At 69.4% G+C, this 57,671-nt stretch carries 47 protein-coding genes and 1 pseudogene (2 of these 48 only partly in view); 28 read left to right on the top strand and 20 right to left on the bottom strand.

Annotated features, from left to right (window positions below; all coding sequences use genetic code 11):
- From ACFVBH_RS05005 to ACFVBH_RS04975, 7 genes are all read left to right on the top strand, one after another.
- A protein-coding gene (locus tag ACFVBH_RS05005; protein WP_354986896.1) for a hypothetical protein crosses the window boundary here: on the top strand, positions 1–481 show its 3' end. 995 nt of this gene lie to the left of the window's left edge; 481 of the gene's 1,476 nt are visible here — the last part of the coding sequence; the start codon falls outside the window, past its left edge; its stop codon occupies positions 479–481.
- Positions 478–1,968, top strand: a complete 1,491-nt coding sequence (locus ACFVBH_RS05000) for an SCO6880 family protein (protein ID WP_354986895.1) — start codon at positions 478–480, stop codon at positions 1,966–1,968. The genes ACFVBH_RS05005 and ACFVBH_RS05000 overlap by 4 nt, the downstream gene beginning before the upstream one ends.
- A gap of 3,081 nt (positions 1,969–5,049) precedes the next feature.
- Positions 5,050–7,167, top strand: a complete 2,118-nt coding sequence (locus ACFVBH_RS04995; protein ID WP_378999889.1) for a hypothetical protein — start codon at positions 5,050–5,052, stop codon at positions 7,165–7,167.
- The gene (locus ACFVBH_RS04990; protein WP_354986893.1) at positions 7,164–7,472 is read left to right on the top strand and encodes a transposase; all 309 of its coding nucleotides are present in this window, start codon (positions 7,164–7,166) and stop codon (positions 7,470–7,472) included. The genes ACFVBH_RS04995 and ACFVBH_RS04990 overlap by 4 nt, the downstream gene beginning before the upstream one ends.
- A 158-nt stretch (positions 7,473–7,630) precedes the next feature.
- On the top strand, positions 7,631–8,158 hold the full coding sequence (locus ACFVBH_RS04985; protein ID WP_378999887.1) for a hypothetical protein: 528 nt from the start codon (positions 7,631–7,633) through the stop codon (positions 8,156–8,158).
- Positions 8,159–8,195: 37 nt separating this feature from the next.
- Entirely contained in the window at positions 8,196–10,058 is a 1,863-nt protein-coding gene (locus tag ACFVBH_RS04980; RefSeq protein ID WP_378999884.1) for a type IV secretory system conjugative DNA transfer family protein, read from the top strand.
- Positions 10,055–10,441 carry a DUF4913 domain-containing protein gene (locus ACFVBH_RS04975; RefSeq protein WP_354986890.1) on the top strand — a complete coding sequence of 129 codons (387 nt, stop codon included), beginning with the start codon at positions 10,055–10,057 and terminating at the stop codon, positions 10,439–10,441. The genes ACFVBH_RS04980 and ACFVBH_RS04975 overlap by 4 nt, the downstream gene beginning before the upstream one ends.
- Before the next feature lie 235 nt (positions 10,442–10,676).
- On the opposite strand, the gene ACFVBH_RS04970 is transcribed toward ACFVBH_RS04975, so the two are convergent.
- Together ACFVBH_RS04970 and ACFVBH_RS04965 are read right to left on the bottom strand one after the other, a co-directional pair.
- Positions 10,677–11,231 (bottom strand): hypothetical protein, encoded by a 555-nt coding sequence (locus ACFVBH_RS04970; RefSeq protein WP_354986889.1) that lies wholly within the window; start codon positions 11,229–11,231, stop codon positions 10,677–10,679.
- Between the two features lie 407 nt (positions 11,232–11,638).
- Positions 11,639–12,517: a peptidylprolyl isomerase gene (locus ACFVBH_RS04965; protein WP_378999881.1), complete on the bottom strand. Its 879-nt coding sequence runs from the start codon at positions 12,515–12,517 to the stop codon at positions 11,639–11,641.
- Between the two features lie 128 nt (positions 12,518–12,645).
- Here ACFVBH_RS04965 and hisS point away from each other — a divergent pair, with 128 nt between their 5' ends.
- Positions 12,646–13,920, top strand: a complete 1,275-nt coding sequence (hisS, locus tag ACFVBH_RS04960; RefSeq protein ID WP_378999876.1) for a histidine--tRNA ligase — start codon at positions 12,646–12,648, stop codon at positions 13,918–13,920.
- Between the two features lie 376 nt (positions 13,921–14,296).
- A complete protein-coding gene (locus tag ACFVBH_RS04955) occupies positions 14,297–14,944 on the top strand; it encodes a hypothetical protein (RefSeq protein ID WP_354986886.1) in 648 nt (215 codons plus the stop codon).
- Positions 14,945–15,120: 176 nt separating this feature from the next.
- Here ACFVBH_RS04955 and ACFVBH_RS04950 read toward each other — a convergent pair whose 3' ends face one another.
- A complete protein-coding gene (locus tag ACFVBH_RS04950) occupies positions 15,121–15,822 on the bottom strand; it encodes a hypothetical protein (protein WP_378999873.1) in 702 nt (233 codons plus the stop codon).
- 248 nt (positions 15,823–16,070) lie between these two features.
- On the opposite strand from ACFVBH_RS04950, the gene ACFVBH_RS04945 reads away from it, so the two are divergent.
- A complete protein-coding gene (locus ACFVBH_RS04945; protein ID WP_378999871.1) occupies positions 16,071–17,081 on the top strand; it encodes a malate dehydrogenase in 1,011 nt (336 codons plus the stop codon).
- 98 nt (positions 17,082–17,179) lie between these two features.
- Here the strand turns inward: ACFVBH_RS04945 and ACFVBH_RS04940 are convergent, their stop codons facing one another.
- Positions 17,180–18,055: a TIGR03619 family F420-dependent LLM class oxidoreductase gene (locus ACFVBH_RS04940; protein ID WP_354986883.1), complete on the bottom strand. Its 876-nt coding sequence runs from the start codon at positions 18,053–18,055 to the stop codon at positions 17,180–17,182.
- A gap of 252 nt (positions 18,056–18,307) precedes the next feature.
- Here ACFVBH_RS04940 and ACFVBH_RS04935 point away from each other — a divergent pair, with 252 nt between their 5' ends.
- Entirely contained in the window at positions 18,308–19,057 is a 750-nt protein-coding gene (locus ACFVBH_RS04935) for an SDR family oxidoreductase (RefSeq protein WP_378999868.1), read from the top strand.
- A 574-nt stretch (positions 19,058–19,631) separates the two neighbouring features.
- Here the strand turns inward: ACFVBH_RS04935 and ACFVBH_RS04930 are convergent.
- Positions 19,632–21,224 (bottom strand): hypothetical protein, encoded by a 1,593-nt coding sequence (locus ACFVBH_RS04930; protein WP_378999866.1) that lies wholly within the window; start codon positions 21,222–21,224, stop codon positions 19,632–19,634.
- Positions 21,221–21,550 (bottom strand): type VII secretion target, encoded by a 330-nt coding sequence (locus tag ACFVBH_RS04925; RefSeq protein ID WP_378999864.1) that lies wholly within the window; start codon positions 21,548–21,550, stop codon positions 21,221–21,223. Before ACFVBH_RS04925 ends, ACFVBH_RS04930 begins: the two co-directional genes overlap by 4 nt.
- Positions 21,551–21,729: 179 nt before the next feature.
- Here ACFVBH_RS04925 and ACFVBH_RS04920 point away from each other — a divergent pair, with 179 nt between their 5' ends.
- From ACFVBH_RS04920 to ACFVBH_RS04905, 4 genes are all read left to right on the top strand, one after another.
- On the top strand, positions 21,730–22,722 hold the full coding sequence (locus tag ACFVBH_RS04920; RefSeq protein ID WP_354986879.1) for an NAD-dependent epimerase/dehydratase family protein: 993 nt from the start codon (positions 21,730–21,732) through the stop codon (positions 22,720–22,722).
- A 31-nt stretch (positions 22,723–22,753) separates the two neighbouring features.
- On the top strand, positions 22,754–23,770 hold the full coding sequence (locus ACFVBH_RS04915) for an Rv2578c family radical SAM protein (protein WP_354986878.1): 1,017 nt from the start codon (positions 22,754–22,756) through the stop codon (positions 23,768–23,770).
- A gap of 111 nt (positions 23,771–23,881) precedes the next feature.
- A complete protein-coding gene (locus ACFVBH_RS04910) occupies positions 23,882–25,837 on the top strand; it encodes a 2-oxoacid:acceptor oxidoreductase subunit alpha (RefSeq protein ID WP_354986877.1) in 1,956 nt (651 codons plus the stop codon).
- The gene (locus tag ACFVBH_RS04905) at positions 25,834–26,913 is read left to right on the top strand and encodes a 2-oxoacid:ferredoxin oxidoreductase subunit beta (protein ID WP_354986876.1); all 1,080 of its coding nucleotides are present in this window, start codon (positions 25,834–25,836) and stop codon (positions 26,911–26,913) included. Before ACFVBH_RS04910 ends, ACFVBH_RS04905 begins: the two co-directional genes overlap by 4 nt.
- Positions 26,914–27,032: 119 nt before the next feature.
- On the opposite strand, the gene ACFVBH_RS04900 is transcribed toward ACFVBH_RS04905, so the two are convergent.
- Positions 27,033–27,491 carry a GNAT family N-acetyltransferase gene (locus ACFVBH_RS04900; RefSeq protein ID WP_378999860.1) on the bottom strand — a complete coding sequence of 153 codons (459 nt, stop codon included), beginning with the start codon at positions 27,489–27,491 and terminating at the stop codon, positions 27,033–27,035.
- Between the two features lie 656 nt (positions 27,492–28,147).
- Positions 28,148–29,065: a neutral zinc metallopeptidase gene (locus tag ACFVBH_RS04895; protein WP_354986874.1), complete on the bottom strand. Its 918-nt coding sequence runs from the start codon at positions 29,063–29,065 to the stop codon at positions 28,148–28,150.
- A gap of 206 nt (positions 29,066–29,271) precedes the next feature.
- On the opposite strand from ACFVBH_RS04895, the gene aspS reads away from it, so the two are divergent.
- Positions 29,272–31,059, top strand: a complete 1,788-nt coding sequence (gene aspS, locus ACFVBH_RS04890; RefSeq protein WP_378999858.1) for an aspartate--tRNA ligase — start codon at positions 29,272–29,274, stop codon at positions 31,057–31,059.
- A 70-nt stretch (positions 31,060–31,129) separates the two neighbouring features.
- On the opposite strand, the gene ACFVBH_RS04885 is transcribed toward aspS, so the two are convergent.
- Entirely contained in the window at positions 31,130–32,242 is a 1,113-nt protein-coding gene (locus ACFVBH_RS04885) for a hypothetical protein (protein ID WP_378999856.1), read from the bottom strand.
- A gap of 195 nt (positions 32,243–32,437) precedes the next feature.
- Here ACFVBH_RS04885 and ACFVBH_RS04880 point away from each other — a divergent pair, with 195 nt between their 5' ends.
- Positions 32,438–33,607 carry a kinase gene (locus tag ACFVBH_RS04880; protein ID WP_354986871.1) on the top strand — a complete coding sequence of 390 codons (1,170 nt, stop codon included), beginning with the start codon at positions 32,438–32,440 and terminating at the stop codon, positions 33,605–33,607.
- Between the two features lie 105 nt (positions 33,608–33,712).
- Here ACFVBH_RS04880 and ACFVBH_RS04875 read toward each other — a convergent pair whose 3' ends face one another.
- Together ACFVBH_RS04875 and ACFVBH_RS04870 are read right to left on the bottom strand one after the other, a co-directional pair.
- Positions 33,713–35,380 (bottom strand): alkaline phosphatase D family protein, encoded by a 1,668-nt coding sequence (locus ACFVBH_RS04875; RefSeq protein ID WP_378999854.1) that lies wholly within the window; start codon positions 35,378–35,380, stop codon positions 33,713–33,715.
- Positions 35,381–35,651: 271 nt separating this feature from the next.
- On the bottom strand, positions 35,652–37,304 hold the full coding sequence (locus ACFVBH_RS04870) for an alkaline phosphatase D family protein (protein ID WP_379001590.1): 1,653 nt from the start codon (positions 37,302–37,304) through the stop codon (positions 35,652–35,654).
- Positions 37,305–37,489: 185 nt separating this feature from the next.
- Here ACFVBH_RS04870 and ACFVBH_RS04865 point away from each other — a divergent pair, with 185 nt between their 5' ends.
- Together ACFVBH_RS04865 and ACFVBH_RS04860 are read left to right on the top strand one after the other, a co-directional pair.
- On the top strand, positions 37,490–38,800 hold the full coding sequence (locus tag ACFVBH_RS04865) for a replication-associated recombination protein A (protein ID WP_354986936.1): 1,311 nt from the start codon (positions 37,490–37,492) through the stop codon (positions 38,798–38,800).
- 89 nt (positions 38,801–38,889) lie between these two features.
- The gene (locus ACFVBH_RS04860; RefSeq protein ID WP_354986869.1) at positions 38,890–39,465 is read left to right on the top strand and encodes a Uma2 family endonuclease; all 576 of its coding nucleotides are present in this window, start codon (positions 38,890–38,892) and stop codon (positions 39,463–39,465) included.
- Positions 39,466–39,537: 72 nt separating this feature from the next.
- Here ACFVBH_RS04860 and ACFVBH_RS04855 read toward each other — a convergent pair whose 3' ends face one another.
- Entirely contained in the window at positions 39,538–40,212 is a 675-nt protein-coding gene (locus ACFVBH_RS04855) for a CatB-related O-acetyltransferase (protein WP_378999851.1), read from the bottom strand.
- A 71-nt stretch (positions 40,213–40,283) separates the two neighbouring features.
- Between ACFVBH_RS04855 and alaS the strand changes: the two genes are divergently transcribed.
- From alaS to ACFVBH_RS04835, 4 genes are read left to right on the top strand one after another with little or no spacing between them, the layout of a single operon-like run.
- Positions 40,284–42,950, top strand: a complete 2,667-nt coding sequence (alaS, locus tag ACFVBH_RS04850) for an alanine--tRNA ligase (protein ID WP_354986867.1) — start codon at positions 40,284–40,286, stop codon at positions 42,948–42,950.
- Complete coding sequence (gene ruvX / locus ACFVBH_RS04845) at positions 42,950–43,519, top strand: Holliday junction resolvase RuvX (protein ID WP_354986866.1); 570 nt, start codon at positions 42,950–42,952, stop codon at positions 43,517–43,519. Before alaS ends, ruvX begins: the two co-directional genes overlap by 1 nt.
- Positions 43,516–44,967: an endolytic transglycosylase MltG gene (gene mltG / locus ACFVBH_RS04840; RefSeq protein WP_354986865.1), complete on the top strand. Its 1,452-nt coding sequence runs from the start codon at positions 43,516–43,518 to the stop codon at positions 44,965–44,967. The genes ruvX and mltG overlap by 4 nt, the downstream gene beginning before the upstream one ends.
- The gene (locus ACFVBH_RS04835) at positions 44,942–45,769 is read left to right on the top strand and encodes a shikimate dehydrogenase (protein WP_378999847.1); all 828 of its coding nucleotides are present in this window, start codon (positions 44,942–44,944) and stop codon (positions 45,767–45,769) included. Before mltG ends, ACFVBH_RS04835 begins: the two co-directional genes overlap by 26 nt.
- A 150-nt stretch (positions 45,770–45,919) precedes the next feature.
- On the opposite strand, the gene ACFVBH_RS04830 is transcribed toward ACFVBH_RS04835, so the two are convergent.
- The gene (locus ACFVBH_RS04830; RefSeq protein ID WP_378999845.1) at positions 45,920–46,456 is read right to left on the bottom strand and encodes a DUF3291 domain-containing protein; all 537 of its coding nucleotides are present in this window, start codon (positions 46,454–46,456) and stop codon (positions 45,920–45,922) included.
- A 13-nt stretch (positions 46,457–46,469) separates the two neighbouring features.
- Positions 46,470–47,087, bottom strand: coding sequence for a transcriptional regulator (locus tag ACFVBH_RS04825; protein WP_354986862.1), 618 nt, complete (start codon positions 47,085–47,087; stop codon positions 46,470–46,472).
- Positions 47,088–47,222: 135 nt separating this feature from the next.
- On the opposite strand from ACFVBH_RS04825, the gene ACFVBH_RS04820 reads away from it, so the two are divergent.
- The 3 genes from ACFVBH_RS04820 to ACFVBH_RS04810 all read left to right on the top strand — a co-directional run bounded on the left by ACFVBH_RS04820 (position 47,223) and on the right by ACFVBH_RS04810 (position 49,756).
- Positions 47,223–47,708, top strand: coding sequence for a B-4DMT family transporter (locus ACFVBH_RS04820; protein WP_378999842.1), 486 nt, complete (start codon positions 47,223–47,225; stop codon positions 47,706–47,708).
- 130 nt (positions 47,709–47,838) lie between these two features.
- A complete protein-coding gene (locus ACFVBH_RS04815) occupies positions 47,839–48,504 on the top strand; it encodes a tetratricopeptide repeat protein (protein WP_378999839.1) in 666 nt (221 codons plus the stop codon).
- Between the two features lie 268 nt (positions 48,505–48,772).
- Complete coding sequence (locus ACFVBH_RS04810) at positions 48,773–49,756, top strand: dimethylarginine dimethylaminohydrolase family protein (protein WP_378999837.1); 984 nt, start codon at positions 48,773–48,775, stop codon at positions 49,754–49,756.
- A 56-nt stretch (positions 49,757–49,812) separates the two neighbouring features.
- Here ACFVBH_RS04810 and ACFVBH_RS04805 read toward each other — a convergent pair whose 3' ends face one another.
- On the bottom strand, positions 49,813–50,751 hold the full coding sequence (locus ACFVBH_RS04805; protein ID WP_378999835.1) for a GlxA family transcriptional regulator: 939 nt from the start codon (positions 50,749–50,751) through the stop codon (positions 49,813–49,815).
- A gap of 133 nt (positions 50,752–50,884) precedes the next feature.
- On the opposite strand from ACFVBH_RS04805, the gene ACFVBH_RS04800 reads away from it, so the two are divergent.
- Entirely contained in the window at positions 50,885–51,646 is a 762-nt protein-coding gene (locus tag ACFVBH_RS04800; protein WP_378999833.1) for a DJ-1/PfpI family protein, read from the top strand.
- A gap of 173 nt (positions 51,647–51,819) precedes the next feature.
- Here the strand turns inward: ACFVBH_RS04800 and ACFVBH_RS04795 are convergent, their stop codons facing one another.
- From ACFVBH_RS04795 to ACFVBH_RS04775, 5 genes and pseudogenes are all read right to left on the bottom strand, one after another.
- Positions 51,820–52,656, bottom strand: a complete 837-nt coding sequence (locus ACFVBH_RS04795; RefSeq protein WP_378999831.1) for an NAD(P)H-binding protein — start codon at positions 52,654–52,656, stop codon at positions 51,820–51,822.
- Positions 52,657–52,984: 328 nt separating this feature from the next.
- Positions 52,985–54,103 (bottom strand): 3-dehydroquinate synthase, encoded by a 1,119-nt coding sequence (gene aroB / locus ACFVBH_RS04790; protein ID WP_354991879.1) that lies wholly within the window; start codon positions 54,101–54,103, stop codon positions 52,985–52,987.
- 1,064 nt (positions 54,104–55,167) lie between these two features.
- Positions 55,168–55,686 (bottom strand): annotated as a pseudogene (locus ACFVBH_RS04785) (shikimate kinase); the annotation flags it as partial.
- Positions 55,683–56,891: a chorismate synthase gene (aroC, locus tag ACFVBH_RS04780; protein ID WP_354991742.1), complete on the bottom strand. Its 1,209-nt coding sequence runs from the start codon at positions 56,889–56,891 to the stop codon at positions 55,683–55,685. The gene aroC and the pseudogene ACFVBH_RS04785, both read right to left, overlap by 4 nt.
- An 84-nt stretch (positions 56,892–56,975) precedes the next feature.
- A complete protein-coding gene (locus ACFVBH_RS04775; RefSeq protein WP_378999828.1) occupies positions 56,976–57,437 on the bottom strand; it encodes a prepilin peptidase in 462 nt (153 codons plus the stop codon).
- Positions 57,438–57,588: 151 nt separating this feature from the next.
- Between ACFVBH_RS04775 and ACFVBH_RS04770 the strand changes: the two genes are divergently transcribed.
- Positions 57,589–57,671, top strand: partial view of a M24 family metallopeptidase gene (locus ACFVBH_RS04770; RefSeq protein WP_378999826.1) — the 5' end (the start) only. The gene runs 1,042 nt beyond the window's last position; only the first 83 of its 1,125 coding nucleotides appear in the window; its start codon is at positions 57,589–57,591; its stop codon lies off the right edge, out of view.

Below are 57,671 nucleotides of genomic sequence, written 5' to 3'. Positions count from 1 at the left end.
GTTCGTGCTGCCCGCCCTCATGCGCCTGGCCACCCCGGCCGTGGCGATCGTGGGCAGCGGCGGTTCGGGTCTGACCGCCACCACCGGCACCCTCGTCGGCGTCGCCGCCATCGGTGCGGTCGGCAGCCGGGCCGTGGGCGCGAAGGTGGCGGCCGGGCCGGGCAACGCCGGATTCGTCGGACCGCGTCGTGGCGGACCGCGTGGTCCCGGTGGGCCGGGCGGTCCCGGCGGCGCTGCCGGACGGCCGTTGCCACCGCGCGGCGGCGGAGGCGGCGGTGGCGCGGCCGCCGCGAGTCCTTCCGGGCCGGGCGGCAATGCGGCAGTACCGTCAGGCGCGGCACGAGCAGCAGCGAACCGGGTCTCGCAGGTGCGAGCCGCGACAGCCGGGTTGAACCGGGCGGATGCGGCCGCTGGCGATCTCGCCGGTGACCGCTGGACCAACCGTTCACCCGACCTCGGCAGGAGCACCATCCCACGATGACCATGACCGACACCTACGAGCGCCGCTCGTACGGACTGTGGCAAAAGCCCCGCAGCGCAGGACTTTTCGGCCTGCGCTGGGGTGAGACCGTGGTCGGCTTCGCGGTGGTGATCACCGCGCTGCTGACCGCGCTCATCGCCGGACCCAAACCGGCGCTGTTCGTCGCGGTCTTCGGTCTGGTCGTCATGGTTCCACTGGTGTGGCGGACCGGGGGACGCTCCGGCTACGAGACGGGATTGATGATGTTCCATTGGTTGCGCGGCCGCAGCAGGGGCGAGCACGTGTATCGCGGCGGCCGGTTCTCCCGGATTCCGGGCGGGGTCACCCGGCTGCCCGGAATCATGGCGCCCTCACGGTTGTACGAGGGGATCGACGCCGGCGGGTACAGCTTCGGCATGATCCACCTGCCGCAGTTCGGGCAGTACACGGTGGTCCTGCGGGCGTGGCCGCAGGGGCACGAGGCCGTGGATCAGCCGGTGATCGACCGGTGGGTGTCCGCGTGGGGCACCTTCCTGGCCTCGCTGGGGCAGACCTCCGACATCGTGGCGGTGGTGCCGGTCATCGACACCGTGCCCGAGACCGGAAACCGTTTGCTCACCGAGGTTTCCGCCATCACCCGGCCCGAAGCGCCGGATCTGGCGCAGCAGGTCATGTACGAGCTGGCGACCGAACTGCCGCAGGAGCGGGTACAGCTGCTGCCGCGCGTGTCGATCACGTTCAAGGCGACCACGGCCGAGCGGCGCAAGAATCCGGCGGAGGAGGCGGTCGAGATCGGGCGCCGGCTGCCGGGCATCTGCGCGGCGCTGGCCGAGGCGGGCGTGCGCGCGCAGCCCATGTCGGCGGACGACGTCATCTCCTTCATCCGGCGCAGCTACGATCCGGCCGCGCAGGCCGATCTCGAGGTGGCGGCGGGCGAACCCGGTGGGCACGGGCTGGATTGGGCCGACGCCGGGCCGGTCTCGCACGAGGAGCGGTGGGATCACTTCATCCACGACGGCGGGCGTTCGGTGACCTGGGAGATGGACACCGCGCCCGAGGGCGCCGTGGACGAGCGGGTGCTGCAGCGGCTGCTCGCGCCCAATCCCGAGGTGCCGCGCAAGCGCGTGACCATCGTGTACCGGCCGCATTCGGCGGGCGACGCGGCGCAGATCGTGGACGACGACTACAAGAACGCGCTGGTGGCTCAGCAGAGTGAACGCGGCGTGGTGTCGGCGGCGGCGACGATTCGGGTCGGCGCGACGCAGCAGGCGCGCGAGGAGCAGGCGCGCGGGCACGGCGTCACGCGATTCGGCGCGCTGGTGACCATCACCGAGCCGCTGCGCGGGGATCTGCCCCGCATCGAGGCGATCACCCGCGACCTGTCCACCCAGTCGCGGTTGAAGATCCGGCGCTGCTACCGCTACCAGGCGGCGGCCTTCGCAGCCTCGCTCGGCTGCGGGGTGATCCTGCCGGAGCACGCGACAATTCCGAAAGCGCTTGCGGGGTAACAGTTCATGCCACGTGATTTCGAACCACCGGTCCGGGACCGCGACGCCGCCGCCTCGGCGCGTCGCGGTTCTCGCCGCGACCAGGGTACGGCGGACGAACCCGACCGCACCCCCGCGGACCCCGACCAGTCCTGGCCCTCGGCCCGCGTGGCCCGCGATGAGCACCGCCCCCGCCGCGGCACCCTCCCCGACCGCCGGATGCTCCGCCGCGACCCGGTCCCCCCGGAGACGTTCATCCACCCCGCCCCGGAGGATTCCGCGACGGACTCCGCCGCCGAAACCCCCGACGCCCCCGGCCCCGAGCCCCGCCAACCGGATTCGTCCACCCCACCCCGCCGCTCGGCTTACAAACTGGATCCCGGCCGCACGACCCAGGACCCCGAGCCCGGCACGGGCTCGACTCCCGAGACCGGGCTCCCCGGCGGGCCCGGTTCGACCGCCGGACCCGGCCTCCGCGCTGCGGGTGGCGCGGCTGCCGCGAGTGGTGGGGGTGCTGCTGGCGGCACGGCTGCCACAAGCACTGTGGGCCACCCGGGTGGTGCGGGCAGCACGCGCGGTGCGGGTGCCCCCGGAGATGCGGGTGCCCCTGGAGGTGCGGCCGCCACGAGTAGTGCGGGTGCCGTAGGTGGTACGGCCGGCGCGCGCAATGCGGGTGCCGTGGGTGGTACGGCCGACGCGCGCAGCGCGGGTGCCGCAGGTGGTCCAAGCACCGCGGGCGATGCGGGTGCGGTGCGTGGATCGACCGGTGCCGGCAATGCGGGTGCAGACGGTGGTTCGGCCGGTGCGGGGAGCTCCAGCACAGCAGCCGGTTTCGGCCCGGCGACAGATTCGAGTGCGTCGGCCGGCTCGAGCGCCGCGACGGGTTCGAGCGTGGCAGGGGCGGCGCGCGGCGCTGATTCCGGCCCCGCGGCAGGTTCCGATTCCGCCACGTCGGCCGACTCCCGGCGGGACACCGGTGGCCGCCCCGAATCGTCCTTCGAGCGCACCATGCTCCCGCGCACCCGAGTGGGCGAGCCCCCCTGGTCCCGTACCGATTCCGGAGACCAACGCCGTCCACTCGCCCGCCCCCAGCCCAATTCGGCCACCTTCGGCGCGAACCGCGGCGCGGGCGCGTACGGCCCCCCACGCCGCCCCATCCCCGCCCTCCCCGTCGACCCGTCCCCGGCAGCTCCCGCGCCCCGCGACATCGAGAACTGGGGTTCGACCGGGACTTCGGCCGCGGATCAGTCGGCCAGCGCGGCTCCGGAAGCAGTCGACCGCGAGCGAACCAGCGCCGAAGCGCTGGCGCACGCCGCCGCCACGAACCCGGATGGCTCGGCCATCCCACGCCAAAACACCTCGCGCACAGCCGAATCCCCGAAGCAGGCGACAGCCGACGCACATCGGGACGGTGGTGCAACCGGCGAGAGCGGGTACGCGCCGTCGACCGTCGGCCGATCGCGTGGGGCGGGACCCGATCTTTCCGCTCGAGCAGGCGCACCCACGGCCTCGGGCCCGGCCGCTACCCGAAGCCCTGCCGAACACGCTGTACCCGAAGCCGTCCCGGCCGGCGACGCCCCGTCGGGCAGCGGTGCGCGCGATGACGTAGCCGGCCGCAGCGCCGTGAGCAATGCGCAGACGGTCGGCCGAGACACGTCACCCGGGCACGCGGGTGCAGGCCCTGCCGGACCGGAGATCAGCGACGCTCGATCCGAGGCCATCTCCGACCCGGACCCCCGGCAGGCGGGGTCGGTGGGCACCGTCACTTCGGCGACAACGCCTTCCGCCCGCGCATCGGAGCTCAGCGGCGGCGCGGGGTCGGCCTCGGCGAATGCGCGGGCCGCCTCATCGGCCGGTGGAGCCGCAGCCGGGCGCAGCGTCGGCAGCGACCGCGCCGCGTCGGTGGACGTCGGCGGAGACTTGTCGGGCGATGCCGTCCGGGCGGGTTCGGACGTGGTCGGCGGCGGTCGACGGTCGGGCGAGCGGGACATCGCCGGTCGAGGTGGTTCGGACACCGGGAGCGTGCGGTCGGGTTCGGCTGGTGAAGGCTTGTCCGATGCTGCGGGGCAACGGGATTCGCGAGGTGCGGGTTCCGGGGCGGTCCGGGGAGAACCGGGACGGACGGGGGACGACGTGGAGCCGCGGACTCCGGGCGAGGCCCGGCGGGTGGGGCGGCGTTCCATCCCGTCGTTGTCGCTGGAAACGGAAACCGGTGAGCGGCGGGGCTCGGACGTGGGGGAGGGCGCCGGTGGACGGGCGCGGACCGACGACGCGCGTGCGAACCGGGGCGGAACCGATACAGGTGGCGACCTCGTTCGCGGCGGTGGGGGCAGTGAGAGTGTCCGAGCCGACGCCTCGGGTGGACACAAGGTTCGGGGGAGTGGCACCGGTGGGGGCGAAGCGGACTCGGCGGCGAAAGACGCCGCTGGGGGAGCGTATTCAACCGGTGCGGCATCAACCGGTGCGGCGTCGGTCGGTGCGGCATCGGCCGGTGCGGTAGCCGCCGGTGGCAGCTCCGTGTCCGGAGCGTCGGCGGACGCCGATGCGAAGTCTTCGGGGGTGGACGGGGGGCGGCGAAGAGCCGGGGCGGGAACGGGTGGCCCGTCGGTGGCGGGGTCGGAACAGGTTGGTGGCTCAGGAAGTTCGGAGCGCGAGGACGCGCGCCCGGGGCAGGCGGAGGGAACGGCCGCACCCGGTTCGGAACGATTCGAGGGGGACCGCATGGACCGGGAACGTGGCGACGACGGCGTGTCAGGGGCGGGAACCGAAGGGGGCGAACGCGATCGGGGCTCGGCCGGGCGGGTAGCGCAGGAAGTGCGGCCGCGCGCGGGCGACACCGCCGAGCGCGCCCACGGGGCCGGTCAGCGGGCGCACGCGGGCGAGATCGGGACGGGGCCGCATCGGCCGCCCGGCTCGGGGCAGCGAGCACACGGCGCGGACAGCGCTGGCAGTGAGCGCGGGCGGACCGGCGCGGCAGGAGAATCCGGCCGAAGCGCCGGCACAGGTCAAGCCAGGGACGTTCGGCGCGGAACCGGCACGGGAGAGTCCGGAGACGGTCGGCGCGGGACCGGCACGGGCGAGCGCAGCGGCGAGACTCGGCGGGTGAGCGGGCGCGCGCGGCGCGACGACGACGCGTCGGCGCGGTCCCGGAGCGAGGCCGACGGCCGGGAACGGCGCGGCGAACAGCGGGGGACGGACCGGGAATCGGCACGCGGGGGCTCGGACTCGAAGCCGCGCACGGGCGAGCGGACCGGCGAGGGCCGGTCGCGGCCCACCGACGCGGACCGGGTCCACATCGGTGGGCGCTCGGGCAACTCCGGGCGCACCCGGCGGCCGCGGCCCGAGGGTGAGGCCGGGGATCGCACGGCGCGCAAGCGGACCGCGCGCCCCGCGCGCATCGAGGGCGAATCCGGTTCGCGGCGTGGCGGACAGGACAAAGGCAAGGACACGGACAAGGCCAAGACCCGGGTGCCCAAGGGCGCCGCGGAGCGGAAGAAGGCCGCGAAGAAGCGCCAGACCGGGCCGAAGCTGCTGGACGACGCGACCCGGGCCAAGCTCGAGGTCATCGTCCGCGAGCAGAACGGCCTGCGGGCGGTATGGGCCACCTTCCGCCTGCACACCGACGATCTGCGCCGCCGGAACTTCGCGGCCCGCGTCGAGCGCATCGAATACGGCAGCGTCGACGAATTCGACCGCACCACAGCACAACTCACCGATCGCGGTTACATCGGCGCGGGCGGCGGGCGCATGAACGTGGTCGGCCGCCCGGTCGAGTACCGCGCCACCACCGCACAGGTCGCGGGGCTGTGGCCGTGGTCGGTCGGCGCGGGCGCGCCGCTGATCGGCACCCCGCTCGGCTCGCACCTGCACACCGGCGCCCCGGTCTGCTTCGACCCCATGAACTGGTTCATGCGCGGCAGCTTCATCACCGCCCCGAGCCTTTTCGTGCTGGGCCTCAACGGTTTCGGCAAGTCCTCCCTGGTTCGCCGCATCGTGCTGGGCGGCGTCGCACAGGGCATCACCCCGCTGATCCTGGCGGACGTCAAGCCCGACTACCGCAAGCTGGTGGAGCTGGTCGGCGGTCAGGTCATCGACCTGGGTTACGGCCACGGCAAACTGAATCCGCTCGCGGCCGGCGTGCTGGGCTCGATCGTGCCCCGGCTCGACGACATGCCCGAACTGCAGACCCAGGTCATGCAGGAGATGCGCGCCCGCCAGGTCACCCTGGTCGCGGGCCTGGTGGAGCTGGTGCGCGGCGCGCGCGTGCGCGACTACGAGGAAACCCTCATCTCCACCGCCCTGCGCATCCTGTACCGCGAGGGCAGCGATTTCACCCCGGACCAGCCGCCCATCATCGAGGATCTGCTCACCGTCATCGTCAACGGCGGCGACGAACTGATGCTCGACGCCGGCGCCGACAATCCGGACGAATACCAGAACGCCATCAAGGGCCTGCGCCGCTCGCTGCGCGCGCTGACCCAGGGTCCGTTCGGCGCGATCTTCAACGGCCACACCACTACTCCCATCGACACCAACTCCACCGCGGTCTGCATCGACGTCTCGCACATCCCGAACGGCGACAAGAAGCTCAAGGCCGCGGTCATGCTGGCCTGCTGGGCCGACGGTTTCGCCTCGGTGGAGGCCGCGCACGTGCTGGCCGACGCCGGCCTGGGCCCGCAGCGCTACTTCCAGGTCGTCATGGACGAGCTGTGGCAGGTGCTGGGCCTGGGCGACTTCATGGTCGACCGCGTGGACGAGCTGACCCGCCTCCAGCGCAGCATCGCCACCGCGCTGATCATGATCAGTCACACCATCAAGGATCTGCAGTCCCTGGGCTCGGAAGCGGCGATCTCCAAGGCGCTCGGCTTCCTGGAACGCGCCCGCGCCAAGATCTTCGGCGCGCTACCCGCGGAGGAGATCGGCCGGCTGGACTCGATCGTCCCGTTCACCTCCGCCGAGGAGGACATGGTCACCAGCTGGTCCGCGCCCCAGGCGCTCACCGGCGAGGCGCTCAAACCCGGCCAGCTGCGCCCGTCCGCCCCCGGCACCGGCAAGTTCCTCATCAAGATCGGTGAGGACCGCCGCCCCGGTATCCCGTTCCACATGGAGTTCTCGCCCTCGGAGAAGGAGAGCGGAATCCACGACACCAACCAGCGTTTCAGCGAATTCACCGAAACCACCGCCCGACGCGGCACCGACGACGACGGGAACCCCGAATGATGCCGCACCGGTCCTACCGAAGAGTGTCGCCGGAGGTGCGTCAGGCCGCCGTCGAACAGGTGGTCGCGCTGAGTGCGAAGATGCGCTCGGAGTCCGAGGCGTGCCGGGTGGTCGCCGAACAGATAGGCGTGCACACCAATTCGGTCCGCAACTGGGTGCGCGCCGCGGAGAGCCCCGGCCTGGAGCAGATGGACGCGAGCACCCTGCGCCGCAAGGTCGCGCTACTACAGCAGCAGCTGGCAGCGGCCGCGGAGATGAACCGCAGCCTGGTGGAAACGCTGAATCACGCCAAGCGGGGCTCATGACCGCGTCCCGGCAAATCGGACACGCCGATTCGGGAAAACCGCTGGTATCGCCCGGCGCTCGGCTCGTAGGACTAGCCTGGAACGCAGGTCCGAAGCTGCGCCGCCGGCACGGACCGGGCGATGCGGTCCCGGCGGCCCAACGCGCGAAACTGGTGGTGATGCTGGTGCCTGTCGTCGCGATGCTGACCGCCGCGTGCGGCAGTAGCGATTCCGACGGTGGCTCGGGTCCGCTGCAAACGCCCACCTCCACCACCCGGTTGCTGCTCAGCGCCCCGGCCCCCGATCCCGCCAGCGGCGAGGGCGTGGCGGTCGCGGCCCTGCGTGAGATCTACACCTGGTATCCCGCCACCGAGGTGCAGGGCGCTCCCGCGCTCGCGCGCGCTCGGAAATGGCTGGGACCCACGCTGATCCGTACACTGGATGCACCACCCGCCGGTGCCGCGACGCCGAAGGCGACGTTGCAGTGGGCCGATTGGAGCAAATCCGGGGCTCACGTCGAAGCGTTCGCGTTCGCATCCGGTGAGAAGGCTCCGCCCGGCGCGGATCCCGGCCGTCAGCGATACAAGATCGGCATCGAACAGACGGTCGTCTATCCCGACGGCCGTCGCGAACCCTTGTCGCCCACCACCGTCGTCGCCACCGTCGTGCGCGGCCCCGGCGGCTGGGTGCTGGACGAATTCCGTTGAGCCGCATCAATTTACAGGTCATCTGAGGAGGCTGGAGATGGCGAAGCAACCGGTAAAGGATCCCGCTGCACCGGGTCCGGACACCACGCTGTTCATGATCTACGCGGCATTCGCCGTGCTGGGAACACTGTGGGTGTCCATCCAGATGGGCAATGCCCTGTCCTCGCCCAAGCAGGATCTGCCGATCAATCCGATCGCCATCGTCGTCGACCTGGCCAAGGGCAAGCTGTACTGGCCCGGCTGGGCGACCGTGATCGTGCTGCTGATCGTGCTGAGCGCGGTCGGCTACCAGCTGTACAAGCGAAGGGTCAAGGCGCGCAAGGCGATCGGACGCCTCGCGGTCGACGACAAGGCCGACCACATGGGCTCGGGCGGCGCCATCAAATCGCTCACCGACGCCGGTGTGCGGGAGAAGGCCACCCAGCTCGGCATGCGGCTGGGCAACAACGACATGCCCGGCGTCCCGATCGGCATGTCGGTGGCCGACGGCTGCATGCTCTACGGCTCCTACGAAGACCTGCACATCGACATCTGGGGCCCGCGCCAGGGCAAGACGACCTCGCGTGTCATCCCGGCGATCCTGGCCGCCATCGGCCCCGCGCTGGTCACCTCGAACAAGCGCGACGTGGTCGACGCGACCCGCGACGTGCGCCAGAACAAGGGCAGCCCGATCTTCATCTTCGACCCGCAGGACATCGCGGGCGATCCGATGAATCGCGATGACCGGGCGCGCAATTGGCACTGGGATCCACTGGCCTGGATCGATGCCCGCGCCGATGGCTGCGAGATGCGCGCGGCCCGCCTGGCCGGGCACTTCGCCGACGCGGACGACGGCGCCGGCGGCGGGATGGCGACCTCCACCGACAGCTTCTTCGACCAGGAGGCCGAGGATCTGCTGGCGGGCCTGTTCCTGGCCGCGGCGGTGGCCGACCGGCCCATCACCCAGTGCTGGGAATGGGTCACCAACCCGCAGGACACCGAGCCCATCGAGTTGCTGCGCCGCACCGGCCGGTTCCACTTCATGGCCTCGGGTCTGGCCCAGCAGTACAACGTCGACGAGCGCACGCGCAGTGGCGTTTTCGGCACGGCCAAGAAGATGGTGCGCTGCCTCAAGCTCTCCAACGTGCATCGCTGGATCACCCCGGAGGCGGGCGGCGAGCAGTTCGACGAACTCGCCTTCATCCGCGACAACGGCACGCTCTACTGCCTCTCGCTCGAAGGCCGCGGATCGGCGGCCCCGCTGGTCAGCGCCCTCACCGAGGCGGTCATCGACATCGCCATGCGCGAGGCCTCGCGCTCGCACGGCGGTCGCCTCGAGATCCCGCTGCTGGCCGTGCTGGACGAGGCCGCGAACGTGGTGCGCTGGAAGGATCTGCCCAAGCAGTACAGCCACTTCGGCTCGCGCGGCATCGTGGTGATGACGGTGCTGCAGTCCTGGGCGCAGGGCGCGCGCTGCTGGGGCCTGGACGGCATGGAAGCCCTGTGGGCCGCGGCCAACATCAAGGTGCTCGGCAGCGGCGTGGACGACACCAAGTTCCTGCAGGAGCGCTCCGAGGCCATCGGCGCGTACGACAGCATCTCGTCCTCGGTCTCCGAATCCAGTGGCGGCAAGAGCTATTCGCGGTCCCTGGGCTCGTCCAAGACCTTCGACGTGCACGGCCTGGCCACGCTGCCGCGCGGGCGGGCCATCGTGTTCTCCTCCGGCACGCCGGCGGTGCTCGTGCGCACGGTGCCGTGGTGGGAGGGCGAATACGCTGCCGCGGTGAAGGAATCGATCACCAAGCACGATCCGTCGCCGCGGAAGAAGACCGAGATCACCGATCTGATCGGCGCGCCGTCACTGATCAAGCAGGAACCGGCGAAAGACGCCGGGCAAATCGAGGAGGTCCGGCCGCTGTGACCGAACAGCAGCAACAACCGATGGTCTACCAGAGCGTGGTGGAGTTCGTCGAGAACTACCTGAGCCTGGTGTACCGCCGTCAAGTGACCGACATCAGCGACACGGTCTGGTGCCCCGAATGGTGGAAGCACGCCGAGGCGGTCGCGCGCCTGGATGCCATGTGGCGCGCCTGGGAGCACTACCGCCAGGACGGCAAAACCGGTCTGAGCGTGTGGTTCCTGGATCACGCGGACCCGCACATGGCCAAGCTGTTCGACCCCAAGGGACCGTTCAAGTACTGCAGCGTGCGCAACGGGCACAAGGACATGCTCACGCCGCTGCCGTTGAAGTCGCCGCAGCAGGGGCTGTTCAGCGATCCCACGATGGGGGACTTCCGGCTCTGAGCCGGATGGCGGTCGACGGCCGGGGCTCGGTCCCGGCCGGAAACCGAATCGTTGTGAACACGATTCGAGTCCGGGCGTGTCGAGCCGGGCGGTGACCGCGCTTCGGGATGCCGTGCGGCCGTGCGGGAATTATTTGTCGGCCGGGAGCCGTGGACGAAGGCGGACCGGCCGGATGAGCAAGCGACACAGCCCGATCAGGCTGTGCCGCTGTGGTTCACCGTGAACTCGTGCGAATCTAGGTGCGGGTGCGCTGGAGGCCGCGGGCTTCCATTTCCCGCGCCCGGCGCTGTGCGACGGCGGCTTCCTGCTCCCGGGCCTTGACCGCTTCGGCCGCCGACTGCGCCTGCCCGACCTCGAGCAGCATGCGGACCGCGGCCAGCTCCGGCGCGATACCCATGCGAGAAAGGTGCTGGGCCAGCGCGGTTCGGCGCTCCACCGAGTCGTAGCGGACCAGGTTCTTGTTCATGGCGGCCTGCGTGGCGGCCATGCGCGTGGCCTCGGCCTGCGCGGCGAACCTGTCCTTCTCGAGGGATACGCCCTTGTCCAGCGGCGGCTTCTCGATCATGCGCGCCAGTTCGAGGTTGCGCGGATCCTTCGCCTTGGAATCCGCGGCTTCCCGGAGCTGGAGCTCACGGGCCTCTTTGTGCCGGGCTTCGGTGACTTTGACGCGCGCTTCCGCTTCTTTCTGGCCACGTTCCCGGGTGCGCAGCGCGACAAGCGTCGCGAGCTGCAACATTTGCCTCATCATCGCCGCGGTCTGGGCGCCGATGTCGTCGAGTTCCTCGGCCATTGCCTGCTCCCCGATGCTGCAGTGATCACTATGGATGATTGTGGTGCTTCGTCTCGAACATCGCCACACGAACGGTGATTCGGCTAGCTATGTCCCGCCTGCGAACGTGACACCGGGAGTGCTGGGAGGCGCTGGGGGCTCGGTCCGTTGGGGGTTGCCCGGTGGGCCTTACTACGCCGCTTCGTACTCCGTTCTACGAGATTACCAGCGAAAACTCGGATACCACCGTACGCGCGAGTCGCGATACAGCATATATCGCACAATTCCGGCATCTCAGCGAAAACTCAGGATTTTCTTTGGTTAGGGAACCCTTACGCAGGAGGTTCCGTGGAGGTATGCGGTTGCTTTTCGCGAAAAACGAACGGCCCCGGTGCTACACGAGCATCGGGGCCGAAAAACCATGCTGGTCAGTCGATTCGGACCGACTGGATGGTTACGTCCTGGGCGGGCTTGCCATCCGGCGCGCCGCCCGCGACACCGGCCTTGGCGATCTTGTCGAGGGTGGCCAGGCCGCCCTCGTCGATGGTGCCGAAAATCGTGTACTGGGGCGGCAACTGCGAGTCGCCGTACACCAGGAAGAACTGGCTGCCGTTGGTGCCGCGGCCGTCCGTCTGATCCGGGCCGGCGTTGGCCATGGCCAGCACGCCGCGCTTGTAACCCACCGGCATCTGCGCCGCGGGATCGGCGGCGTCGTACTGATCGCTCGGGTACTCGTTGTCGAACTGGTAGCCCGGGCCGCCCATGCCGGTGGCCGACGGGTCGCCGCACTGCAGCACCTGCAGGCCCGCACCGGTCGTCATGCGGTGGCACTGGGTGCTGGCGAAGAAGTTCTGCTTGGCCAGGCTCACGAAGCTGTTGGCCGTGCACGGCGATTCGGCGGCGTTCAGCGTCACGCCGATCGCACCCTGGTTGGTCTCCAGGGTGGCCTTGGGATTGGTCGTGGTGGAGATGTCCGCCGCGCCCGGCTTCTCGACCGGCTTGGCGGCCGGGCTCTGCGCGTTGCGGTAGTCACAGCTGACCGTGGCGGGCTTGGCCTTGGCGACCGGGAGCGGCGCGGCCGAGGAGAGCGAGGCGTCCGGGGTCTCGGAGGTCGCGGTCGTGCTCGCGTTGTCGTCGCCGCGGTTCCAGAGGTACAGGCCGACACCCGCTGCGATCACGACCACGACGCCCAGGGCGGAGGCGGCGATCGTCATCTGCTTCTGCTTGCGTGCCCGCGAGGCGCGGTTCGCCAGCTGGCGCTCCAGCTTCCGTTTCGCCGCAGCGCGTCGCTGTTCATTGCTCGGCACTAGCTAGTCCCTCCGTATCGGTTGCTTCCGGCATAAGAGTGTGCCATCACTTCCTGAGACGCTCCCTTATAACCGGTGCACACTAACCGGTTGGACTTGGATAAGCACCATGGGGAAAACTGGACGGCGTGACCAAGACCAGCAGCTTCCGTGCCCCGAAGGGGGTACCCGACTATCTGCCCCCCACCTCCGCGGAGTTCGTCGCCGTGCGCGACGCACTGATCCACACCGCGCGACTGGCGGGATACGGGCACATAGAGCTGCCGATCTTCGAGGAAACCGCGTTGTTCGCGCGCGGCGTCGGCGAGTCCACCGACGTGGTCTCCAAGGAAATGTGGACCTTCGCCGACCGCAACGGTGAGAGCTTCACCCTGCGCCCCGAAGGCACCGCCGGCGTCATGCGCGCGGTCATCCAGCACGGGCTCGACCGGGGCCAGCTCCCTGTCAAACTGGCCTACGCCGGGCCGTTCTTCCGCTACGAGCGCCCGCAGAAGGGCCGCTACCGGCAGTTGCAGCAGGTTGGCCTGGAGGCCATCGGCGTCGATGATCCGGCGCTGGACGCCGAGGTCATCGCCATCGCCGACCGCGGTTTCCGCTCGCTCGGACTCGACGGGTTCCGGCTCGAGCTCACCTCCCTCGGTGACGACAGCTGCCGCCCGCAGTACCGGGAACTGTTGCAGGAGTTCCTGTTCAAGCTCCCGCTGGACGAGGAGACCCGCCGCCGGGCCGAGATCAACCCGCTGCGCGTGCTCGACGACAAGCGGCCCGAGGTCAAGGAGATGACCGCGGGCGCGCCGCTGATGATCGATCACCTGTCCGAGTCCGCGAAAGCGCACTTCGACCAGGTGCTCGGGCACCTGGATGCGCTCGGCGTGCCGTACGTGGTCAATCCGCGCATGGTCCGCGGCCTGGATTACTACACCAAGACCACCTTCGAATTCGTGCACGACGGGCTCGGCGCGCAGTCCGGCATCGGCGGCGGCGGTCGGTACGACGGGCTCATGGCCGAGCTCGGCGGGCAGCCGCTCTCGGGCATCGGCTTCGGCATCGGCGTGGACCGCACGGTGCTCGCGCTCGAGGCCGAGGGCAAGTCCGCCACCGACGGCACCCGCATCGACGTCTTCGGCGTGCCGCTCGGCGACGTGGCCAAGCAGCGCCTGGTCGTGCTGGCCGGCGACCTCCGCGCCGCCGGGATTCGCACCGATATCGCCTACGGCGGTCGCGGGGTCAAGGGTGCGATGAAGGCCGCGGACAAGTCCGGGGCGCGCTTCGCGCTGGTGCTCGGTGAGCGCGAGGTCGCCGAGAACGAGCTGGGCCTGAAGGATCTGAGCAACGGTGAGCAGCGGCAGATCGCCCTGGACGACGCCGTGGCCCAGATCGCCGCGGCTCTCGCGGGGGAGTAGGCGCAGATCCAAGGACAGACCGCGCCCCGGACTTCGAGTCCGGGGCGCGGTGTCGTTTCCTGGAGCGGCGTGCGCGCGGCAACGGGTGCGGCCGGTCGGCTGCTGCCGTGGTGCTTCGGTGCCGTGGTGCCTAGGTGCCGCGCTGTGACCTGGAGTCGGGGCAGTCACCGGGCGGCTTCTCTCGTGCGTTCGCCGGGGCCGAAATCGCGGAGCCGCAGCGGCGTTCGGTACGCCGTGAGCCGTTGTGCCCCGAGCCCCCGGTGAGCTGCCGGACAATGGATTCGGAAGTCGGGCACGCCGGGCGAGAGTCCTGGTAGCGTCCCGGCGGTGCGTGGCAGCCGCGGCGCGCCTGATGCACTTGGACGAATGCGCAACTGTGACTGACAAATCGACATCCGGGGCCGCCGCCGAGGTCGGCCTCGATCTCGTGGCGCCCGAGCTGCTCGCGCCGGCGCTGCGGCGGCTCACCCTGGCCGCGCTGGGCGTGGGCATCGGGATGGGGTTGCTGACCGCGCTGTGGGTGAGCTGGCCGGTGGCCGTGGCCATCGGGCTGGTGCTGGGCGCACCCACCGCGCTCTACGCGATGGCGGTGCAGCGCAAGCGGATATCGCTGTCCGGCACCGTGATTCGCGCCCGCACCTGGCACGGCGAACACAGCGTCGACCTCGCCGCCGCGACCGGCACCGAGATCCTGGTGTACCCCGGCAAGATCAGCCGGGTACTGCTGCGGGTGACCTCGAAGGGTGACACCCGCACGGTGCCCCTGGCCATCTACACCGATTCCGGCAGCGGCCGCGAACTACACATCCTGGGCCTGCGCAAACTCGCCGACGCACTGGCCACCTGCCCCCTGGCGGCCGCCCTCGCGGTCTCCGAGCTCCTCGTGCACCAGCTGCGCGCCGAGGCCCGCGACGCCAACGCGGAGGAACGCCCGCTCTATCGGGCGATGAAGATGGTCCGCTCGCGCGATGTCGTCCCGATGGTCGTCCTGTCCGACGCCGATATCTCCGAACTCACCCGCTGAGCGCGGTCGCGCTTCCGGCCACGCCGCACGCTGCTCGAGCCCGTGGGCGGCTCGGAGCGGGCTGCTCGTGAGCGGCGCGCGCACACGGGTCGGGATGGCTTGGCGCGCAGCGTACTTCGGAAATTGTGGCTCATAGTGGCGCAGTGGAACCGAGGAACCGGGCCGGGGCGGCGGAATCAGCGCGACTGGTCGGAATTCCACAGCGACCCGAATTCCCGGTGGCCCAGGAGATCCGCGACGCGCAGCAGCGGGGCGGCGTAGCCGGGGATCGCGCGCGGATCGTGCAGCTGGGCGTTCGGTACATAGGTGAGCAGGTCGGTCCCGGCCAGACTCCACAGCGGGACCGCGCCCGCCACGTGCGCCTCGATCAGGTGCGGACCCACCATGGCCTTGGCATAGGCCGGATCGCCCGCGTCGATGCGGAAGGTGCAGTCGAACAACGGGTTTCCGGTCGCGGTCTTCCGATCGCCGAACAGGGCCCGGCCGAGTAGCGACCACATGCCCTGGGCGCGCACCTCGAGCGGCGGGTACTGCCGGTCGAGGTGCACCACCGTCACCACGTACCGATGGGTGGTGGTGTCGGTGACGGTGGAATCACCGCTGGAGCGGGTGTGAAAGGTCTGGTACGAGTACTCCGCGACCGTCACCCAGTGGCCGCCGAGGCGGCCGACGAGACTGATGTCGATGCCGTGCCGGTGCCCGCCGGGCAGCCGGTCGGTCCACGGCGCGTCGCTCCGGTGATACACCCGCCATCCGGCCGCGGCCGCCCAGTGATACAGGCGGTCGACGCGTTCGCGTTCGGCCCGGGCCGAACGCGCCGCCGCCAGCATCATCAAGCCGACGAATCCCACCACGATCAGTACGCAGAGCCACCCCATCGAAAACACCTCCCCGGTCGGCCGCGCCGTGGAGCGCGGTCGCGTGAATGATCTTCCGGGTGGCTTAACGCGGAGCGTGGCAAACGGTTGGAATCGGCTGTGGCCGGGATAAACATGCAGGTGGTGAGCTTGATCGAGGCGGATGGCCCGGTGTCTGGTTGATCACTTCCGGGCTCACGGCCGGGGCTTTCCTGGTGTGAGCGGGGATAGGGTGAAAACGGATATCTCGACTATGCGAGGAGTTCGTGGTGAGCGAGCAAGGTCGTCCGGAACCCGTAACCGTCACCGTCACCGGCGCCGCCGGGCAGATCGCCTACGGGCTGCTGTTCCGCATCGCGTCCGGGGCGCTGCTGGGCGAGCGGACACCGATCCGGCTGCGACTGCTCGAGATACCGGCCGCGGTCTCCTCCCTCGAGGGTGTGGCCATGGAACTCGAGGACGGGGCGTTCCCGCTCCTGGCCGGCATCGACATCGCCGACGACCCGTGGGTGGGCTTCGACGGGGCGAACATCGCGATCCTGGTCGGCTCGCGACCGCGCACCGCGGGTATGGAACGCGCGGACCTGCTCGCGGCCAACGGCCCGATCTTCACCGATCAGGGCGCGGCCATCAACGCCAACGCCGCGGACGACGTGAAGGTGCTGGTGGTCGGCAACCCGGCCAACACCAACGCCTACATCGCCATGAGCAACGCGCCCGACGTACCCGCCGAACGCTTCACCGCGCTGACCCGGCTCGACCACAACCGCGCCATCGCGCAGGTCGCCCAGCGCACCGGCGCGGCCGCCGCCGACATCGAGCGAATCGCCATCTGGGGCAACCACTCCGCCACGCAGTATCCGGACCTGAGCTACGCCACGGTGGGCGGCAAGCCCGCCCTCGAGCTCATCGACGACCGGAACTGGGTGGAGAACGACTTCATTCCCACCGTGCAGCAGCGCGGCACCGCGATCATCAAGGCGCGCGGCGCGTCCTCGGCGGCGAGTGCGGCCAGCGCCGCCATCGACCACGTGCACGACTGGGTGCTGGGTACCGCGCCCGGCGAGTGGGTCTCGATGGCCGTGCCCTCGGACGGGTCGTACGGGGTGCCGCGCGGGTTGATCAGTTCGTTCCCGGTCACCTGCGCGAACGGTGAGCACAGCATCGTGCAGGGGCTCGAGATCGACGACTTCTCGCGCGCCCGAATCGATCTGAGCGTGGCGGAGCTGGCGGCCGAGCGCGACGCGGTGATCGAACTCGGCTTCGCCAAGCACTCCTGAGTCGCGAGCGGGCCGACTCCGAACGCACATCGCGTGCGCTCCCGGTGTGGGAGCGCACGCGAATCGGATTCCGGCCCTTGCCTACCGGGCGCGAGTGCTCAGCTGTTGAGCTTGCCGATGATCTTCTCGCCGTACCACTTGATCTTGACGATCTTCTCGTCGAGCGTCTCGGTGTCGTGCTCCTTGGCGTAGGAGTTGCGGAAGCCGACGATCGCGTCGGTGATGCCCTTGTCCTCCATGCGCTTCACGCCGTCGACCGAGTACGCGTCCATCGAGGCCGCGTGGATCTCGAACTCACCGGGATTGTCGCGCTCGCTGCGCAATTCGTTGATGCGCGCCAGGTACCGATCCAGATCCTCGGGCTTGCCGCCCGCGTGCATCCAGCCGTCGGTCAGGCGCACCGCGCGCCGCAGCGCCGCGTCGCTGTGCCCGCCCACCAGAATCGGCAGCGGCTCGGTCGGGGCCGGGGTCATCTTGATCTTCTGGATGTCGTAGAACTCGCCGTGGTACTCGAAGTACTCGCCGGTCGACAGGCCCTTGAGGATCTCGATGCACTCGTCCAGGCGCTTGCCGCGCTTCTCGAACGGCACGCCCATGATGTCGAAGTCCTCGGGCCACGGGCTGATGCCCACGCCCAGCGCGAAACGGTTGTTGCTCAGGCGTGCGAGCGAACTCGCCTGCTTGGCCACCAGTACCGGCGGGCGAATGGGCAGCTTGAGCACGAAGGGGGTCAGGCGCAGGGTGGTGGTGGCAGCCGCGATGGCCGCCGAGAGGACGAACGTCTCGATGAAGGGCTTGTCCTCGAGGAACTCGCGATTGCCGTCGGCGTTGTACGGGTACTTGGAGTCGGACTCCGCCGGGTAGGCGATGCTGTCCGCGACGGTGATGCTGTGGAACCCGGCCTCCTCGGCGGCCCGCGCCAGGGGGATGTAGTAATCCGGGTTGGTCATCGCCTCCGCGTAGGTGAAGCGCATCGGGATCGTCCTCTCGACGGTGAGCAAGTACGAAAACTAGAACAGATTCTAGTTTGTAGCCGTGATGCTAGCGGGGGTTCGAGCGCACTGGCCAGTAGTCGGCGAGATCGGGGCGAATTGCCGCCGATCGGCCCGAAGTGCCTGATCCGTTGTAGCGCACCCGGCTGGTGACCGGGGCGGGCGGTCCCGATAGCCGAGATCGGCAGCGGGGTGGGTTGCGGCAGTAATCTGAACCTTGTTCTAATCGCAGGCATGACCATTGCCATCACCGGATCCGGGTCGGGCATCGGAGCGGCCACCGCCGCCGCGCTCACCGCGGCGGGCCACGACGTCATCGGCATCGACCTGCGCAACGCCGACATCACCGCCGATCTGACCGATCCGGCCGCCCGGGCCGCGGCCGTCGACGCGGTGCTCGAACGCTCGGGCGGCGCGCTGAGCGGACTCGTGCTCTGCGCGGGCGTCGGCCCGCACGTTCCGAACCCCGAGCTCTTGGTCGAGATCAACTACCGCGCCACCGTCGCCTTCCTGGACGCGCTGCTCCCGGCGCTGCGCAAGGGCGAATCGGCTGCGGCGGTGGTGGTTTCGTCGGTCGCCTCGACCCACATCCAGTGGGCCGACAACCCGATCAACAAGGGGACCGAGGCCGAAGCCTTCGCCGAGGCGGGCGATTTCGCGGGCCAGTACGCCTACGCCTCGTCCAAGAACGCGGTGACCGTGGCCGTGCGCGAACGCGCGCCCGAATGGGGAGCGGCGGGCGTGCGCCTGAACACCGTGGCCCCCGGCGGCGTCGACACCCCGCTGCTGCGCGCCGGCATGGACGACCCGCGCTACGGCGAGGCCATTCGCAACTTCATTCCGCCGATCGGGCGCAACGGAACTCCCGATGAGATAGCGTCCCTGATCGCGTACCTGCTCGGCCCGCAGGCCGGTTTCATCCACGGCGCTCAGTTCGTCATCGACGGCGGGATCGACGCCCAGGTTCGCCCCACAGCGGTCTGATCCACCCGCCGGTCACGCACCGGCCCCCGTACGGTGTCGGAGCCCGCGAGGTGTACAAATCGCGTTCCGCCTCCACGATGCCGCGGTCCCGGAGCAGCTACTCCGACGGCCGCGGCATCACCTTTCGGCGGGGCCGGCCTCGTGGCGCGGCACCATGATCGGCGATGCACGGCAGTCGATCCGGCGTGGCCCGGGTGGTTCCGGCCGGCGTGGCTCGGCAGCTCGATCGGCGCCGCCGGGTTCTACGGCGTCCCGGCGGTCGAATCCGGGCGGTGGGGTCGTCGTGGCAGCGTGGCTGGGCGGTTCGATCGAGGCGGCCGGGCTGTGCGGCGCCGGGCAGTCGATCCGGCGCGGTCGGGCAAAGCGGTGCGGTGCGGCTCGGCAGTCCGATCGGCGCGGGACGTATCTCGCCGTCGATTCGATTGCGTGGCAACGTACCTGGCCCCACCGTGGTGCCCGACCGCACCCAGCTGCCGGCCGTGCCGGCCGATGTGCGGCTCACGCCGCCCGCTCGAGTAGTTTCTCGCTGCCCGAACCCGCTCGAATGATGCGCCGAGTGGTGCTGGGCCGGTGCTCAGGCCTCGTCGCTCTGGTCGGGTGCGGCCTGTTCGTCCAATTCGCCGATGACACTCGGCGTCGCCGCGCCCAGATCGCCGGTGAGTTCGCTTTCGCCGGAAACGTTTTCGTAGGGCTGCACCGCGCGCGCGTGGTCCTGATCCGCGCCGCCCCGGTTCGCGGCCGCCGCGGCGGGGGAGCCTATGAAGCCCGGGGAACCGGGTCCGGCCGTGCCGGGCGCACCGGAGCCGCCCGCGCCCACGGGAGCTCCCGCGCCCGCGCCGGGACTGCCGCCGGGAATCGAGGAGCCGGGAGCGCCCGGCGTGGACGGGATTCCGCCGCCGCTACCCAGCCCGCTGCCACCACCCGGCCCGCCGCCTGCGCTGAGACCGCCGCCACCGGCTCCGCCGCTACCCAGGGCCGCTGCCCTGGTGTCCGGATCGGTGGGCGTACCCGGCTCACTCACACCCGGATCGGTGCTCGCCGGATTCAGGCTGCCCTCGAGGAGTTGCTTGGCCTGCTCCAGAATCGGCTGACCGACGTTCTGCGCCAGCGACTTCGCCACCGCGGCGGGGTCGGGACCGCTGCCCGGTCCGAGCAGCTCGCCGACCATCCCGTTGACCTGCGCGGTGTAGCCCGCGAGCTCGCCGCGGGTGAGGTTGACGACCGTGATCGCCGAGGCGAGATGTTCGGTGGCCGAGGTGATGAGCGCGGTCTGCGCGGGCGGAGCCAGGATCACCGGGGCCAGGGCCGTGGCCTGGGCGGCGAAGGACTGCGCGATCGCGGTGAGCTGGACATTGCCGCGCTGCACCACCGCCGCGGCCTGCTCGGTCACCGCGGACAGATCGACACCGCGCTGCGCTGTCTCCCGCCCGTGCGCCTGGGCCTGCTGACTTGCCGCCTGTGCGCTGTCGGACGCCTTGCCGTCCCACGCCGATTCGACGGTCTCGAACGCGCCCTTGCCCACCTGCACGGCTGTCTCGATGAGCTGGGAGCCCTGACTCAGCAGGGTGGCCGGGTTCAGCCCGCCCAGCACGCCGGTGCCGAAGCTGCTGATCAGCTCCAGGAACGGTGCGAACAGCGCGTCCAGTCCGGGGATCGCGGGCAGCGCCAGGCCCTTCATGAGATCGCCGATCGGGTCCGCGGGCAGCGGCGGCAGGACCGGCAGGTTCGCGGCCGCGTCGCTCAGTGCGGCCTGGGCGGCATCGAGGGCGGCGGGGATGCCGTTCACGGCGCTCTGCGCGCCCGACAGCAGGCTCTGCGCGTCGCCGAGGGCGTGCTGCGCACCGGAGAGCACGCCGGTGGCGGCATCGACGCCGGGAGCCGCGGCGTCGCCGAGCGTGGCCGCGTCCCGGGGGTCCGGACCCTGCCCGCCGCCGGAGCCGAGCGGCGGACCGCCGGTCAGCGGTGCGTCCTCCGGCTCGATCTCTTTGCGGGACAACAGGAATGCGGGTGCTTCGAATGGGGCGATGTCGTCGGGGAGCTGCCCCAGCCGCAGGTCCGGCAGGCCGCCGAATACGACCGTGCTGCCGTCGCCCGACCCGATCGGGTCGTCGGCGAGATCTCCGGCCGGGGCCGCCGCGCCGATCACGCCGTCTTCGAGGGGGCTCACGCCGGATCGCCGATCGCGCCCGCGATCGAGTCCAGTCCGCCGGCGAACGATTCGTCGGCGACGTCATAGGTGGCGGCCGAGCCGAAGGCGGCCTGCCCCAGGTGCGCGAACCGGCTCGACAGCGAGTTGATGTCCTTGTCGTGCAGCAGTTCGGCGACCGCGAAGCCGGCCAGGAAATCGGCCCCGATGAGTCCGAAGACCGGGGTCATGGCGGCGACGTGGGCTACCGTGTCCAGGCCGCCGGTCGCGGCGATATCGGCGGCGACGCCGTCCTGGGCCGTGGCAAAGGCTCGAACCGCGCCGGTATCGACAGAGAGATCGGCCATCGGTGCCCCCCAATCGTCATGGACATGCGCGTGCGAATATAACGCGTCGAGCGTCCAGCTCGGCGGGTCGGATGAACCTCGCGCACCCGCGAGCGTCTACCCCGTTGGGTACGCGAGCGTCTCTCGATCGGGTCCCGGCCGTTCTTGCAAATTAGAACAAGTTCTATATTCTTCATCACATGAAGGTCGCAGTCACCGGCGCCGCCGGGTTCCTTGGCACCAATTTGCTTCGCCTGCTTACCGATCGCGGTCACGAGGTCACCGCCATCGACCGTGTCAAGCCCGCCGGACCGGCCGTCCCGGGTGTCACCTGGGTCAGCGGCGACGTGCTCGATCCCGCGTCCATGCGCACCACCCTGGAGGGTGCGGAGGTCGTCTACCACCTGGTCGCGCTCATCACCCTCGCGCACAAGAACGATCTCGCCTGGCGGGTCAACACCGAGGGTGTGCGCGTGGTCGCCGAGGCCGCGCTCGAGGTCGGTGCGCGCCGCATGGTGCACACCAGCTCGATCCACGCGTTCAACCAGTACACCTGCGGCGGCACCATCAACGAGCGTTCGCCGCGGTCGATCGATCCCGATCTGCCGGTCTACGACCGCTCCAAGTTCCAGGGCGAGGTCGAGCTGCGCAAGGTCATCGATCAGGGCCTGGACGCTGTCGTCTGCAACCCGACCGGTGTGTACGGCCCGGTCGACAACACCGATTCGCGCATCAACAAGACGCTGTGGGACGCCGCGCGCGGCCGCGTGCCCGTCATGATCAGCGGCGGCTTCGACCTGGTCGACGTGCGCGACGTGGCCAACGGCCTCATCCTGGCCGGCGAGCGCGGCAAGACCGGTGAGAACTACCTGCTCGGCGGGCATTTCACCAACATGTTCGACGCCACCCGCCTGGCCGCCGAGGTCAACGGGAAGCTCAAGCCCGCCTTCGCCATTCCGGCCAAGTTCATCAACGCGCTGATGCCGGTGCTCGAGCCCGCCGCCAAGGCCGTGGGCAGCGACCGCATCTCCAAGGCGGCCATGGGCGCGCTGCTGTCGGCGCCGGTCGTGGAACACGACAAGGCGAGCACCGATCTCGGCTACCGGCCACGCCCGGCGGAGGAGACGATTCGCGACCTCGTGGCCTTCTACAACGGGCAGAACTTCAAGACGGTCACCCAGAAGATCGCTTGACACCAGGTAGAACAAATGTTCGACTTGTGTGGTGCGGTGGCAGAGCCAGACCCTCGAGGCCGATGACGGCGCGCTGCCCGGGCTCGAACGCGCGGGCTTCGTACGCAGCGTACAAACCCCGGAGTTCGAAGGCATCACTTTTCACGAAGTGCTCTGCAAGAGCGCACTGAACAAGATGCCCGAGGGCGGCACGCTGCCGTTCAACTGGACGGTCAACCCCATGCGGGGTTGTACCCACGCCTGCCGCTACTGCTTCGCCCGCCCCACTCACGAATACCTGGACCTGGACGCGGGCGAGGACTTCGATCGCCAGATCGTGGTCAAGACCAACATCGCGGCGATCCTGCGCCGGGAAGTGCACAAGCGCTCCTGGCGTCGGGAAGTCGTTGCGCTGGGGACCAATACGGATCCGTATCAGCGCGCTGAGGGACGCTACCGGCTGATGCCTGGCATCATCGGCGCACTCACCGAATCCGGCACCGGGTTCTCCATTCTCACCAAAGGCACACTGCTGCGCCGGGATCTGCCGCTGCTCACCCAGGCGGCGCGTCAGGTTCCGGTGCATCTGGCCGTGTCCATCGCCATGCTCGATCCGGAACTGAGCGAAGCGCTCGAACCGGGAACACCGTCGCCGCGCGCGCGGCTCGAGCTCGTGCGCGCCCTGGCCGATGCCGGGTTCGCGGTGAATGTCATGGTGGCGCCGATCATTCCGTGCCTCACCGACGGCCGGTCGCAACTGGACGAGCTCTTCGCCGCCATCGCAGAGGCCGGGGCCGCGAGCGCGGTCGCCTTTCCCATGCATCTGCGCGGAAGCACCCGCGGCTGGTTCCTCACCTGGCTCGCCGAACAGCACCCGGCGCTCATCCGGCGCTATCGACAGCTGTATGGTCGCGGGACTTCAGTGACACCGGAGTACTCCGCGTGGTTGCGCGGCCGGATCGATCCGTTGCTGGACAAGCATGGTTTGAACCGCGAACGGCAGGCCGAGCCTCTCGAGCGTGCCGCCGAATCGCATACGCCCGACCCGCAGCTGGCACTGTTCGCCTGACGCCGGCCGCGAAATCTCGACGTTTCACCGCTGTTTTCGCGGGTGTGTCGCGAATATAGCGGAGTAGTTTGGCGTTGGTACCTCTCACGGACGAGGAAGTGATGCAGGCGCATGGGTTCCCAGCATGACGAATCGGTGACAGCGGCCCGAAACGGCGCTGCCGCAGAGAAATTGGAAAAGGTTGTAATTCGCTTCGCCGGCGATTCCGGTGACGGTATGCAGCTCACCGGTGATCGATTCACCCATGAGGCAGCCGCTTTCGGAAATGATCTTGCTACGCAGCCGAACTTCCCGGCCGAGATCCGCGCGCCCCAGGGCACGCTGCCGGGTGTCTCGTCGTTCCAGATCCAGATCGCCGACTACGACATCCTCACCGCCGGTGACCAGCCCGATGTGCTGGTGGCGATGAATCCCGCGGCCCTGAAGGCGAATCTGGAGGAGCTGGCGCGCGGGGCCACGCTCATCGTAAATACGGACGAATTCACCAAACGTAATCTTTCGAAGGTCGGCTACGCCGGTGATCCACTCGCCGACGGGACGCTGTCCGATTTCGTGGTGCATCAGGTGCCCATGACGTCGCTGACGCTGGCCGCTACCGAACCGACCGGTGTGGGCAAGAAAGACGGCCAGCGCGCGAAGAATATGTTCGCGCTGGGATTGCTCTCTTGGATGTACGGCCGTCCGCTCGGCGGCACCGAACAGTTCCTCCGGGAGAAATTCGGGTCCAAACCCGAAGTGGCAGAAGCGAATATTCTCGCATTCCGGGCGGGATGGAATTATGGCGAAACCACCGAGGCCTTCGCCACCACCTACGAGGTCGCCCGCGCGACGCTGCCCGCCGGGACCTACCGGCAGATCACCGGCAATACCGCCCTGGCCTACGGCCTGGTGACCGCCGGTCAGCTGTCCGGGCTGCCGGTGTTCCTGGGCACCTACCCGATCACTCCGGCCTCGGACATCCTGCACGAGTTGAGCAGGCACAAGAACTTCGGCGTCACCACCTTCCAGGCCGAGGACGAGATCGCCGGAATCGGTGCGGCCCTGGGCGCTTCGATCGGCGGGGCGCTGGGCGTGACGAGTACCTCCGGTCCCGGCCTGGCGCTCAAGAGCGAGGCCATCGGCCTGGCGGTCATGACCGAGCTGCCGCTGCTCATCATCGATGTGCAGCGCGGCGGTCCGTCCACCGGCCTGCCCACCAAGACCGAGCAGGCCGATCTGCTGCAGGCGCTCTACGGCCGCAACGGCGAGTCGCCGGTGCCGGTCCTGGCCCCGCGCTCACCCGCGGACTGTTTCGACGCGGCGGTGGAGGCGGCGCGGATCGCCATCACCTATCGCACGCCGGTCCTGCTGCTCTCGGACGGGTCCATCGCCAACGGGTCCGAGCCGTGGGCGATTCCGCAGGTCGGCGACCTCGCGCCCATCGACCCGGCGTTCGAGCCCGAGGGTTCGGACGACGACGGCTTCCAGCCGTACGCCCGCGATCCCGAGACACTGGCCCGGCCGCTGGCCGTCCCCGGGACGAAGGGACGCGCACATCGCATCGGCGGCCTCGAAAAGGCCGACGGCAGCGGCAATATCTCCTACGAGCCCGCCAATCACGAACTGATGGTGCGCCTGCGCCAGGCCAAGGTCGACGGCATCACGGTGCCCGACATCGAGGTCGAGGATCCCAGCGGCCGGGCCGAACTGCTGCTGATCGGCTGGGGCAGCTCGTACGGTCCCATCGGCGAGGCGTGCCGGCGGGCGCGGCGGCGAGGCGTGCCGGTGGCCCAGGCGCACCTGCGGCACCTGAATCCCTTCCCCGCCAATCTCGGAGCCGTGCTGGGCCGCTACCGCACGGTGGTCGCGCCCGAGATGAACGGCGGCCAGCTCGCCATGCTGCTGCGCGCCCGCTATCTGGTGGATGTGCAGCCGTGGACCAAGGTCGCCGGGACGGCGTTCTCCGCACAGGAACTGGTCGGGGTGATCGACGCGGCACTGGACGGCTCCATCACGGAGATGGAGCAGAGCAAGGCCTTCGCGGCACGGGCGCGGGCCACCTACCGCACGCCAGGGGGTAACTCATGACCATCCTCGAAAATCCGCTCGTCGGAACGGATCTGGGGCTGACCGGACTGTCCGGGGTGCCGCACGCCGAGGGTCCGCAGAAGGCCAAGGACTACACCACCGATCAGGAGGTGCGCTGGTGCCCCGGCTGCGGTGACTACGTCATCCTGGCCACCGTGCGCGGGTTCCTGGCCGAACTCGGGCTGAAGCGCGAGAATCTGATGTTCGTCTCCGGCATCGGATGCTCGAGCCGGTTCCCGTATTACCTGGAGGCGTACGGGATCCACTCGATCCACGGCCGTGCCCCCGCGATCGCCACCGGTCTGGCCGTCACCCGGCCGGACCTCTCGGTCTGGGTGGTCACCGGGGACGGCGACGCGCTGTCGATCGGCGGCAACCACCTCATCCACGCGTTGCGCCGCAACGTGAACATGACGATCCTGTTGTTCAACAACCGGATCTACGGGCTCACCAAGGGCCAGTACTCGCCGACGTCGGAGACCGGCAAGGTCACCAAGTCCACGCCCATGGGCTCGATCGACCACCCGTTCAACACGCTGTCGGTGGCCCTGGGCGCCGAGGCGACCTTCGCCGCACGGGCGCTGGATTCGGATCGGGCGGGGCTGACCGAGGTGCTGCGCGCCGCCGCCGAACACCGGGGGACCGCGTTCGTGGAGATTCTGCAGGACTGCCCGATCTTCAACGACGGGTCCTTCGACATCCTGCGCAAGGAGAACGCGGAGTCGCATCTCATCCGCCTGCGCCACGGCGAGCCGATCCGGTTCGGAGCGGACAACGAGATGGCGGTGGTGCGCAGCGGTTTCGGGCTGAAGGTGGTGCCCGCGACGTCGGTTTCCGAGTCCGAGATCGTGGTTCACGACGCGTACACCGACAACCCCGAGTACGCGTACGCGCTGTCCCGGCTGTCGGATCAGGACATGACGCGGGTGGTCACCGGGGTCTTCCGCGCCGCGTCACGACCGACCTACGACGACGGCGTCCGCGGGCAGCTGGCCGCCGCTGTCGAGCAGAAGCCGATGACTGATTCGACGCTGCAGAGCCTGCTGACGGGCCGCGAAACCTGGACGGTGACTTAGCCTTCGGCAGTCCGGCAGGTTGCGCGGTATTGACGCCGTTCGGCCGACTGCCGATCGAAGGCTCGGTTGCTTCTGGTGGATGCCCCGGCACTCGCGAGTGCCGGGGCATTTTCTGTGCGCTACGGCCTGCGCATCAAACGTTCGTCGTCATCGGGGGAGGGGCCCGCGTCGGTGAATCCATTGCGCTCGTATAGGCGGATCGCGGCCTTGTTGTCGGCTTTGACCGAGAGGATGACTGGACGAGGGTACGCCCAATCCAAGACGGCCCGGATCGCCGCGTCCGATACGCCTTTTCCGCGTGCGAACGGGGCGACCCACATCGAAATGAGTTCGACCGTACCGGGTTCGGTGTCGGAGGCGTACGCGCCGACCATTCCGGCCGGGGTGCCGTCCAAGGAGATGACGGCGTTGTAGGGGACGTTGTCGAAGCGCGAGCGCCAGCGGGCCTCGGTGTCGCCGGCGTTGCTCCATTCGGCGAGGGTGGAGCCGAAAGCCCAGGGGGCGTCGGTGAGTGCCGCCAGGCGGAGTTGACGCCAGAGCTGCCAGTCGTCGGACTGGAGTGCGCGTACTTCGATCACGGGGGCAGCTTACTGTCGGTTTTCGTTCGGTTGTGAATTGGCAGAGGATCTGAATGGCGTTGTATCACAATGCAATTGGGCTATTGCATCCGATCCCCCGAAAAGCCGGCCACGCATCCACCCCGCACCCCCTACGCAGACAGATCCCGAGCAGGCGAGTAGTCGACCTTCCAATCCACATAAACCCCGAGAACACCGTCATCAAGACACCGAAGCCCAACACTGACCCACCGAACATCCCCGTCCGACCGAACAGAGAACCCCACCGCTACAGCGAATCGCTCCGACCCACACGGACAGCTGCACTCAGCCCAGTCCCCATCCTCGTCCCAATGCTCGCCACTATCAGCCAGAAAGACCGAGCTACCGCAGCCGGTACAGATACGCCGGGCAACACCCTCCACGTCATCGGCATCCACACCGAATTCCCGCTCACCGCAGCTGCCGCAAACGGACTCGAGCACTCGATCGACGGGATATCCGCCCGCTTCGAAGTCGCGAAGGTATTCGGTCAGATCCGCGAGATCTTCGCCCCGCGCGTATTCGCCTGCTGTATCCAGAACCACGGCATGAGCCTGCCACGGGGGTATGTCAACTTTCACCCGGATACGACCGTGCCCGCACCGGATTCGGTGCGGGCACGGGGACGACTTCGCTCAGCGCAGTGCGGACGGGTTGTTCAGGTCGCGGGCGTTGTAGGTGTCACAGGCTGCGACCTGTCCGGTGCGGTATCCCGTGAGGAACCACTTCTGGCGCTGCTCGGATGAACCGTGGGTCCAGCCTTCCGGATTCACTCGGCCGGTGGCCGCCTTCTGGATGCGGTCGTCGCCCACTGCCGCGGCGGCGGACAGACCGTCGCGAATATCGTTCTCGGTCAATGGATTCAGGAAGGGTTGACCCCCGCCGGGGGCCGGGAGCTTGTCGGCGTAGTACGCCCACACGCCCGCGTAGCAGTCCGCCTGGAGTTCGGTGCGAACCGCGCCGGATTCGGGACCGCGGGGATCGCGCTGGGCGCGGTTGATGTCGCCGAGCAGGTTCTGGATGTGGTGGCCGAATTCGTGAGCGACCACGTACTCCTGGGCCAGGGGGCCGCCGCTCGCGCCGAATTTGTCGGTGAGTTCCTGGAAGAAGCTCGTGTCGAAGTATGCGGTCTGATCCGCGGGGCAGTAGAAGGGGCCCACCGCCGAGGAGGCGCGGCCGCAGCCGGTGTCGATCACGCCGGAGAACAGCGAGACCTGCGGATCGACGTACTGCTTGTTGACCTGCTTGGGCAGTTCGGTGGCCCACACGGCGTCCAGGCTCTGCACGGTCGCGATGACGCGGCAGTCGACGTACTTGTTCGCGTCCGCACCCGTCTTGCAGTGCTCGGGTGCGCCGGCGGTGCCCTGGTCGGTGCCGCCCGCGCCGGTGAATTGCCCGAGTACGCTGCCCGGATCGCCGCCCAGCAGCAGGGTGGCGATGAGTGCGATGATGCCGAGTGCACCGCCACCGAGCACCATGCCGCCGCCCAGGCCCGGCCCGCCGCCGCTTCGAACCCTGTCCGGGTCGATCTGCATGCCTTCGTTGAACGTCATGGTCGCCGCTCTCCTTCGCACACGCTTCGGCCGCGGGTCGGCCGACCCGGGGTCAGAAGGGGCTCGCGCGGGCTGATGTCGAGCCTTGGCGTACAGCTTGACAGGTTCGCGTGGATATCGGTTTCCACTCGGAATACGTGTCTCACTACGATGGGAACGCGCCCGGCCACCCCGCGGGCGTTTCGAAGTCCGTCGAAAGGAATCCCGTGCTGCGCACCCACTTGGCTGGTTCGCTGCGAAGCGAGCACGCTGGTCAGTCCGTCACCCTCACCGGATGGGTGGCGCGGCGTCGAGACCACGGTGGCGTGATCTTCATCGATCTGCGTGATGCTTCGGGCGTGTCGCAGGCTGTCTTCCGTGAAGGCGTGCCCGCTGAACAGGCTCACAAGCTGCGCAATGAGTTCTGCGTGAAGGTTACCGGCGTGGTCGAGAACCGTCCGGCGGGTAGCGAGAATCCCAATCTGCCGACGGGCGCCATCGAGGTCAATGTGACCAAGCTCGAGGTGCTCAACGAATCCGCGCCGCTGCCGTTCCAGCTCGATGACGAGCCCGGTGAAGAGGCTCGCCTCAAGTACCGGTACCTGGATCTGCGCCGCGAAGGCCCGGCCAAGGCGATTCGCCTGCGGTCCCAGGTGAGCGCCGCCGCGCGCGAGGTGCTCGGCAAGCACGCCTTCGTCGAGGTCGAGACTCCGACCATGACGCGGTCCACGCCCGAGGGTGCGCGCGACTTCCTGGTGCCCGCGCGCTTGCAGCCCGGCAAGTTCTACGCGCTGCCGCAGTCGCCGCAGCTGTTCAAGCAGCTGCTCATGGTGGCGGGTATCGAGCGCTACTACCAGATCGCGCGCTGCTATCGCGATGAGGACTTCCGCGCTGATCGTCAGCCCGAGTTCACCCAGCTCGACATCGAGATGAGCTTCGTCGAGCAGGAAGACGTCATCCTGCTCGCCGAGGACATTCTCGTCGCGCTGTGGAAGCTCATCGGCCACGACATCACCACGCCGATTCCGCACATGACCTACCACGAGGCCATGCGCCGCTATGGCTCGGACAAGCCCGATCTGCGCTTCGGCGTCGAGATCACCGAGATGGCGGAGTACTTCAAGGACACGCCGTTCCGCGTGTTCCAGGCGCCCTATGTCGGCGCGGTCGTCATGCCCGGTGGTGCTTCGCAGCCCCGTCGTCAGCTCGATGCCTGGCAGGAATGGGCCAAGCAGCGCGGTGCCAAGGGCCTGGGCTACATCCTCATCCAGGAGGACGGCACCCTCGGCGGACCCGTCGCCAAGAATCTGACCGAGGCCGAGCGCGAGGGCCTGGCCAAGTTCGTCGGCGCCAATCCCGGCGACTGCGTGTTCTTCGGCGCGGGCGATGCCAAGTCCAGCCGTGCGCTGCTCGGCGCTGCTCGGGGTGAGATCGCGCGCAAGTGCGGGCTCATCGACGAGAACGAATGGGCCTTCGTCTGGATCGTGGACGCGCCCATGTTCGAGCCCGCGGCCGATGCCACCGCCAGCGGTGATGTGGCCCTGGGCCATTCGGCCTGGACCGCGGTGCACCACGCGTTCACCTCGCCCAAGCCCGAGCACCTGGCCACCTTCGACACCGATCCCGGTTCGGCGCTGGCCTACGCCTACGACATCGTCTGCAATGGCAATGAAATCGGCGGCGGTTCGATTCGTATTCACCGCAAGGACGTGCAGGAGCGGGTCTTCAAGGTGATGGGCATCAACGAGGAGGAGGCGCAGGACAAGTTCGGCTTCCTGCTCGACGCCTTCTCCTTCGGCGCTCCGCCGATGGGCGGCATCGCCTTCGGCTGGGATCGCATCACCGCGCTGCTGGCGGGGGTGGATTCCATTCGCGAGGTCATCGCCTTCCCGAAGTCCGGCGGTGGCGTGGACCCCCTGACCGATGCGCCGACTCCGATCACCCCGGTGCAGCGCCGCGATGCCGGGCTGGATGTGAAGCTCGACGCCGAGGGCAATCCGATCAAGGAGAAGTAAGCCCTCTCGACCGAAAAACACCGGCCCGGTATCCATGGATACCGGGCCGGTGTAGTTGGTCATGGTTCGCTCACAGCGGTGCGATGAACCCGCCGGTGAGGTCGCGATAGGCGTAGGTGATCGCAATGGCGCAGACCGGGCCCGCCACCATCAGGCCGAGGCCGCAGAGCATGGCCCCGATAAAGGTGATGATCATGACGGCCAGCGCCAGCAAGATCACCTGCAACGCGTTGGCGACCACGAGCTGCGCGCTGGACTTGATGGCGGTGAGCGGGTCCTGGTCCTGATCGATGACGAAGTGCAGCGCGAACATGCACAGCACGCCGATGATGATGGCGGGGAAGACCCAGGCCATCGACGCGATGAGACAGGCGACGAACACGATCAATGCCGTGATCAGGACATTTCCGGCGTTGACGAAGCCGAAGAACGCCGGGAAATCCGGTGGGGTGCCATCGGTTTCATAGAGGCCGCCGCGCACCATGGCCGCCTGCAGCAACCAGACGACCAGGGCCGCGACCGCGCAGAGCAGCAGAACGCCCGAAAGTGACTGGACGTCAAGAATATTCACCATGAGGATGACGACCAGCCAGGCGATGAGGCCGATCAGCACCATCCCCGCCCACGGCACCGGATTGAGGCGGAACCTGTCCCAGCCGTAGGCGATGGCGTGGCCCACGTTGAGCCGCTCGCGATCGTAGACCGGCGCGGCTCCGGCGGGGGCGGGCGGGAACTGCGCGGTATCGGTTCGCGGGGCGCCGGCCGGCGGCGGTGCGAAACCACCCTGGGGTGCGAAACCGCCCGGCGGGGGCGGGTTTCCCTGCGGTGGGCCGCCCGCGGGCATGGCGCCCGGCTGGTACTGCTGCGGCGCACCGGGGCCGTAGCCCTGTGGAGCCCCGGGGCCGTAGCCCTGCGGCGCGCCCGACTGCGGGTGCAGGTTCGGCGGGGGTTCCACGGGCTCGCTGCCGTACTGCGCGGCGCCGGGACCACCGAATTGCGGGTAGCCGGCCGCTCCCGGCAGCTCGTGCCTGCCGTGCCCGCCCGGCGGTTCCTGCGGTGCGGAATACGGTGCGGGCTGGGGGTTTTGATGACGACCCGGGTCGGCTGCGTACTGCCCGCGGCCCTGCTGGGCGGGATTGTCGCCGTAGGGTTGGTTCGGTGCGGAGGGCGGCGTGCCGGTCATGGTCGCGAGCCTTTCACATTTCCCGGTTTACGGTGTGGCGCACAAGAGTTGAACATGAGACAACTAGACGGCCCAGGTTGTGTCAAGCAACCAGCGCCGCGTGGGCAAACCCTTCACAAAGACACGCCGGACGACGCGCGAAAGGTTGCGTAACCGCTCGCTGAAAGTGACCTGGAGCGAGTACTTTGGGTTCCGATGACCGCACTATTGGCCGAACGCGCCGCCGAAGTCGTGTACGCGGCACAACAGTTGCTCACAAAGCGAATGGGTGCTGCGGTAAAGCTGAGTGATCCAATCGAGCTCAGCGGCAGTGGTAGAACAACGGTTCTTCGCGTCCGTGTGGCGGAGAACGCGTTTTCACTTCCGCGTACCCTCATTGTGAAGCAGGTGCGGGGCACAGCCTCGCAGCGACGCACCGGCGGCATGGCCCCCGGCGTCGCCAGTATCGACTCCGCGTTCCTGCGCGAAGCCGTGTCCTATCAGTTCACGACCGCCCTGGGTAAGGAACACAGACCCGGGGCCTATCTACTCGGCTACAGCCTGCCCGACCGGTTGCTGATCCTGAGCGATCTGGGCGAGAACACCTCGCTGACGCAGGTGCTGCAGACCAACGTCGAGCCCGCGGGCCGCAATGCCCTCATGGCGTTCGCCCAGGCGCTGGGCCGGATGCACGCCGCCACCGTCGGCCGCGAGGCCGATTTCGTCGCCCTGCTGCGGCGCGTGGACGTGGTACACCGGGTCGACGGCATCGCTCAGCAGGCCGAGACCGCGGTCACCGAGGTGCCCGACATGCTGCAGCGCGAACTCGGCATCGAGGTGCCGGGGGAGATCGCCGAGCGCATCGTGCGCGGCAATCGCCTCTTCTCCGCCGGCCGGCACCGCGCGTTCAGTCCGTCCGACCTGTGCCCGGACAATGTCATCCTCAACGACGAGGGTGCGCGGTTCCTGGACTACGAATGGGGCGGCTTCCGCGATGCCACCCTCGACATCGCCTACGCGCTGGTCTCGTTCCCCGGCTGCCTCTGCGATTTCGAACTCTCCCGCGAACGCGCGCGGCAGATGGTCGAAGCCTGGCGCTCGGAAGTGGTCGCGGTCTGGCCCGCGCTCGCCGACGACGACGCGCTCGCCGAACGGATCCTGGAAGCGCGCCTCATCTGGGTCTGGCTCTCCACCTACTGGTTCCTGCCCGCGGACCACACGCGAATCGCCGCCGCTCGCGAACACGGCCTGTCGATTCCGCGCTCGGCCGCCCTCATCAACCGCTGGGCCGCCCTCGCCGAGGATGCCCGCTGCACCGGTGACGACGCCCTGGGCGATTTCGCCGAACACGTCTCCGCGACCCTCGAGGAACGCTGGGAAGAGTGAGCACGGGCCGCTGAAACCGGGGCGGCCCGTCCCCACTCGCGCGGTTCGTGCGCCGCGCTCTGTCCGTGGGAGTTCTCGCGGGCGGATCGACGGCGGGCGGTGTCCTCAGCCCGTGATCGGTCCCGGTCGCCGTTCGATGTTGCCGCCTCCGCTGCGCACCGCGTAGGAAACGCCGTGCCGTACACCCGTATTCGGATCGCCCACGTCCAGGAGATAGAACCAGTCCATCTGGGCCTGCTCGGCGGTCACCGACAGCACCCCGTACCCGTGTGAATCCAGTTCCACGTAGCGCAGATGCGGATTGATGGCGCCGATGGCGGTTTCCAGCGGCACGCTCACCGTGCGCGCGGGCATCTGCAGGATCTCCCCGACGCTGCCGGTGGTGACCGAGGGGACCACGAATTCGGTCCCCGCGCGCGGGCCCGCCGGGTACGCCGTGACGTTCACCGGGAGATCGGACGCCCACGAGGTGTGGATGTCCCCGGTCAGGAAGACGACGTCCGAACAATTCCGGGAGACGATGGCGTCGAAGAGCTTTCGGCGGTCGGCCGCGTAACCGTCCCACTGATCCGCGTTCACCGGGATGCCTGCCTGCGGGACGCCGATCACGCTGTTCAGGGCGGCGGCGGTGGCCGCGTCCGTGGGTGGCAGCAGCAGCGGGGCGATCATGACCGGATTGCCGACCAGCTTCCAGCGCACCGGGGCCGAGACGAGACCGCCGGTGAGCCAGTCCATTTGCGCCTGGCCGGTGATGGAGCGGGCGGGGTCGTCGACCTGTCGCCAGCCCGCGACGGCGGGCAGCTGCTGATCACGGTAGGTGCGCAGATCCAGCATCGAGAGTTCGGCCAGATCACCGAAGCGCAGGCGGCGGTAGAGCCGGGCGTCCGGACCGTAGGCGCGCACCGGCATCCATTCCAGGTACGCCTGGAGCGCGGCCGCCCGGCGGGCGCGCCAATCGCCCTCGCCGGGTTGATGATTCTCCGCGCCGCCGGACCAGGCGTCGTTGGCGGACTCGTGATCGTCCCAGGTGCAGATGAACGGGACGCGGGCGTGCAGGGCCGCCAGGTCGGCGTCGGTCTTGTACTGCCCGTGCCGAATTCGGTAGTCGGCGAGCGAGACGATCTCGTGTGCGGGCTCGTGCTGCCGGTCGACTTTGGGCATCAGCCCGGCATGCTTGCCGCGCGCGTACTCGTACAGGTAGTCGCCCAGATGTACGACCGCGTCGAGGTCGTCGCGCGCCGCGAGATGCCGGTACGCGCCGAAATACCCGGACTCCCAGTTGGAGCAGGACACCACGCCGAAGCGGAGACTGCCGGGGGAGTCGCCGGCCGCGGGCGCTGTCCTGGTGCGGCCGGTCACGGAGGTCTGACCGAGCGCGCTGAAGCGATAGAAATAGTCCGAGGCGGGGGACAGGCCCGCGGCGTCGATCTTGACCGTGTGGTCGGCATCCGGGCCGGTGGTGATCGAGCCGGCCGCGGTGACGCCGGTGAACGCGGGATCGGCCGAGATTTCCCACCGCACCGAAACCGATTCCCCGGCAGCGGAACCCGGGATCGCGGCGTCGTCGGGCGTTACTCGCGTCCACAGGATCACCCCGGTGGGCAGTGGATCCCCGGAGGCGACGCCGTGCCGGAAGACCGGCCCGGCCGCGGCAGCGCGACCCGGAGTGGCCAGCAGCGCACCGGCCGCGGTGATCGTCCCGCCCTTGAGGACGGTACGGCGATCGAGGGCGGCAAGAGGTGCGATCTTGGTGCGGGCCACGACCCATGACATCGTGTGCGGCCGAACGGAATCAAGAGGAAACGCGTGAACAGCGCATGAATGGCGGACCCGGCCAATGCGGGGCACGGACACCATCGCAACCCGATCCACCCGGCTGCTCGAGAAACTCGTGAACTGTGTTGTGCCGCAACAGCACTACCGCACCCCTTCATTCCCCTTGCATCGAGCGCAGGGAACCGGTCTCGGCGCGGCAGCGGTCGTGGTGCCGGAGCCGTGGCCGGTGCCACCACAATGTGATGGCGCCGGGCGCGGCGGGAGGCTCTCAGACCACCGGGGTCGCGCGCGGCTCCAGTCGCCCGCCGCGGCGAGTGCCGAAGGAGGCGCCGTGGCGCACGCCGGTATTCGGGTCGGCGATGTCGGTGACGTAGAACCAATCCATCTGGGTCTGGTCAGCGTCGATGTGCAGGACGCCGTAGCCGTGCGAGTCGAGTTCGGTGTAGCGCAGGTGGCGATTCACGCTCACCAGGGCCGTTTCGGCGGCTACCGAGGTGGTGCGGGGCGGGGTCTTGGTGATGTCGCCGACGCTCTGGGAGGTGATGGAGGGGACCACGAATTCCACACCGGCGGTGGGCGAGCCGGGATAGGTCGCGGCGACCAAGGGGAGGTCGGCGGCCCAGGAGGTGTGGATGTCGCCGGTCAGGAAGACCACGTCGGAGACCTGATTGTCAACGATGGTGTGCAGCAGTTTCTGGCGATCGGCGGTGTAGCCGTCCCACTGGTCCAGGTTCACCGGGATGCCCTGGTCCGGGATGCCGATTGTCTCGGTCAGCGCGGCGGTGACCGCCGGATCCAGCGGTGGCACGGTCAGCGGCGCGATCATGACCGGGTTGCCTATCACCTTCCAGGTGACCGGCGCGGAGACCAAACCGGCCGTGACCCAGTCCATTTGGTCCTTGCCGGTGATGGTGCGGTCCGGGCTGTCGACGTCGCGCCAGCCGGGACCGGCGTGCAGTTGCTCGCTGCGGTAGGTGCGCAGATCCAGCATGGACAACTCGGCCAGGGTGCCGAAGCGCAGGCGGCGGTACAGCCGCTTGTCCCCGCCGGTGCGCACCGGCATCCACTCCAGGTACGCCTGCAGCGCCGCCGCGCGCCGGTCCGCCCAGGAGCCCTGCGTGGCGGGATCGTGGTCCTCCGAGCCGTTGGACCAGGCGTTGTCGGCGGTCTCGTGGTCGTCCCAGGTGCACACGAACGGGACTCGCGCGTGCAGGTTCGACAGGTCCGGGTCGGTCTTGTACTGCGCGTGCCGAATTCGATAGTCGGCCAGCGACACGATCAGGTGCGCGGGCTCGTGCCAGCGCACCGAACCGGCGCGGCCGCCGTACTCACCGCGCGGGTATTCGTACAGGTAGTCGCCCAGGTGCACGACGACATCGAGATCCTCGCGCGCGGCCAGGTGCCGGTACGCGCCGAAGTATCCGGCCTCCCAGTTCGCGCACGACACCACACCCAGGCGCAGCCGGTCCGGGGTGGCGGATTCGGCGGGGGCGGTGCGGGTGCGGCCCACCGGCGAGGTCTGGCCCAGGGCGGTGAAGCGGTAGAAGTACTCGCGTCCGGCGTCGAGTCCGGAGACGTCGACCTTGACCGTGTGGTCGGCGCCGGCGGTGGCGGTGTGGGTGCCCGAGGCGGCGATCGATCCGAAATCGGCGTCGCCGGCAACTTCCCAGCGCACCGATACCGGGTCGCCGGAACCGGAACCCGGCAGGGCGTCCTCAGAAGGGGTGACGCGGGTCCAGACGATCACCCCGCCCGGCAGTGGATCGCCCGAGGCGACGCCGTGCCGGAACACGACGTTCTCGGCCCGCGCGAGGGCGGGCGCACCGAACAGGGGCGAGGCCACCGCGGCGGCGCCGCCGGCGAGGATCGCGGCCGTTCCGCCCTTGAGCGCGGAGCGTCGATCGAAGGGCCCGGAAATGATCTCGGTGAGGCGCACGCCACAGATCGAATACGATCCGGTGCCCGCTGAGCAAATTTGGACAGATGAACAGTTAGTGACCGCGGGGTTCGGGCCGGTCGCGCGCGCCTAACGCGGAGGCTGTCGGTCTCGCTGGGTAGGGTCTGCTCGTGAGTGATGGGCTGTTCGACGCACCGGAAACGGAGGCCATGTCCGACGAATTCGTGCCGCGCGCACCGGCGGGCGGCGAGGGATTCGCGCCGCTGGCCGTCCGCATGCGGCCGCGCACGCTGGACGAAGTGGTCGGGCAGCAGCATCTGCTGGGTCCGGGATCACCGCTGCGCCGGCTCATCGAAGGGTCGGGCGCGGCCTCGGTGCTGCTCTACGGTCCGCCGGGAACGGGCAAGACGACACTCGCCTCGCTCATCTCGCAATCGACCGGCCGCCGCTTCGAGGCCCTGTCGGCGCTGTCCGCCGGGGTGAAGGAGGTGCGCGCGGTCATCGACGTCGCGCGGCGGCGGCTCACCGCGGGCGAGCAGACCGTGCTGTTCATCGACGAGGTGCACCGGTTCTCCAAGACCCAGCAGGACGCACTGCTGGCCGCGGTCGAGAATCGGATCGTGCTGCTGGTCGCGGCGACCACGGAGAATCCCTCCTTCTCGGTCGTCTCGCCGTTGCTCTCGCGGTCGCTGGTCCTGCAACTGCAATCTTTGTCCGAGAACGACATTCGCACCGTGCTGCAGCGCGCGATCGAGGATCCGCGCGGGCTGGCAGGGGAGTACACCGTCACCGCCGAGGCGCTGGACCACATCGTCCGCATCGCCGGTGGTGACGCGCGCCGCTCGCTGACCGCGCTGGAGGCCTCCGCCGAATCCTCCCTGGACGGGAATGTCGGGGTGGAACTGGTCGAGGCCAGCGTGGACAAGGCCGCGGTGCGCTACGACCGCGCGGGCGATCAGCACTACGACGTCATCAGCGCCTTCATCAAATCGCTGCGCGGATCCGATGTCGACGCCGCGCTGCACTATCTGGCGCGCATGATCAGCGCGGGCGAGGATCCGCGATTCATCGCGCGCCGCTTGATGATTCAGGCCAGCGAGGAGGTCGGCATGGCCGACCCCATGGCGCTGCAGACCGCCGCCGCTGCCGCGCAGGTCGTCCAGTTGGTCGGCATGCCCGAAGCACAATTGGCGTTGGCGCAGGCCACTATTCACATTGCGACGGCACCCAAATCGGGTGCCGTCGTCAAGGGGATCGGCGCCGCGCTCGCGGATGTGCGCGCGGGCAAAGCAGGTGCGGTACCGCCGCATCTGCGCGACGGGCACTACAAGGGCGCGGCCGCACTGGGCAATGCGCAGAACTACCGCTATCCGCACGATCACCCGGATGGTGTTCTGGCACAACAGTATCCGCCGGACGAATTGGTCGGAACGGATTATTACCATCCAACGGACCACGGCTACGAACGTGAAGTCGGACCGCGCGTGACCAAGCTCCGCCGGATCGTGCGCGGCAGGTAACCGCACTTCAAGCGTGTCGTTCGGCGAGTCGGGGTGCGGCCGTGGCGATCCCGGTCGAATGCGCCGCGAGCGGGTATAACGTCCGTCGCATGACTGCCATAGCGGATCGGCCACAGATGCTCATCGAAGATTTCGAGGCCCTCGCGAACGATGCGCGCGAGGGGGTCAGGCTGGAATTCATCAACGGAAAGCTGGGGGCGAAGCCGTTGCCGGACGGGGATCACGACGAGATCTTCCAATGGTTGCTCGAGCAGGTGCTCGCGCAACTTCCCGGCGTACGGCTCTACCCGGAGATCGGCTTGCTCGTCGACGCGTACGGCGGCGGCCGCGCGCGCACCGACGCGGTGGTCGCGGCCCGGCGGGCATTCGCCGGACAGGGGAGATGGAAGACCCCCGAAGCGGTCCTCATGGTCGTGGAGGTGACCCGCTTCGACTCCGATTCCGATCGGCGCGACCGCGAGGAGAAGCCGCGCGCCTACGCCGAGACCGGCATTCCGGTCTACCTGCTCATCGACCGGGAGAGTCAGGAGCTCATCGTCTACAGCCGCCCGCGCGGCAGCGTGTACTCCTCGTGCGTGCGTCTGCCCATCGGGGAGCCGTTCGAACTCCCCGATCCGGTGGAGATCACCCTCAACACCGAGCCGCTGCGCGACCTCGTGCACTGACCGGCCACGCCGGAACGAACCCCGGGCATCGGGGCCCGGAAGGCGGTGCCGCCCACCGGGCCCCGAGTGGGTTCAGCCCAGGATCAGATCCTCCCGATACACCCCGTTGTCGCGGGCGATCGCCTCGATCTCCTTCGGCATGCCCGCCATGATCGTGCGCACGTGGGCGGTGACCAGCTCCACCGGCCAGTCCCACCAGGCCGCGCGCCGCAGCCGGGCCACGTCCGCGTCGTCGAAGCGCTGCTTGACCGGCTTCGCCGGATTGCCGCCGACGATCGTGTACGGCGGCACGTCGGCCGTCACCACCGCACCCGTGGCGATGATCGCGCCGTCACCGATGCGCACGCCCGGCATGATCAGCGAGTTGAACCCGAACCACACGTCGTTGCCGACCACGGTGTCGCCGCGGCTCGGAATCGAGGTGAGGATGTCCATGGTGTCCGCGGCCCAGGTGCCGCCGAAGATGGTGAACGGGAAGGTCGACACCCCGGCTGTGGGGTGATTGGCCCCGGCCATGATGAACCGCGTGCCGCTGGCCAGCGCGCAGTACCTGCCGATGATCAGCTTCTCGGGCCCGAAGGCGTAGAGCACGTTGTTGCGCTCGAACTCGGTCGCGGCATCGGGATCGTCGAAGTAGGTGTAGTCGCCCACCTCTATATTGGCCGCCTCGATGAACGGCTTCAGGAAGATCGTGCGATCGGTGTGCGGGAGCGGATAACGGACGTCGGGATCGGGAATCTCTGGCACCTCCGTGATGCTAGCCACCCCGCCGGAGTCGGGGAAAACCCGCTGGACCGGGACCGGTAGGCTGGATAGCTGTGCAGACCCACGAGATTCGCCGACGCTTCCTGGAGCATTTCGTCCGTGCCGGACACACCGAGGTGCCCAGCGCCTCGCTGATCCTGGCCGACCCCAACCTGCTGTTCGTCAACGCGGGCATGGTCCAGTTCGTGCCGTATTTCCTGGGGCAGCAGACGCCGCCGTTCGACACCGCGACCAGCGTGCAGAAGTGCGTGCGCACCGGCGACATCGAGAATGTCGGCATCACCACCCGCCACAACACCTTCTTCCAGATGGCCGGCAACTTCAGCTTCGGCGACTACTTCAAGCAGGGCGCGATCGAGTTCGCGTGGTCGCTGCTGACCAAGAGCGTCGAGGACGGCGGCTACGGCTTCGATCCCGAGCGCCTGTGGGTCACGGTCTACCTCGACGACGACGAGGCCGAGCAGATCTGGCTGAAGCTGGGCGTGCCGTCCGAGCGCATCCAGCGCCGCGGCATGGCCGACAACTACTGGTCCATGGGCATTCCCGGCCCGTGCGGTCCGTGCTCGGAGATCTACTACGACCGCGGACCCGAATACGGCATCGAGGGCGGCCCCGAGGCCGACGAGGATCGGTACATCGAGATCTGGAACCTCGTGTTCATGCAGAACGAGCGCGGCGCCGGCCGCGGCAAGGACGACTTCGAGATCCTGGGCCCGCTGCCCAAGAAGAACATCGACACCGGCATGGGCGTCGAGCGCGTCGCGTTCCTGCTGCAGGGCGTCGACAACGTCTACGAGACCGACCTGCTGCGCCCCATCATCGACAAGGCCGAGGAACTGACCGGCCGCAGCTACGGCGTCGAGCACGCCGACGACGTGCGCTTCCGCGTCATCGCCGACCACGCCCGCACCGGCGCGATGCTCATCGCCGACGGCGTGAACCCGGGCAACGACGGCCGCGGCTACGTGCTGCGCCGCCTGCTGCGCCGCATCGTGCGCTCGGCGCGCCTGCTCGGGGCGGAGAAGCCGGTCATGGGCGAGTTCATGAAGATCGTCAGCGATCTCATGGCCCCCTCCTACCCGGAACTGGCCACCGACTACAAGCGCATCGAAACCGTCGCTGTCGGTGAGGAATCCGCGTTCCTGCGCACGCTGAGCACCGGCTCCAAGCTGTTCGACGACGCCGTCACCGAGGTGAAGGCCCAGGGCGGCAAGCGGATCAGCGGCACCGAGGCGTTCACGCTGCACGACACCTACGGCTTCCCGATCGATCTGACCCTCGAGATGGCCGCCGAGGCCGGCCTCGAGGTCGACGAGACCGGGTTCCGCTCGCTCATGGCCGAGCAGCGGGCGCGCGCCAAGGAGGACGCCTACTCGCGCAAGCAGGGCCACGCCGATCTCACGGTCTACAAGGAATTCGTCGACCGCGGCGCCACCGAGTTCACCGGTTTCGACGAATTGGCCACCGAGGCAACGGTGCTCGCCATCATCAAGGACGGCGTGCGGGTGCCGGTGGCCGAGGTCGGCCAGGACGTGGAGATTATCCTCAACCGCTCGCCGCTGTACGCGGAGTCCGGCGGCCAGATCGCCGACCGCGGTTCCATCGTCTCCTCGCACGGGCTGAAGGTCCGCGTCAACGACGTGCAGAAGATCGCCAAGAAGGTGTGGACCCACAAGTCCACCATCGAGGCCGGCCAGCTCACCGAGGGCGACACCGTGCTCGCGCAGGTCGATCCCGCGTGGCGGCGCGGCGCGACCCAGGGCCACACCGGCACCCACATGGTGCATGCCGCGCTGCGACAGGTGCTGGGCCCCAACGCCGTCCAGGCCGGCTCGCTCAACAAGCCGGGCTACCTGCGCTTCGACTTCAACTGGCAGGGCGCGCTCAGCGAGCAGCAGAAGGCCGACATCGAGGCCATCTCCAACGATGCGGTCGGGGACGACTTCACCGTGAACACCTTCGTCACCGACCTGCCCAGCGCCAAGAAGATGGGCGCGATGGCGCTGTTCGGCGAGAACTACGGCGACGAGGTCCGCGTGGTGGAGATCGGCGGACCGTTCTCCATGGAACTGTGCGGCGGCACGCACGTGCAGCACTCCTCGCAGATCGGCCCGATCACCCTGCTCGGTGAATCGTCGGTCGGCTCGGGTGTGCGCCGCGTCGAGGCGTTCGTCGGTCTGGACTCGTACCGGTACCTCGCCAAGGAGCGGGCGCTGCTGGCCGGTCTGGCCTCCTCGCTCAAGGTGCCCTCGGACGAGGTGCCCGGTCGCGTGGAGCAGCTCGTCGAGCGGCTCAAGGTTGCCGAGAAAGAACTCGAGCGCACCAAGATGGCCGCGGTGCTGTCCTCGGCGGGCACCTTCGCCGAGCAGGCCCAGCGCGTGGGCAAGGTGCTGCTCGTCGCGACCGCCGCCCCGGAGGGCGTGGGCGCGGCCGATATTCGCACCCTCGCGCAGGACATCAAGGGCCGGTTGGGCTCCGAGCCCGCCATCGTGGTGCTGCTCGGCAATGACGGCGGCAAGGTCCCGTTCGTCGTCGCGGTCACCAAGGCCGCCCAGGATCTGGGGGTCAAGGCCGGGGATCTGGTGGCCAGTTTCGGGCCGAGCATCGCGGGCCGCGGTGGCGGCAAGCCGGAGATGGCCCAGGGCGCGGGGTCCGATCCGTCCGGTATCGAGGCTGGTCTGACGGCTGTGCGGGCGCGGGTGGCCGAGCTCGCCGGCTGATGTCCACGAGTTCGGAATTCTCCGATTCCCGAACACCGGCGGCCACGGGGTCGGCGCGCTACAGCGCCGACCGTCCGGACCCCGGCACGGATCCCGGACGGGGTCGCCGCATCGGCATCGACGTGGGCACGGTCCGCGTCGGCGTCGCCTCGAGCGACCCGGACGGCGTCCTGGCCACGCCGGTGGAAACCGTTCCCAAAGCCAAGAAGGTCGCCCCGGGCGCCCTGGCTCCCGACCTCGCGCGGATTGCCGAGATTGTGCGGGAGTACGAGGCCGTGGAAGTAATCGTCGGCCTGCCGCGCACCTTACGCGGTGAGAGCGGCTCGTCCGCTAAGCTGGCGGCCACCTTCGCGGGGCGTTTGCGGACTTTGATCGCACCGGTGCCGGTGCGGCTTTCCGACGAACGTTTGACTACGGTGTCTGCTGCACGCGCGTTGCGGGACAGTGGAGTTCGCGCGCGCGGGCAGCGGCAGGTCATCGATCAGGCGGCCGCCGTGTCGATCCTGCAAGGATGGTTGGACGAACGGAGTGCGCTATTGAAGCCGCGCGGTGATGGTGATACCGCATGACCGACCGCTGGACCCGGGCCGAGGAACTCTACCGGCAGAACGCTGAACGTCGTTACCGCAGAGACGACCTGGACTGGCCGGACGCGGACGACGACGAGGACGACACGACAGTCATCCCCCGGTACGAGGACGAAGACGAGTACGACGACGAGCCGTACCTCGAGCCCGAGCCGCCCCGTCGTGCCGCGCCGCAGCGCGCCGACCGCGGTCGCCGCGCGCCCTCCGACGGTGCGAAGTCTCGGTCGGGCGGCCGGGGCGGTGGGCGTCCCAAGCGTTCGCGCGTGGCCTCGCGCAAGGCCGCCGAGCGCAAGCGCCGCCGTCGCAACATGGTCGTCATCGCGTCGGTGTTCGTCGTGCTGTTCGTGGGCGCGGTGGGCTTCGCGGCATGGAAGTTCATGAACCGCTACACCCCGGCCGAGGACTTCGCCGCGGGTGAGTCCGGCGCGCTGGTCGTGGTGCAGGTCAAGTCCGGTGACACCGCGACCCAGATCGCCGATTCGATGTACGACAAGGGTGTGGTCGCCAGCAGTGCCGCCTTCTACGAGGCGGCGGTGCGCAATTCGGAGATGAACTCGATTCAGCCCGGCTACTACTCGATCCCGAGTCACAGCAAGGCGTCCGAAGCGGTCACCGCGCTGGTCGGATCCACCTCGCGGGTCGGCAACGTGGTCATCTCCGAGGGCAGGCAGCTGCACGACTCGAGTGATGTCAACACCGGTGCGCCCAAGGAGGGCATCTACCGCAAGATCGCCGCGGCCAGCTGTGTCGGTTCGGGCACCGCGAGCAAGTGCCTCACCTACGAGCAGCTCGAGGCGGCCGGAACCAATACCGATCCGGTGGCGCTCGGTGTGCCGGCCTGGGCGCTCGAGCGCGTGCGGCAGGTGCCCGATCGCACCCGTCAGCTCGAGGGCCTGATCTCGGCGGGCACCTTGGACTTCGATCCCAGCGCCACCCCCGAGGGCGTGCTGCGGCAGCTGGTCTCCGAAAGCGCGCAGCGGTACGAGTCGACCGGACTGCTGCAGGCCGGGGGCAAGCTGAGCCCGTACGACATGCTCGTGGCCGCGTCCCTGGTGGAGCGTGAGGCGTTGCCGCCGGACATGTCCAAGGTTGCCCGGGTGATCGTCAACCGGCTCGCGGTCGATCAGCCGTTGCAGTTCGACTCCACGGTCAACTACCGGCTCGACAAGACCGAGGTCGCCACGACCGACGCCGATCGCGCTCGCAAGACGCCGTGGAACACCTACGCCATGGCCGGGCTGCCGGCGACGCCGATCTCGTCGCCGTCCCTGGATGCCTTGCGCGCCATGGAGAATCCCGCACCGGGTACGTGGCTGTACTTCGTGACGATCGACAAGCAGGGCACCACCCTGTTCACCGAGAGTTACAGCGAGCATCTGCGCAACATCGAAAAGGCACAGCAGAGTGGAATCCTCGACAGTGGGCGGTGAGGTTCGCAAGGCCGCCGTGCTGGGCAGTCCCATCGCGCATTCGCGGTCGCCGCAGTTGCATCTGGCGGCGTACCGCGCGCTCGGGCTGAACTGGACCTATGAGCGGGTCGAGTGCACGGGCGAGCAGCTGCCGGGTTTCGTCGACGGCCTCGGCCCGGAATGGGTCGGGCTGTCGGTGACCATGCCGGGCAAGGTCGCCGCGCTCGCGTACGCCGCCGAGCGCACCGAGCGCGCGGAACTGGTGGGCTCGGCGAATACGCTGCTGCGCACCGAGACCGGCTGGCGCGCGGACTGCACCGACGTGGACGGCGTGCGCGGCGCGCTGCAGGGCGCGGGAGTCGAGGAGATCGCCCGCGCGGTCGTGCTCGGCGCGGGCGGCACCGCGCGACCGGCGCTGCTGGCCCTGGCCGAACTGGGCGCGCACACGGTCACCATCGTCGCGCGCGACAAGGGCCGCGCGGCCGACACCCTCGAACTGGCCGAGCGCCTGGGGATGTCGGCCGAGATCATCGACTTCGACGCGGACGCACTGGGTTTCGTGTGCGCCGAGGTCGACGCCGTGGTCAGCACGGTCCCGGCCACCGGTGCGGCGGGCGTGGCGGACGCGGTGGCCCAGGCGCCCGTGGTGCTGGACGCCATCTACAACCCGTGGCCGACCCCGCTCGCGGAGGCGGTGCAGCGGGCCGGTAACACCGTGGTCAGCGGGCTGGAGATGCTCCTGAACCAGGCGTACGGGCAGGTCGAGCAGTTCACCGGCAAGCCCGCCCCACGTGCGGAAATGGCTGCCGCGCTACAGGAGTGAGCGGCGGGCAGGGTTGCGCACCTGCCGCGCTACTACACCTGCTGCGCTCGGTGGAACGCTGAAAGGCAAGACGGCGTCGCGTGATCGCGGCGCCGTCTTTCGTATCCAGCCCTGGCCACTGCGCGGCCACCGGTGCGCCGGCGAGGCCGATCACGCGGTCTCGGAGGCGGTATGTGGCGCGGACTCCGTGTGCGGTCCGTTCGGTGTGCTCGTCGCCGCGTGCGCGCGGGTCTCCGGCGCCGCGTGCGGGTCCGGATCGAACGCGCGCCGGAAGGTGAAGGCGTACGGCGTCGGGCCGTGGTCGCGCAGATGCGCCAGCCGGGTCATCGCGTCCTCGATGGTCGGCAGCTGCCCGGCGGGCACCCACCACAGCACGGTGAAGACCTCGCCCAGCGAGACGAACCACTCGCGCCTGCGACGTATGTAATCCATGTGGCCGCTGCGGTACACGTAGTCGAACAGGGTCTCGCGCGACTCCCACAGGCTCATGTTCACGAGCAGGTCCGGATCGTCGTAGGGGCGCAGCGATGTCGCGTCGTTGGAGTCCTTGTCCACCAGTCGCCAGACGAATCCGGGGGAGCGTTCGGCGAGGGCGTTGATCGAATCGAGTCCGGCGTAGAACGCGGCCACGCGCGGATCACCCTGCGGGGCGACCATGCGGCCGATGTTGAGCTGTGCGAGGTGCATGTCCGGACTATAACTAATCATCGCTTGTTTTAGAGAACGATACGCAACACCGGCCCGGTGCCGCGTCCATCCGCGCGGTCCAGCCCGCTTCGGCCGCGACGGGTCCGAGCAGCGCCAGGTTCATGCCGCAGACCAGCGGCGGGAAGTCCACGGCCAGGCGGTGGAAGGGGCAGTTGCGCAGCCGGATTCGCGCGTCGTCCAGGTAGGGCTCGTAGCCGCGTTCGCGCAGTACGTCGAACAGTTCACGACCGTCCAGGCGTGGGCCGTGTGCGGCGGCGGCCGCCTCGATGGCCGTGTCGAGTCCCGAATGTTCGGCGACCTCGGCGAGAATCGTTGCGACGGTGCGATAGTCGCGTTCGGGGAGCAGGACGGCGAATTCGGCGTCGGCGCGCCGGTAGAACTTGGCGGGCCGGCCCGACCCCGGCCCGGTCCTGCCGTCGGGGCGGCGGAACACCGCGTCCAGCAGTCCGGCCTCGGCGAGCTTGTCGAGATGGAAGGCGGCGAGCGGGCGCTTGATCTCCACCGCCGCGGCGGCCTCGTCCCGGCTCACGTCGTGATCGGCGGCCGCGACGTGGTCGTACAGGCGCCGGCGAATCGGGTCCTGCAGCAGGGCGACGGCTTCGATGCTCACCCAGTCTTTGTAGCAGCGTGCGCGGCCATCGGGCCCGGTCGCGGGCGCCCCGCGCGTCCGATCCCGGCGAAACCGGCTAAAGTTCTGGAACGAGTTTCAATTCCGTGGACCGGTTCGCAGGTTAAGGTGATCATCATGAATGCGTGGGTGTTGCGCGCCGTGGCTTTGGGAGCGCTGACCGTAGTGCTCCGGACCGTGCTCGGCCTGGCGATGATTTACTGGCCGACCAATGGCGCCTGGATGCGGATCTTGTGCCTGGTCGTGCTGCTCGCCGCCGTCGTGGGCTGGGGTGTGCTGGACGGCCGCGCCGACCGCCGCGCCAACCCCGATCCCGAGCGCGGCGCCGACCTCACCATGCGCTGGCTCAAGGCCGGCGTCGTCGGTGGCATCGGCAGCGGCGTGGTCTCCTGGATCCTCGACTTCGCGCCCAAGTTCGATCTGGGCGACAACGGGCTGCTCTTCGAGGTCAGCTCGGGCGCGTCCTTCATCATCCTGATGATCTTCGTGCCGGGCATGATCGGCGTGACCATCGGCCGCTACCTGGCCGGGCGCGAGTCCAAGGGCAACACCAATGCCTCCGCCGACACGGTCGTGCTGAACAAGGAATCGGCCTCGGTCTGAGACTCCGGCTTCGATCGGAACGCCACGGTGGGACGCCCGCCGTGGCGTTCGGCGTTTCCGGGAGTCGTGCGCGCCGGTATCCTCGGCGCGGACAGCGATCGAAAGGGGCCGGGGGACAGTGGGTGTGGCGATGAACGAGGCGTTCGAACGGGCCGACGCGCTCGAGCGGCAGGGTGACACGGCCGCGGCCGTGCGGCTGTTCGAGGAGCTCGCGGCGAGCGAGTACGGACCGGCGCTGTCCCGGCTCGGACTGATCGCCGTCGAGCGCGGCGACGAGGCGGGCGCCGAGGGGTGGTGGGAGCGGGCCGCGGCGGCCGGCCACGCGGCGGCGATGTTCAATCTCGGATTGCTCGCGGACAGTCAGGCCCGGCCTGGGGACAGCGAGCGCTGGTTTCGCGCGGGTGCGGCGGCCGGTGACACCGACGCGGCGTTCAACCTCGCGCATCTGCTGGAGCAGCGCGGGGATACGCGCGAGGCCATCGAGTTCTACCGCGTGTCGGCCGCGGCGGGCGATGTGAAGGCCATGTACAACGTCGGCAGTCTGCTGTTCGTGGATCGCGGCAAGTTCGACTACGGGGACGAGTACCGGACGTGGTGGCAGCGCGGCGCGGACGCCGGGGAGATGCACAGCGCGTACAGCCTCGCCGTCGCATACGAGGTGCTCGATCCCGAGGCGGCGGTGGAATTGTTCCGGGCGGCTATCGCGGCGGGGCATCCGAAGGCGGAAGGGCGGCTGGCCGCGTTCACGAACGAGCGCTGGTCCGACGGGCGGCCGCACATTCGCGGATTGTTCTGAGGGCTCGCTCGCTTATTCCGGCGACTGATCGGCAATCGACGCCGGGGGTACGCGTCTCCCTGCGGCCGGGCTGTGCCAGAGGTCATGTGCCCGGGGCCACCGCATTGATAACGATCGGCTCTACTCCGCATTGCTAATCGATAGCTTCGCGGGGAAGCGGAGATAACAGCGCGATGAGTATCGCCCGCTAGGGTGCTGTTTCTGGCGCGTATGCGGCCTGTTTCGCAGGGTGGAGATGAGTCTGCTCAGCGAGTTAGGGTCCGATTCCATGGCTGCCGAAACGTCGAACGTACGCGTCGAGAGTGAGTTCGCGCCGTTGCGCACCGTGGTCGTCTCGCGGAGTGAATTCCGGGCTCCGGACAGTGCGGCAATCCTCGGGCATTCGATGCCGGTGGAGGCCGGCGCCGTCGAGATCCTGGAAGCGGTCTGGGGGCGGGACTTCGGTGCGGTCTACCCCGAGAAGCAGATCCGGTGGGAGGCCGAGCGCGACGAACTCGCGGTCGTGCTGGAACGGCACGGGGTGGAGGTGCTGCGGCCGCGACTGTTCACCGATGACGAGAAGGCGGCCGCGGGGCAGACGGGGTACGCGAACTTCTTCGTCCGCGATCCCTGGTTCACCGTGGCCGACCACGTCATCGAAGGGGTGCTGCAATTCCCGCACCGGCGCATGGAGGTGCTGCCGAGCCGGGATCTGCTGCTCGAGCGGGTGCTGCCGTCCGCCGCGGCATACGTGTCGCTGTTGCAGCCGGGCAAAGCGCCCCTGGGCCACCCGGGACCGGGCCCGTTCCTCGAGGGCGGCGACGTGCTGGTGCTGGGCGAGTATGTCCTGGTGGGTCATTCGGGCATGGCCACCGACGAACTCGGCGGCCGCTGGCTCGCGAAATACCTGGAACCCTTCGGGCTGACCGTGATTCCGGTCCGCCTCCCACCGCACGTGCTGCACCTGGACTGCGCGCTCGGCCTGGTCCGCGACGGCCTGCTGATCGCCTGCCCCGACCGGCTCCCCGGCGGGCTGCCCGCACCCCTGCGCGGCTGGGAAGTGATCGAGGTCAGCGAGGAGGAGGCCGCGGCCATGGCCACCAACGGCCTGCCCATCGACGAGCACACCTACATCACCGATCCCGAATTCGCCCGGGTCGGAAAGGAACTGCAACACCGCGGCATCGCCGTGGAGTACATCGACTTCTCGGTGTCCCGGCTGTTCGGCGGGGCGTTCCGCTGCTCGACCCAGCCGCTGCTGCGCGCCAACTGACCCGCGCCACAATGACTCCGGCGGTGTGGCATTCGATCGCACGCATCGGCGGACAGTCAGCGGAAAGCGCGGCGGTAGGCGTGGGGGCTCACGCCGGTCGTGCGTTTGAAGCGTTCGCGGAAGCCCGCGGGGGAGCCGAAGCCGACCCGGTCGGCGATGAGTTCGACCGAGTCCGAGCTGGTTTCGAGGAGCTGTTGGGCGCGGCGGACGCGGGCGCGGTGGACCCATTGCAGGGGTGTGCTACCGGTCTGGTCGGTGAAGCGGCGCAGCAGGGTGCGGGCGCTGACACCGGCGTGCGCGGCGATATCGGCGAGTGTCAGCGGGCGGGAAAGGTTTTCCTGAATCCAGAGCAGGGTCGGCTCCAGGGCGGCGCCCGTCGGAATCGGCGTGTGATCGTGCGGGATGAACTGCGCCTGGCCGCCTTCGCGTTCGAGCGGCATGACCGCCTGGCGGGCGGCGTCGGCGGCCACGGCCGAACCGTGGTCGCGGCGAATCAGGTGCAGGCACATGTCGACTCCGGCGGCAGCTCCGGCGGAGGTGAGGAACTGACCGTTGTCGACGTAGAGCACGTTGGGATCGACTTCGATCGCCGGATGCCGGGCCGCGAGGAGTTCGGCCGCCATCCAGTGGGTGGTCGCGCGCAAGCCGTCGAGTAGACCGGTGGCGGCGAACGGGAAAGCGCCCGAACAGATGGAGGCGATCCGTGCGCCCCGCGCGGCGGCCGCGATGAGAGCGGCCCGGGAGTCCGGCGACAGGGGCGCGGTGGGTTGGGCGATACCCGGAATGATGACGGTGTCCGCCGCGGTCAGTGCGTCCAGGCCGCGGGGGGCGCGCAGGGTGAAGGTCCCGGTCTCGACCTCGGGCCGCTCGGCGCAGACCAGCACCCGATAGCACGGCCGGCCGCCGGGCAGGCGAGCCCGGCCGAAGGCTTCGACCGGCGTTGCCAGGTCGAAGGGGATCACGCCATCGAGCGCCAGGACCGCCACCGTGTGCACGAATCCGAACATACGGGTGGCGGCGAGAATCCAGCGAAAGCTGTCGCCAATGCCACTGGGGCGGCGGGGTCGCACGCCATAGCGTCGATGAGCGAGCGAAACGAGTTCGCGCACCGACCGCCCGGAGGCATTGATGACCGGCACTTCGCCGCAGCCCGACCGCATTCAGATCGCCATCCTGGCCTACCCGGGCATGACGGCCCTGGATTCGATCGGCCCGTACGACGTCCTGCGTGGGTTGCCGGGCGCGGAGATTCGTTTCGTCTGGCACGAGCCCGGGCCAATCACCACCGACAGCGGGGTGCTCGTGCTGGCCGCGACGCATTCGCTGGACGAGACGCCCGCGCCCGACATCGTGCTGGTGGGCGGGTCGATTCCGGCCACCATGGCCACCGCCGCCGACGAGAAGGTGCTGGCGTGGCTGCGGCGCGTGCACGAACACACCACCTGGACCCTGTCGGTATGCAGCGGATCGCTCATCCTGGCCGCCGCGGGCCTGCTGGACGGGCAGCCCGCGACATCGCACTGGGCCGCCCAGTCGCTGCTCACCGGGCTCGGCGCGAAACCGCAGCGCGACAAGCGGATCGTGCGGTCGGGCAAGATCGTGACCGCCGCCGGCGTCTCGGCCGGGATCGATCTCGGACTGTGGCTGATCGGCGAAATGGCCGGGCCCGATCGTGCCCGGGCGGTGCAGTTGGCGATCGAGTACGACCCGCAGCCGCCGTACGACAGCGGCCACCCGAGCAAGGCGACGGCGCAGACGAAGCAGGCCGCCGCGCGCCTGACGAAGGATCTGGCCACGCCCCGCGAGCTCGGGGGAGAGTTTCTGAACGGGTCGAAAGTGCTGTGGTCCAGTGCGATTCGACGGGCTCGGGCCCGGTTCGCGCGCGCCTGAGGAGCGTCCGTTCCCGGTATCGAGCCGGGTGGTTCTCGCCGGGTTCGAGCCGTGCCGGTGCGGGTGCGCACCAGGTCGGGTCGGTGGTGCAACCGCCTGCGCCCCACCGCGATCGATGCGCGGTGGGGCGTACGATCACCGGCCGGTCCGGCGGGTGATCGGCTCGGCGGTGATCAGGAGAAGTCGGCGAGGTGGTCGGTGACCCATTCGGCGTAGCCGCGCGGGGCGTGGCCGGTCAGATCCTCGACCACGGAATTGACCTGGGCCGGCTTGCCGACGGTCGCCGCCATCAGGTCGAACAGCGCGTTGATGAACGCCGGATCCATGAAGTTCGCCATCTGCGCCCGCACCGGGGCGTCGTCCAGCTCCTCGAAGACCAGCGGACGGCCCAGTGCCGCACCGAGAATCGCGACCTGGTCGACCTGGGTGAGCGAAGCCGGGCCGGTGAGGTCGTAGACCTTGCCGGCGTGTCCGCCCGGAAGCACCGCCGCGGCCACCTCGGCCACGTCGTTCTCGTGCACGACCGACGCGGACGCCTGCCCGTAGGCCGCCCGGATCACGTCGCCGCCCGCCAGCTGCATGGCGAAGGTCAGCGAGTTGATGGCCGGGAACAGCAGGCGCAGGAACGTCCACTCGATGCCCGACTCCTCGATCGCGAGTTCCACGTCGCGGTGGTACTGCGCGATCACGTCGGGCTGGGTCGCGCTGCCGTCGACCACCGCGCCCGAGGACAGGAACACGATGCGCCGCACGCCCGTTCGCCGCGCCGCGGCCACCAGGGGTGCGACGTCCATCTGATACGGCAGCACCAGGAAGATCGCCTCCACGCCCGAAAGCGCCTGCACCAGCGACTCTTCCGAGGTGAGGTCGCCCACCACGACCTCCGCGCCCGCGGGCAGCCCGGCCGATTCCGGGCGACGGGTGAGCGCGCGCACCGGCTGTCCCGCGGCCAGCAGGGCGTCCACGGCCTGACGGCCGAAGTGAGCGGTGGCGCCGACAACGAAGAACATGAGATTTCCCTTCATGCGCGGCGGTCGTTCCGCCCGCGCTCCATGACTGTAACAGAACGGAATGATCTATTCCAAATGAATTCTGAATCCGAGCTGTACCAGCGTGAACGCGCGGTACGCGGCCCACCGGCTACGCGACCCGGCAGCTACGCGGCCAGACAGCTACGCGGTGTGGCGGCTACGGAGCCTGACAGCTGCGTAGTGTGGCGATTGTGCGACCTGGCGACCGTGCGGTTCCGGTTGTGTAGCGGTACGCGAACGCCCGCGACCACAGTGGTCGCGGGCGTTCGGGTTGGCCGGACTTGTTGCCGGGCGGGGGGTTCGGGGCCTACAGCAGGATCGCGCCGCTCGTCGGATTGCCCTCGCGGGCGATCGCGGAGTAGGCGGCGGCCAGGAGGGAGGGGTCCGGGCCCTCGAGGCGGCCGGGCTTGGCGAGGCCGTCCAGGACCACGAAGCGCAGGACGCCCGAGTGGGTCTTCTTGTCGCCCTGCATGCTGTCCATCAGCTGGGGGAGCGCGTCGGCGTCGTAGGTGGTCGGCAGGCCGACGCTTTCCAGCACCGCGCGGTGGCGCTCGGCGGTGGCATCGTCGAGGCGACCGGCCAGGCGGCCGAGCTCGGCGGCGAAGACCAGGCCCACCGACACGGCCGCACCGTGCCGCCAGCGGTAGCGCTCGCGGCGCTCGATGGCATGGCCGAGGGTGTGGCCGTAGTTCAGGATCTCGCGCAGATCCGATTCCTTGAGGTCGGCGGCGACCACGTCGGCCTTGACCTGGATGGCCCGGCTGATGAGCTCGGGCAGCACCGTGCCGGTCGGATCCAGCGCGGCCTCGGGATCGCGCTCGATCAGTTCGAGGATCACCGGGTCGGCGATGAAACCCGCCTTGATGATCTCGGCCATGCCCGCGACGATCTCGTTGCGCGGCACGGTTTCCAGGGTCGCCAGGTCCACCAGCACGGCGGCGGGCTCGTGGAAGGAGCCGACCAGGTTCTTGCCCGCCTCGGTGTTGATGCCGGTCTTGCCGCCGACGGCCGCGTCCACCATGGCCAGCAGGGTGGTCGGCACGTGCACGATGGCCACGCCGCGCATCCAGGTGGCGGCCACGAATCCGGCCAGGTCGGTGGCCGCGCCACCGCCGAGGCTGATGATGGCGTCCTTGCGGGTCAGCCCGATCCGGCCCAGCACCTCCCAGCAGAAACCGGCGACCTGCAGGTCCTTGCCGGCCTCGGCGTCCGGGATCTCGATGCGATGCGCGTCGATCCCCTTGTCCGCGAGCGCCTTACGCACCACCTCGGCGGTCTCGGCCAGCGGCGGCTGATGGAAGATCGCGACGGTGCGCACGCCGTTCCGCCCGGTGACCTCCTCGACCAGGTCGCCCAGCAGGCCCCGGCCGATGATCACCGGATACGGGTCTGCGGTGCGGACCTCGATGCGGGTCGGCTCGCTCATGGATGCTGCTCCGATTCTTGTGAAGGTGTGTCTGGTGTCTGCTCGCCGTTGGCCCGCGCCCGCGCTCGGGCCCGCCGGGCTCTGGCGCGCCGGGATCGGCCGGCGCCGGGCGTGGCCGGTGCGACCGAGTTCGGTTGCGCGCCGCCGGAATCGGCGTGGGCGCCCGACTCCGCGGCCGGGGCGGCCGAACCCGATGCGGGGGTACCGGACCCTGCGCCGGGCCGGTGCGGCGTGGGGGTAACCGACGAGCGGCCCGAGGCGTCCGATGCGGAAGCGGCCTCGCTCCCTGAGCCGGGGGTTCCGGACCGGCCGGTGCCCGGATGCGCCTGGGCGACCGCGCCGCCGGGGTTGTCACTCGAGCCCGAACCCGCTGCGGTACCGGGGTTTCCGGGTGCGGCGCCCGAGGGGGTGCTGTCCGCGTGCGGTGCGGCCGAACCCGCGGGTCCGGCCGGGCGGCGGCCCCGGCGGCGGGAGCGGCGGCCGCGTCCGGCCGTGGAATCGCCGGTGGGTACGGTGCCGTCCGCGGTGCCGGCGCCCGATGTGGTGACCGGCTCGGCGGAGCCGGATCCCGCGGGGGTGATGGCTGAACGCGCGGCCGCACCTGCATGCGCAGCCACGCCGGAACCGGTGGCCGCGCTCGACCCGGGAGCGGTTTCCGGCACGACACCGGCCGAACCCAGGCCGGACCCTGCCGTACCGGGTGATGCTGTCGCCGAACCGGTTTCAGCACCCGGGCGGGTGCCGTCGGCCGCCCGGGGCGTGCCGCCGTTCGCCGCCGCCTGTGACTTGCGGCCCCGTCCGCGGCCGCGTCGGCGGCGCGACGGGGTCTCGCCCTTGCCCGGCGCCGGAGCCCCGGTGCCGTCGCCGGCGGACGTCGGATTCGCCGTCGAGTCCGCCGAATCCCGTTCGGCGGCGGTCGCGGTGGCCGCCTGCTGCGAATCCCCGCGACCCCGCCCGCGCCGGCGACGCCGGCGTGAGCGGGAACGGGTGGACGCGCCGGCCTCGGTGGCGGGGGTGGGCAGCTCGATGACGAGTTCCTCGGGCGGGAGGGTGGACTCCAGGCCGAGCTTGCCCAGGATCATCCGCACCACGCGACCCGGGCTGCGGCCGTCGGTGCGCACACGCACCGAGGCCACCTCGCGGTACAGCGGGCGGCGGATCTTCATGAGCTCGCGGTACTTGGCGGCGGGATCGTCGCCGTTCAGCAGGGGACGGTTGGTGCTGGCCCCGGTGCGCCGAAGTCCTTCGCCCACACTGATTTCCAGGTAGACGACGGTGCGCCCGCGCAGCAGTTCGCGGGTGGCGTCCGAGAGCACCGAACCGCCGCCGAGCGAGACGATGCCGTGCCCGGCCAGCACCGCGGCCCGCACCACCTCTTCCTCGATGCGGCGGAATTCGGGTTCGCCGTCCTGAGCGAAGATCTCGGGAATGGTGCGCCCGGTCTCCTCCTCGATCCCGGCGTCGGTGTCATAGAGGTCCACGCCGAGTTCGCGGGCGAGCTTGCGGCCGATCGTCGACTTGCCCGCGCCGGGCGGACCGACCAGCACCACACTCGGCGGCCGCTGGTCGGCTGCCTCTGTCACTGTGGCGCGTTGCCCGAGGGAACGTGCGGGCGCGCGTTGATTCGCTTCACATAGCTGGTGACGTTGTCGACGGTCTCGGCCAGCGAGTCGCCGCCGAACTTCTCCAGCACGGCCTGCGCGACGACGAGCGCCACCATGGCCTCGGCGACCACACCGGCGGCGGGTACCGCGCACACGTCCGAGCGCTGATGGATGGCGACGGCTTCGTCACCGGTCGACATGTCGACGGTGGCCAGCGCGCGGGGCACGGTGGAGATCGGCTTCATGGCGGCGCGCACGCGCAACGCCTCGCCGTTGGTCATGCCGCCCTCGAGCCCGCCCGCGCGGTTGGTCGAGCGGAGCACGCCGTCGGGGCCGGGCTTCATCTCGTCGTGGGCCTGGCTGCCGCGGCGGCGAGCGGTCTCGAACCCGTCGCCGACCTCGACGCCCTTGATGGCCTGAATGCCCATGAGCGCGGCCGCGAGTCGCGAATCCAGGCGCGCCTCACCGCTGGTGAACGAGCCCAGGCCGACGGGCAGACCGTCGATGACGACCTCGACGACGCCGCCGAGGGTGTCGCCGTCCTTCTTGGCGGCCTCGATCTCGGCGATCATGGCCGCTTCGGCGGTCTTGTCGAACGCGCGCACCGGGCTCTCGTCGATGGCGGCCAGATCGGCGGCAGAGGGCACGAAGCCGGTGGTGTCGGCGGCCGTGCCGATCGAGATCACGTGCGAGATGACCTCGACCCCGAGCGCCTGGCGCAGGAAGTTCTTGGCGACGGTGCCCGCCGCGACGCGCGCGGCTGTCTCGCGGGCGCTGGCGCGCTCGAGGACGTTGCGGGCATCGTCGAAGCCGTACTTGAGCATGCCCGAGTAGTCGGCGTGGCCCGGGCGCGGACGGGTGAGCGGGGCATTGCGCGCGAGCTCGGCGAGCTCGTCGGCGTCCACCGGATCGGCGGACATGACCTGGGTCCACTTGGGCCACTCGGAGTTCGCGACCTCGACCGCGACCGGTCCGCCCATGGTGCGACCGTGCCGCACGCCACCGACGAGGGTGACCGCGTCGGCCTCGAACTTCATCCGCGCGCCACGGCCGTAGCCGAGTCGGCGCCGCGCCAACTGTGCGGCAACATCGGCAGAGCTCACCTCGACTCCGGCCACCATCCCCTCGAGGATCGTGACAAGAGCAGGACCATGGGATTCCCCGGCAGTTATCCAGCGCAACACGGAATACATCTTTCCATGGGAATCCCGTTACCCGGACATGCAGGTCCGGCGCGAGCCCGAACCCGGGCCCCGGCGGCGACCCGTTCACGCTGCGGAGACCAGTGCCAGCAAACTCGCCGCGCACATCGCCGGGCCGTGCGGCACCGTGCGGTCCGCGATCGTCGAAAGCGGGGAATCCCGTGGTCGAGCGGCCTGTACGAGCGCCGGCGCGAGGCTCGCGGCGGTGGTGAGCGCGGGCGCGGCCAGGGCCGCCCACACCCACGCGTGCGCTCCGCCGAGCGCGGTGGCCGCGCCCAGACCAGCGGCGAGTTTCACATCTCCGGCGCCGAGCGCGGCCGGCGCGCAGAGATGAACCAGTAGATAAGGACAGACCAGCAGCAGCGCCCCGAGCGCCGCTGTCCCGGCTCGGCCCTGCAGGAACCCGTAGCCGAGCACCCCGGCCACCCCCGGTGCGGTGAGCGCGTTGGGCAGCCGCCGCTCGCGCAGATCGATCCGGCTCAGCACCGCGCACCAGAGGGTGAATACGACCAGCCCCGCGATCTCCATGCGTCGAGCCTGCTCCGAATCCGGCCCGCCCGGCGCCGCGGATCGCGAAATGTGGACAACCCCTTGGCATGTGAACACCCGAGGTTTCGCCTACACCCCGATTGACGTGTTGCATGTCCGTGTTGCCGTGTGTCAGCGGTAGCTTTGACGCATGTGTGCTGACCACGATCCGGCCGGTCGCCCCGACTACGCGGTGCGCCGGGCCAACCTGCGGAACCTGCTGGTCGAGAACCG

The sequence above is a fragment of the Nocardia sp. NPDC057668 genome (assembly GCF_042799795.1).
Classification (GTDB): Bacteria; Actinomycetota; Actinomycetes; order Mycobacteriales; family Mycobacteriaceae; genus Nocardia.
The sequence above is the reverse complement of the archived record's forward strand: the minus strand, read 5'-3'. Positions and strand labels throughout refer to the sequence as shown.

Bases quoted from the DNA above. Each gene is read 5' to 3' on its own strand.
- ACFVBH_RS05000 (WP_354986895.1), top strand. From the start codon at position 478: ATGACCATGACCGACACCTACGAGCGCCGCTCGTACGGACTGTGGCAA.
- ACFVBH_RS04990 (WP_354986893.1), top strand. From the start codon at position 7,164: ATGATGCCGCACCGGTCCTACCGAAGAGTGTCGCCGGAGGTGCGTCAG.
- ACFVBH_RS04985 (WP_378999887.1), top strand. From the start codon at position 7,631: ATGCTGGTGCCTGTCGTCGCGATGCTGACCGCCGCGTGCGGCAGTAGC.
- ACFVBH_RS04980 (WP_378999884.1), top strand. From the start codon at position 8,196: ATGGCGAAGCAACCGGTAAAGGATCCCGCTGCACCGGGTCCGGACACC.
- ACFVBH_RS04970 (WP_354986889.1), bottom strand. From the start codon at position 11,231: ATGGCCGAGGAACTCGACGACATCGGCGCCCAGACCGCGGCGATGATG.
- ACFVBH_RS04950 (WP_378999873.1), bottom strand. From the start codon at position 15,822: ATGGGGTGGCTCTGCGTACTGATCGTGGTGGGATTCGTCGGCTTGATG.
- ACFVBH_RS04940 (WP_354986883.1), bottom strand. From the start codon at position 18,055: ATGCGCTTCACCTACGCGGAGGCGATGACCAACCCGGATTACTACATC.
- ACFVBH_RS04935 (WP_378999868.1), top strand. From the start codon at position 18,308: ATGACCATTGCCATCACCGGATCCGGGTCGGGCATCGGAGCGGCCACC.
- ACFVBH_RS04925 (WP_378999864.1), bottom strand. From the start codon at position 21,550: ATGGCCGATCTCTCTGTCGATACCGGCGCGGTTCGAGCCTTTGCCACG.
- ACFVBH_RS04920 (WP_354986879.1), top strand. From the start codon at position 21,730: ATGAAGGTCGCAGTCACCGGCGCCGCCGGGTTCCTTGGCACCAATTTG.
- ACFVBH_RS04910 (WP_354986877.1), top strand. From the start codon at position 23,882: ATGGGTTCCCAGCATGACGAATCGGTGACAGCGGCCCGAAACGGCGCT.
- ACFVBH_RS04905 (WP_354986876.1), top strand. From the start codon at position 25,834: ATGACCATCCTCGAAAATCCGCTCGTCGGAACGGATCTGGGGCTGACC.
- ACFVBH_RS04895 (WP_354986874.1), bottom strand. From the start codon at position 29,065: ATGACGTTCAACGAAGGCATGCAGATCGACCCGGACAGGGTTCGAAGC.
- ACFVBH_RS04885 (WP_378999856.1), bottom strand. From the start codon at position 32,242: ATGACCGGCACGCCGCCCTCCGCACCGAACCAACCCTACGGCGACAAT.
- ACFVBH_RS04880 (WP_354986871.1), top strand. From the start codon at position 32,438: ATGACCGCACTATTGGCCGAACGCGCCGCCGAAGTCGTGTACGCGGCA.
- ACFVBH_RS04875 (WP_378999854.1), bottom strand. From the start codon at position 35,380: ATGTCATGGGTCGTGGCCCGCACCAAGATCGCACCTCTTGCCGCCCTC.
- ACFVBH_RS04865 (WP_354986936.1), top strand. From the start codon at position 37,490: ATGTCCGACGAATTCGTGCCGCGCGCACCGGCGGGCGGCGAGGGATTC.
- ACFVBH_RS04860 (WP_354986869.1), top strand. From the start codon at position 38,890: ATGACTGCCATAGCGGATCGGCCACAGATGCTCATCGAAGATTTCGAG.
- ruvX (WP_354986866.1), top strand. From the start codon at position 42,950: ATGTCCACGAGTTCGGAATTCTCCGATTCCCGAACACCGGCGGCCACG.
- mltG (WP_354986865.1), top strand. From the start codon at position 43,516: ATGACCGACCGCTGGACCCGGGCCGAGGAACTCTACCGGCAGAACGCT.
- ACFVBH_RS04830 (WP_378999845.1), bottom strand. From the start codon at position 46,456: ATGCACCTCGCACAGCTCAACATCGGCCGCATGGTCGCCCCGCAGGGT.
- ACFVBH_RS04820 (WP_378999842.1), top strand. From the start codon at position 47,223: ATGAATGCGTGGGTGTTGCGCGCCGTGGCTTTGGGAGCGCTGACCGTA.
- ACFVBH_RS04815 (WP_378999839.1), top strand. From the start codon at position 47,839: ATGAACGAGGCGTTCGAACGGGCCGACGCGCTCGAGCGGCAGGGTGAC.
- ACFVBH_RS04810 (WP_378999837.1), top strand. From the start codon at position 48,773: ATGGCTGCCGAAACGTCGAACGTACGCGTCGAGAGTGAGTTCGCGCCG.
- ACFVBH_RS04800 (WP_378999833.1), top strand. From the start codon at position 50,885: ATGACCGGCACTTCGCCGCAGCCCGACCGCATTCAGATCGCCATCCTG.
- ACFVBH_RS04795 (WP_378999831.1), bottom strand. From the start codon at position 52,656: ATGTTCTTCGTTGTCGGCGCCACCGCTCACTTCGGCCGTCAGGCCGTG.
- aroB (WP_354991879.1), bottom strand. From the start codon at position 54,103: ATGAGCGAGCCGACCCGCATCGAGGTCCGCACCGCAGACCCGTATCCG.
- ACFVBH_RS04775 (WP_378999828.1), bottom strand. From the start codon at position 57,437: ATGGAGATCGCGGGGCTGGTCGTATTCACCCTCTGGTGCGCGGTGCTG.